Annotated in this window: 57 protein-coding genes and 1 tRNA gene (1 of these 58 cut by a window edge); 40 read left to right on the top strand and 18 right to left on the bottom strand. The window is 61.6% G+C overall.

Features of this window, described 5'->3' with window-relative positions; all coding sequences use genetic code 11:
- Together ABJN75_RS08425 and ABJN75_RS08430 are read right to left on the bottom strand one after the other, a co-directional pair.
- Window positions 1-1254: acyl-CoA carboxylase subunit beta (locus tag ABJN75_RS08425; RefSeq protein ID WP_348438665.1), on the bottom strand; the 1254-nt coding region annotated here is incomplete at its 3' end.
- Window positions 1254-1832, bottom strand: a complete 579-nt coding sequence (locus tag ABJN75_RS08430; RefSeq protein WP_348438667.1) for a biotin transporter BioY — start codon at window positions 1830-1832, stop codon at window positions 1254-1256. The genes ABJN75_RS08430 and ABJN75_RS08425, both read right to left, overlap by 1 nt.
- 134 nt (window positions 1833-1966) lie before the next feature.
- Here ABJN75_RS08430 and ABJN75_RS08435 point away from each other — a divergent pair, with 134 nt between their 5' ends.
- The 9 genes from ABJN75_RS08435 to ABJN75_RS08475 all read left to right on the top strand — a co-directional run bounded on the left by ABJN75_RS08435 (window position 1967) and on the right by ABJN75_RS08475 (window position 10942).
- Complete coding sequence (locus ABJN75_RS08435) at window positions 1967-3409, top strand: short-chain fatty acyl-CoA regulator family protein (RefSeq protein WP_348438669.1); 1443 nt, start codon at window positions 1967-1969, stop codon at window positions 3407-3409.
- A 123-nt stretch (window positions 3410-3532) separates the two neighbouring features.
- Window positions 3533-3979 carry a type II 3-dehydroquinate dehydratase gene (gene aroQ / locus ABJN75_RS08440; protein ID WP_348438671.1) on the top strand — a complete coding sequence of 149 codons (447 nt, stop codon included), beginning with the start codon at window positions 3533-3535 and terminating at the stop codon, window positions 3977-3979.
- A 50-nt stretch (window positions 3980-4029) separates the two neighbouring features.
- On the top strand, window positions 4030-5181 hold the full coding sequence (locus tag ABJN75_RS08445) for a benzoate/H(+) symporter BenE family transporter (RefSeq protein ID WP_348438768.1): 1152 nt from the start codon (window positions 4030-4032) through the stop codon (window positions 5179-5181).
- A gap of 90 nt (window positions 5182-5271) precedes the next feature.
- Window positions 5272-6294, top strand: coding sequence for a polyphosphate kinase 2 (gene ppk2 / locus ABJN75_RS08450; RefSeq protein WP_348438673.1), 1023 nt, complete (start codon window positions 5272-5274; stop codon window positions 6292-6294).
- Window positions 6295-6476: 182 nt separating this feature from the next.
- Complete coding sequence (locus tag ABJN75_RS08455; protein ID WP_348438675.1) at window positions 6477-6905, top strand: YeeE/YedE family protein; 429 nt, start codon at window positions 6477-6479, stop codon at window positions 6903-6905.
- Between the two features lie 3 nt (window positions 6906-6908).
- Complete coding sequence (locus ABJN75_RS08460) at window positions 6909-7349, top strand: DUF6691 family protein (protein WP_348438676.1); 441 nt, start codon at window positions 6909-6911, stop codon at window positions 7347-7349.
- Window positions 7350-7449: 100 nt separating this feature from the next.
- A complete protein-coding gene (locus ABJN75_RS08465; RefSeq protein ID WP_348438678.1) occupies window positions 7450-8334 on the top strand; it encodes an MBL fold metallo-hydrolase in 885 nt (294 codons plus the stop codon).
- Window positions 8335-8528: 194 nt separating this feature from the next.
- Window positions 8529-10316, top strand: a complete 1788-nt coding sequence (gene sulP / locus ABJN75_RS08470) for a sulfate permease (protein WP_348438680.1) — start codon at window positions 8529-8531, stop codon at window positions 10314-10316.
- Window positions 10313-10942 (top strand): peroxiredoxin, encoded by a 630-nt coding sequence (locus ABJN75_RS08475; protein WP_348438682.1) that lies wholly within the window; start codon window positions 10313-10315, stop codon window positions 10940-10942. The genes sulP and ABJN75_RS08475 overlap by 4 nt, the downstream gene beginning before the upstream one ends.
- Window positions 10943-11032: 90 nt before the next feature.
- Here ABJN75_RS08475 and ABJN75_RS08480 read toward each other — a convergent pair whose 3' ends face one another.
- Window positions 11033-12289: a hypothetical protein gene (locus ABJN75_RS08480; protein WP_348438684.1), complete on the bottom strand. Its 1257-nt coding sequence runs from the start codon at window positions 12287-12289 to the stop codon at window positions 11033-11035.
- A gap of 268 nt (window positions 12290-12557) precedes the next feature.
- Between ABJN75_RS08480 and ABJN75_RS08485 the strand changes: the two genes are divergently transcribed.
- Complete coding sequence (locus tag ABJN75_RS08485) at window positions 12558-13517, top strand: nitronate monooxygenase family protein (protein ID WP_348438686.1); 960 nt, start codon at window positions 12558-12560, stop codon at window positions 13515-13517.
- A gap of 226 nt (window positions 13518-13743) precedes the next feature.
- Window positions 13744-13819 (top strand) — tRNA-Thr (locus tag ABJN75_RS08490).
- Between the two features lie 234 nt (window positions 13820-14053).
- On the opposite strand, the gene ABJN75_RS08495 is transcribed toward ABJN75_RS08490, so the two are convergent.
- From ABJN75_RS08495 to ABJN75_RS08505, 3 genes are all read right to left on the bottom strand, one after another.
- Window positions 14054-15424 (bottom strand): aspartate aminotransferase family protein, encoded by a 1371-nt coding sequence (locus ABJN75_RS08495; protein WP_348438688.1) that lies wholly within the window; start codon window positions 15422-15424, stop codon window positions 14054-14056.
- A gap of 25 nt (window positions 15425-15449) precedes the next feature.
- A complete protein-coding gene (locus ABJN75_RS08500; RefSeq protein ID WP_348438690.1) occupies window positions 15450-16961 on the bottom strand; it encodes an NAD-dependent succinate-semialdehyde dehydrogenase in 1512 nt (503 codons plus the stop codon).
- 88 nt (window positions 16962-17049) lie between these two features.
- Window positions 17050-17550, bottom strand: a complete 501-nt coding sequence (locus tag ABJN75_RS08505) for an Lrp/AsnC family transcriptional regulator (RefSeq protein WP_348438692.1) — start codon at window positions 17548-17550, stop codon at window positions 17050-17052.
- 65 nt (window positions 17551-17615) lie between these two features.
- Here ABJN75_RS08505 and ABJN75_RS08510 point away from each other — a divergent pair, with 65 nt between their 5' ends.
- The 15 genes from ABJN75_RS08510 (at window position 17616) to ABJN75_RS08580 (ending at window position 31656) form a co-directional block, all read left to right on the top strand.
- Window positions 17616-19004 (top strand): PLP-dependent aminotransferase family protein, encoded by a 1389-nt coding sequence (locus ABJN75_RS08510; protein ID WP_348438694.1) that lies wholly within the window; start codon window positions 17616-17618, stop codon window positions 19002-19004.
- Between the two features lie 456 nt (window positions 19005-19460).
- The gene (gene dctP / locus ABJN75_RS08515) at window positions 19461-20480 is read left to right on the top strand and encodes a TRAP transporter substrate-binding protein DctP (RefSeq protein WP_348438696.1); all 1020 of its coding nucleotides are present in this window, start codon (window positions 19461-19463) and stop codon (window positions 20478-20480) included.
- An 85-nt stretch (window positions 20481-20565) separates the two neighbouring features.
- Window positions 20566-21144 carry a TRAP transporter small permease gene (locus ABJN75_RS08520; RefSeq protein ID WP_348438698.1) on the top strand — a complete coding sequence of 193 codons (579 nt, stop codon included), beginning with the start codon at window positions 20566-20568 and terminating at the stop codon, window positions 21142-21144.
- 12 nt (window positions 21145-21156) lie between these two features.
- On the top strand, window positions 21157-22440 hold the full coding sequence (locus ABJN75_RS08525; RefSeq protein ID WP_348438700.1) for a TRAP transporter large permease: 1284 nt from the start codon (window positions 21157-21159) through the stop codon (window positions 22438-22440).
- Between the two features lie 12 nt (window positions 22441-22452).
- Entirely contained in the window at window positions 22453-22890 is a 438-nt protein-coding gene (locus ABJN75_RS08530) for a universal stress protein (RefSeq protein ID WP_348438702.1), read from the top strand.
- A gap of 56 nt (window positions 22891-22946) precedes the next feature.
- Window positions 22947-23744 (top strand): ectoine utilization protein EutA, encoded by a 798-nt coding sequence (gene eutA, locus ABJN75_RS08535; RefSeq protein ID WP_348438704.1) that lies wholly within the window; start codon window positions 22947-22949, stop codon window positions 23742-23744.
- Window positions 23741-24745 (top strand): hydroxyectoine utilization dehydratase EutB, encoded by a 1005-nt coding sequence (eutB, locus tag ABJN75_RS08540; RefSeq protein WP_348438706.1) that lies wholly within the window; start codon window positions 23741-23743, stop codon window positions 24743-24745. The genes eutA and eutB overlap by 4 nt, the downstream gene beginning before the upstream one ends.
- A gap of 1 nt (window position 24746) precedes the next feature.
- Window positions 24747-25739: an ectoine utilization protein EutC gene (gene eutC, locus ABJN75_RS08545; RefSeq protein ID WP_348438708.1), complete on the top strand. Its 993-nt coding sequence runs from the start codon at window positions 24747-24749 to the stop codon at window positions 25737-25739.
- Window positions 25740-25767: 28 nt separating this feature from the next.
- The gene (doeA, locus tag ABJN75_RS08550; RefSeq protein ID WP_348438710.1) at window positions 25768-26955 is read left to right on the top strand and encodes an ectoine hydrolase DoeA; all 1188 of its coding nucleotides are present in this window, start codon (window positions 25768-25770) and stop codon (window positions 26953-26955) included.
- A 6-nt stretch (window positions 26956-26961) separates the two neighbouring features.
- Entirely contained in the window at window positions 26962-27951 is a 990-nt protein-coding gene (gene doeB / locus ABJN75_RS08555) for a N(2)-acetyl-L-2,4-diaminobutanoate deacetylase DoeB (protein ID WP_348438712.1), read from the top strand.
- A 185-nt stretch (window positions 27952-28136) separates the two neighbouring features.
- Window positions 28137-28691, top strand: a complete 555-nt coding sequence (locus ABJN75_RS08560) for a TetR/AcrR family transcriptional regulator (RefSeq protein WP_348438714.1) — start codon at window positions 28137-28139, stop codon at window positions 28689-28691.
- Window positions 28688-29470, top strand: a complete 783-nt coding sequence (locus tag ABJN75_RS08565) for an enoyl-CoA hydratase/isomerase family protein (RefSeq protein WP_348438716.1) — start codon at window positions 28688-28690, stop codon at window positions 29468-29470. Before ABJN75_RS08560 ends, ABJN75_RS08565 begins: the two co-directional genes overlap by 4 nt.
- Window positions 29463-30947: an AMP-binding protein gene (locus ABJN75_RS08570; RefSeq protein ID WP_348438718.1), complete on the top strand. Its 1485-nt coding sequence runs from the start codon at window positions 29463-29465 to the stop codon at window positions 30945-30947. Before ABJN75_RS08565 ends, ABJN75_RS08570 begins: the two co-directional genes overlap by 8 nt.
- The gene (locus tag ABJN75_RS08575) at window positions 30944-31300 is read left to right on the top strand and encodes a MaoC family dehydratase (RefSeq protein WP_348438720.1); all 357 of its coding nucleotides are present in this window, start codon (window positions 30944-30946) and stop codon (window positions 31298-31300) included. Before ABJN75_RS08570 ends, ABJN75_RS08575 begins: the two co-directional genes overlap by 4 nt.
- A complete protein-coding gene (locus tag ABJN75_RS08580) occupies window positions 31300-31656 on the top strand; it encodes a phosphate acetyltransferase (RefSeq protein ID WP_348438722.1) in 357 nt (118 codons plus the stop codon). Before ABJN75_RS08575 ends, ABJN75_RS08580 begins: the two co-directional genes overlap by 1 nt.
- Before the next feature lie 34 nt (window positions 31657-31690).
- On the opposite strand, the gene ABJN75_RS08585 is transcribed toward ABJN75_RS08580, so the two are convergent.
- The 7 genes from ABJN75_RS08585 to ABJN75_RS08615 form a co-directional block, all read right to left on the bottom strand.
- On the bottom strand, window positions 31691-32452 hold the full coding sequence (locus ABJN75_RS08585) for an alpha/beta fold hydrolase (protein ID WP_348438724.1): 762 nt from the start codon (window positions 32450-32452) through the stop codon (window positions 31691-31693).
- A 14-nt stretch (window positions 32453-32466) separates the two neighbouring features.
- On the bottom strand, window positions 32467-33519 hold the full coding sequence (locus ABJN75_RS08590) for a branched-chain amino acid ABC transporter permease (protein WP_348438726.1): 1053 nt from the start codon (window positions 33517-33519) through the stop codon (window positions 32467-32469).
- 1 nt (window position 33520) lies between these two features.
- Window positions 33521-34486: a branched-chain amino acid ABC transporter permease gene (locus ABJN75_RS08595; protein WP_348438770.1), complete on the bottom strand. Its 966-nt coding sequence runs from the start codon at window positions 34484-34486 to the stop codon at window positions 33521-33523.
- 68 nt (window positions 34487-34554) lie between these two features.
- Window positions 34555-35277: an ABC transporter ATP-binding protein gene (locus tag ABJN75_RS08600; protein WP_348438728.1), complete on the bottom strand. Its 723-nt coding sequence runs from the start codon at window positions 35275-35277 to the stop codon at window positions 34555-34557.
- Window positions 35270-36034, bottom strand: coding sequence for an ABC transporter ATP-binding protein (locus ABJN75_RS08605; protein ID WP_348438729.1), 765 nt, complete (start codon window positions 36032-36034; stop codon window positions 35270-35272). Before ABJN75_RS08605 ends, ABJN75_RS08600 begins: the two co-directional genes overlap by 8 nt.
- A gap of 69 nt (window positions 36035-36103) precedes the next feature.
- Complete coding sequence (locus ABJN75_RS08610; protein ID WP_348438772.1) at window positions 36104-37273, bottom strand: substrate-binding domain-containing protein; 1170 nt, start codon at window positions 37271-37273, stop codon at window positions 36104-36106.
- A 237-nt stretch (window positions 37274-37510) separates the two neighbouring features.
- Window positions 37511-38395 carry a DMT family transporter gene (locus tag ABJN75_RS08615; RefSeq protein ID WP_348438731.1) on the bottom strand — a complete coding sequence of 295 codons (885 nt, stop codon included), beginning with the start codon at window positions 38393-38395 and terminating at the stop codon, window positions 37511-37513.
- Between the two features lie 255 nt (window positions 38396-38650).
- Here ABJN75_RS08615 and denD point away from each other — a divergent pair, with 255 nt between their 5' ends.
- Window positions 38651-39634 carry a D-erythronate dehydrogenase gene (gene denD, locus ABJN75_RS08620; RefSeq protein ID WP_348438733.1) on the top strand — a complete coding sequence of 328 codons (984 nt, stop codon included), beginning with the start codon at window positions 38651-38653 and terminating at the stop codon, window positions 39632-39634.
- A gap of 31 nt (window positions 39635-39665) precedes the next feature.
- On the opposite strand, the gene ABJN75_RS08625 is transcribed toward denD, so the two are convergent.
- Together ABJN75_RS08625 and ABJN75_RS08630 are read right to left on the bottom strand one after the other, a co-directional pair.
- Window positions 39666-40046: a RidA family protein gene (locus ABJN75_RS08625; protein WP_348438774.1), complete on the bottom strand. Its 381-nt coding sequence runs from the start codon at window positions 40044-40046 to the stop codon at window positions 39666-39668.
- 30 nt (window positions 40047-40076) lie between these two features.
- Window positions 40077-40943, bottom strand: a complete 867-nt coding sequence (locus ABJN75_RS08630; protein ID WP_348438735.1) for a branched-chain amino acid aminotransferase — start codon at window positions 40941-40943, stop codon at window positions 40077-40079.
- Window positions 40944-41227: 284 nt separating this feature from the next.
- Between ABJN75_RS08630 and ABJN75_RS08635 the strand changes: the two genes are divergently transcribed.
- From ABJN75_RS08635 to ABJN75_RS08650, 4 genes are all read left to right on the top strand, one after another.
- Entirely contained in the window at window positions 41228-41881 is a 654-nt protein-coding gene (locus ABJN75_RS08635; protein WP_348438737.1) for a haloacid dehalogenase type II, read from the top strand.
- Window positions 41882-42128: 247 nt separating this feature from the next.
- Entirely contained in the window at window positions 42129-42932 is an 804-nt protein-coding gene (gene otsB, locus ABJN75_RS08640; protein WP_348438739.1) for a trehalose-phosphatase, read from the top strand.
- Between the two features lie 3 nt (window positions 42933-42935).
- Window positions 42936-44345 carry a trehalose-6-phosphate synthase gene (locus ABJN75_RS08645; RefSeq protein ID WP_348438741.1) on the top strand — a complete coding sequence of 470 codons (1410 nt, stop codon included), beginning with the start codon at window positions 42936-42938 and terminating at the stop codon, window positions 44343-44345.
- Window positions 44346-44582: 237 nt separating this feature from the next.
- Complete coding sequence (locus tag ABJN75_RS08650; protein WP_348438744.1) at window positions 44583-45350, top strand: L,D-transpeptidase; 768 nt, start codon at window positions 44583-44585, stop codon at window positions 45348-45350.
- A gap of 73 nt (window positions 45351-45423) precedes the next feature.
- Here ABJN75_RS08650 and ABJN75_RS08655 read toward each other — a convergent pair whose 3' ends face one another.
- Entirely contained in the window at window positions 45424-46992 is a 1569-nt protein-coding gene (locus ABJN75_RS08655) for a helicase HerA-like C-terminal domain-containing protein (RefSeq protein WP_348438776.1), read from the bottom strand.
- Between the two features lie 161 nt (window positions 46993-47153).
- Here ABJN75_RS08655 and ABJN75_RS08660 point away from each other — a divergent pair, with 161 nt between their 5' ends.
- From ABJN75_RS08660 to ABJN75_RS08680, 5 genes are read left to right on the top strand one after another with little or no spacing between them, the layout of a single operon-like run.
- Window positions 47154-47312, top strand: coding sequence for a hypothetical protein (locus ABJN75_RS08660; RefSeq protein WP_348438746.1), 159 nt, complete (start codon window positions 47154-47156; stop codon window positions 47310-47312).
- A complete protein-coding gene (gene rfbF / locus ABJN75_RS08665) occupies window positions 47309-48079 on the top strand; it encodes a glucose-1-phosphate cytidylyltransferase (protein ID WP_348438748.1) in 771 nt (256 codons plus the stop codon). Before ABJN75_RS08660 ends, rfbF begins: the two co-directional genes overlap by 4 nt.
- Entirely contained in the window at window positions 48076-49176 is a 1101-nt protein-coding gene (gene rfbG, locus ABJN75_RS08670) for a CDP-glucose 4,6-dehydratase (RefSeq protein ID WP_348438750.1), read from the top strand. Before rfbF ends, rfbG begins: the two co-directional genes overlap by 4 nt.
- The gene (locus ABJN75_RS08675) at window positions 49173-49742 is read left to right on the top strand and encodes a dTDP-4-dehydrorhamnose 3,5-epimerase family protein (protein ID WP_348438752.1); all 570 of its coding nucleotides are present in this window, start codon (window positions 49173-49175) and stop codon (window positions 49740-49742) included. The genes rfbG and ABJN75_RS08675 overlap by 4 nt, the downstream gene beginning before the upstream one ends.
- Window positions 49742-50971, top strand: a complete 1230-nt coding sequence (locus ABJN75_RS08680; RefSeq protein WP_348438777.1) for a class I SAM-dependent methyltransferase — start codon at window positions 49742-49744, stop codon at window positions 50969-50971. The genes ABJN75_RS08675 and ABJN75_RS08680 overlap by 1 nt, the downstream gene beginning before the upstream one ends.
- Window positions 50972-51069: 98 nt before the next feature.
- Here ABJN75_RS08680 and ABJN75_RS08685 read toward each other — a convergent pair whose 3' ends face one another.
- A complete protein-coding gene (locus tag ABJN75_RS08685) occupies window positions 51070-52182 on the bottom strand; it encodes a DegT/DnrJ/EryC1/StrS family aminotransferase (RefSeq protein WP_348438754.1) in 1113 nt (370 codons plus the stop codon).
- A gap of 138 nt (window positions 52183-52320) precedes the next feature.
- Between ABJN75_RS08685 and ABJN75_RS08690 the strand changes: the two genes are divergently transcribed.
- Window positions 52321-53175: a D-amino-acid transaminase gene (locus ABJN75_RS08690; protein ID WP_348438756.1), complete on the top strand. Its 855-nt coding sequence runs from the start codon at window positions 52321-52323 to the stop codon at window positions 53173-53175.
- A 39-nt stretch (window positions 53176-53214) separates the two neighbouring features.
- Here ABJN75_RS08690 and ABJN75_RS08695 read toward each other — a convergent pair whose 3' ends face one another.
- Window positions 53215-54003 carry an SDR family oxidoreductase gene (locus ABJN75_RS08695; protein ID WP_348438758.1) on the bottom strand — a complete coding sequence of 263 codons (789 nt, stop codon included), beginning with the start codon at window positions 54001-54003 and terminating at the stop codon, window positions 53215-53217.
- Between the two features lie 117 nt (window positions 54004-54120).
- On the opposite strand from ABJN75_RS08695, the gene pyrC reads away from it, so the two are divergent.
- The 3 genes from pyrC to ABJN75_RS08710 all read left to right on the top strand — a co-directional run.
- On the top strand, window positions 54121-55158 hold the full coding sequence (pyrC, locus tag ABJN75_RS08700; protein WP_348438760.1) for a dihydroorotase: 1038 nt from the start codon (window positions 54121-54123) through the stop codon (window positions 55156-55158).
- Between the two features lie 99 nt (window positions 55159-55257).
- Window positions 55258-55956, top strand: coding sequence for an orotate phosphoribosyltransferase (locus ABJN75_RS08705; RefSeq protein ID WP_348438762.1), 699 nt, complete (start codon window positions 55258-55260; stop codon window positions 55954-55956).
- A 43-nt stretch (window positions 55957-55999) separates the two neighbouring features.
- On the top strand, window positions 56000-56071 hold the beginning of the coding sequence (locus tag ABJN75_RS08710; protein ID WP_348438764.1) for a carbohydrate kinase. 852 nt of this gene lie beyond the right edge of the window; the window shows 72 of its 924 coding nt (coding positions 1-72); it begins with the start codon at window positions 56000-56002; its stop codon lies beyond the right edge, outside the window.

The raw sequence follows: 56071 nt of genomic DNA on the forward strand, positions 1-56071 counted from the left end.
GACATCGGCGCGGATGTGCTTGGAGCTCATCACGTCGTACGCGCCGCCATAGGCCTTGCGGGTGATCACGGTGACCTTCGGCACGGTGGCCTCGGCATAGGCAAACAGCAGTTTCGCGCCATGCTTGATGATGCCGTTATACTCCTGGCTGACGCCCGGCAGGAAGCCCGGCACGTCGACCAGCGTCAGGATCGGAATGTTGAAAGCATCGCAAAAGCGCACGAACCGGGCGGCTTTCTTGGACGAATCGATATCAAGACAGCCTGCCAGCACCATCGGCTGATTGGCGACAACGCCGACGGTCGAGCCATTGAGCCGGATAAAGCCGCACAGAATGTTCTTGGCGTGGTTGGCCTGGATCTCGAAGAAATCGCCCTCGTCGCCGACCCGGGCAATGACTTCGCGCATGTCGTAGGGCTTGTTGGGGTTGTCGGGGATCAGCGTATCGAGCGCATGCTCGAGCCGTTCCGGCGCGTCCGCCGTGGGCAGCACCGGCGGCGCCTCACGGCTCGACAGCGGCAGGAAGTCGAACATCCGGCGGATTTCGATCAGCGCCTCGACATCATTGTCGTAAGCCCCGTCGGCGACCGAGGATTTCTTCGTGTGGGTCGAGGCGCCGCCGAGTTCTTCCGCGGTGACGATCTCGTTGGTCACGGTCTTGACCACGTCGGGACCGGTGACGAACATGTAGCTCGTATCCTTCACCATGAAGATGAAATCGGTCATCGCCGGCGAATACACCGCGCCGCCGGCGCAGGGTCCCATGATCACCGAGATCTGCGGGATCACGCCCGAGGCCTGGACATTGCGCCAGAACACTTCGGCATAGCCGCCGAGCGAAGCCACGCCCTCCTGGATGCGTGCGCCGCCGGAATCGTTCAGCCCGATCAGCGGTGCGCCGTTCTGCACCGCCAGGTCCATCACCTTGCAGATCTTCTCCGCATGGGTTTCCGACAGCGAGCCGCCGAACACGGTGAAATCCTGGGAAAACACATAGACCGGGCGGCCATTGATGGTGCCCCAGCCGGTGATCACCCCGTCGCCGGGATAGACCTGTTGCTCCATGCCGAAATCGGTGCAGCGGTGGGTCTTGTACATGTCGTATTCTTCGAACGATCCCTCGTCGAGAAGCACGTCGAGCCGTTCGCGCGCCGTCAGCTTGCCCTTGGCATGCTGCGCGTCGATACGTTTCTGCCCGCCTCCGAGCCGGGCTTCGGCGCGCTTGTGTTGGAGCTGTTCAACAATATCGCGCATCAGAAGCCTCGCTTTCCGGCAATCATCGCCCAGGTTGCCGGAAACACCAGCGCCGCCAGCGCCGCTTTCGTCAGGTCACCGAGGATGAACGGGTAAAGCCCCCATGCCAGGATCGGCTGGTCCCAGCCGAACAGGGCGCCGAGATAGAGCAGGCCGGGCACATAGATGACGGCGCCGGCAACAAGGGCCGCCAGGAACGCCGTGACCACAGAGCGGTCCGCGCCGCGCTCGGCCAGAAAGCCCGCGGTAAAGGCTGCCAGCAGGTAACCGACCAGATAGCCGCCTGTCGGCCCCGCCATATAGGCAAGTCCGATGCCTTTTTCCGGCGTGCCGGCGAACACCGGCAGACCGAGTGCGCCCTGCATCAGGTAAAGCGCCACCGCCGCCACGCCGAGCCGGGGGCCGAGCGCCAGGCCGAGCCCGATGACGACAAAGGTCGTCATGGTCAGCGGCACCGGATAAAACGGAATGGCGATCTTGGCCGATAGCGTCATGAGGATCGAGCCGGCCACGGCGGCAAGGGCTGCCATCGCGATCTTTTCCGGGCGGCTGGCTGTCAGGGCTGCATAGAGTGTCAAGGCGCTCTCCACGTTGCTGATTGATATCGAGGCCCGACGGTAGCCTGAATGACAGGTTTGTAACAGGGTTGAAAAGGTAAGCATGTTGCACTAGCAATGTTTGCAATTGCAATTTTGCAAAGTTGCGAACATCGATGCGCGCACGCAAACTCTTCATCGGCGGCAAGATCCGCGCCATCCGTGGCGAGCATGGCCTCACCCAGGCCGGCTTTGCCACCAAACTCGGTATCTCGACCAGCTATCTCAACCAGATTGAAAACAACCAGCGCCATGTCAGCGCCTCGGTGCTGCTGGCGCTGGCCGAGGCGTTCTCGGTCGACATCACCACGCTGTCCGATCAGGACACCGACCGTTTGCTGGCGGATGTCGCCGAAGCGTTGGCTGATCCGGTGTCGGGCGGCGCGCAACCTTCACTCAGCGATGTCAAGCTGGTGGTGCAGAACGCCCCGTCATTTGCCCGCGCCTTCCTGTCGCTGCATCAGGCCATGCGGCGCTCGGGCGACCAGCTGGCCGAGCTTGACGAAACCCTGGAGCGTTCGGGTGCGCTTACCGATCCGACGCCTTACGAGGAGGTTCGCGACTTTTTCCATTATGTCGACAACTATATTCATGAGCTCGATCTCGCCGGCGAGGCGCTGAGCCAGGAATTGTCGAAAAGCCGCGGTGTCAGTCTCAAGGCGCTGGCCGACCACATCGAGCGCCGCCATCGGGTGCGGGTGGCAATCGGGGCAGGCGGCGAGCCGGGAGGAAGCAGGGAGAGCGCCGATCAGGGCAGCCTGCGCCGCTTCGATCCGGTTTCTCGGGTGCTCTGGCTCAATCCGCGCACGCCGGTGTCGACCCAGGCCTTCCAGATTGCCTGCCAGATCGGGCTGATCGGGCATGACGCGGCGATGACACGGATCATCGAGGAGGCGCGGTTCCGCTCTGCCGACGCCGCCGGCATCTGCCGCATCGGATTGGCCAACTATTTCGCCGGCGCGGCGATCCTGCCCTATGGCGCGTTCGCCGCCGCCGCGCGCGAACTGCGTCACGATCTGGTGCTGCTGTCGGACCGGTTCTCCACCAGTCTCGAGCAGGTCGCCCACCGGCTCTCCACCCTGCAGCGGCCGGGTCAGAAGGGCGTACCGTTCTTCTTCGCCCGCGTCGACAAGGCCGGCAACATCACCAAGCGCCATTCCGCCACCAAGCTGCAATTCGCCCGTTTCGGCTCGGCCTGTCCGCTGTGGAATGCCCACAGCGCGTTCGAGACGCCGAACCGGATCATCAGGCAACTGGCCGAGACGCCCGATGGCGTGCGCTATCTCTGCCTCGCCACCGCGGTCTCCAAACCATCGGGCGGCTGGCGCGATCCGGTGCAGTCCTATGCCCTCGCACTTGGCTGCGAGATCGCCCACGCCGGCGAACTGGTCTATGCCGATGATCTCGATATCGCCCGTGCCGAAGCCTTCGAGCCGATCGGTGTCTCCTGCCGCATCTGCGAGCGCCGCGACTGCCACCAGCGCGCCGTGCCGCCGCTCAAGCGCCGTCTGATCGTCGACCCCAACACGCGCAAGGCGGTGCCGTATGATGTCGAGTAAGTCCGTGCCGGCAAGGCCAGAATGCTGCGCGGCAGGCCAGCGTGAAGGCTTGCCTCGCCTTGTGGCAACAATGTAGGAAAAGCAGCGCCCCGGCCACGGGGTCTCGAGCGAAAGGCCAACGCAGTGACCGGTACAATCTATCTCCTGAACGGACCGAACCTCAATCTTCTGGGCAAGCGCCAGCCGGAAATCTATGGCAGCGAAACGCTCGGCGACGTGGAAGCCGCAGCCAGTGCCCGGGCTGAAAGCCACGGCCTCGCCACGCGCGCGCTGCAATCCAATGCCGAGCATCAGCTGATCGACTGGATCCACGAAGCCCGCGACACCGCCGTGGCGATCGTCATCAATCCCGGCGCCTACAGCCACACCTCGGTTGCCATCCTCGATGCGCTCAACGCCTACGAGGGGCCGGTGATCGAGGTGCACATCTCCAATGTGCACAAGCGCGAGGAATTCCGCCGCCATTCCTATGTCTCGCTCAGGGCCGACGGCGTCATCGCCGGCTGCGGCACGCAGGGCTATCTGCTGGCGATCGACCGGGTGGCAAGTCTTGTGAAATCCTCGATCTAGCCACGCTCGCGCGGGTTAAGTCCAGACATACCTGTCCCCGGTTTCGGAGCATTCCCTTGCCTGTTTCGATGTTCTCCGCTGCACTGGTCGCAGCTTTTGTTGGATACGGCTCGACCATCGCGCTGGTGCTGGCCGCCGCTGCGGCCGTCGGCGCCAATACCGCACAGACGGCTTCCTGGGTGGCGGCGGTCTGTTTCTCCAAGGCCATCGGCTCGGCGCTGCTGAGCTCGTGGAAGAAGGTGCCGATGGTGCTGGCCTGGTCAACGCCGGGCGCCGCGCTGATCGCGGCCTCCACAGGGGTCGACATCCACCAGGCCGTCGGTGCATTTGTCTTCGCCGCATTGCTGATCGCCCTGACCGCCGCGGTGCGGCCGCTCAATCGTGCGGTCACCGCGATCCCCACCGGCGTCGCCTCGGGCATGCTGGCCGGGGTGCTGCTGCCCTTCACCATGGCGGTGGCGACCCATGCCGCCGGGCAGCCCGCACTGGTGCTGCCGTTGATTGCGGTGTTCTTCCTTGTGCGCCTGTTCAATCCGCTGCTTGCGGTGCTTGCCGGTCTGGTCTCGGGGTTCGTTGTCGCGTTCAGCTATGGCGGCGCCGCGCCTGCTTCCGCGTCGATCGACTGGCAATGGCTGACCTTCATCGCGCCGCATTTCGATGGCGCTGTGCTGCTCGGGCTTGGAGTTCCGCTCTATCTGGTCACCATGGCTTCGCAGAACCTGCCGGGTTTCGCGGTGCTGCGCGCCAACGGATACGAGCCACCGGTCACCGAAGCGCTCGGCGTCACCGGTGTACTGTCGGCGTTCTTTGCCCTGTTCGGATCCCACACCATCAGCATGGCCGCGATCACCGCCGCCATCTGTCTTGGCGATGATGTGCACCCGGACCGCGGCCAGCGCTGGAAGGTCGGGCTTGTCTATGCCGTGGTCTGGATCCTGCTCGGGCTGTCGGGGCCGGTCATCGTGCCGGCGATTCTGGCGATGCCGCCGGCGATCATCGCCGTCGTTGCCGGTCTGGCCCTGATTCCGCCGCTGATCGGCGCGCTTGTGTCCGCCTTTGAGGTTGCGGCAACACGCTTTGCGGCTGCGGCCACCTTTGCGGTTACCGCTTCCGGGGTCGCTGCGTTCGGCATAGGCGCTGCGTTCTGGGGTTTGCTGGCAGGTCTGCTTGTCCATATGCTCGACCATCTCAGAACCCGCTGACCGGCAGGTCTGCTCGAGGTGATTTGACAGGGGTCAAGGCGGCAACTGCCTGTCCGTGCACAGTGCTTTTTTGACCAGAGAGGGCACGCAATGGACGAAGTCAACAACGAATTTGATGCAAACCCCAACAGTTCGGCCGCCGGCAGCGTCGAGGATCCGGCAACCAGACAGGCCATCGCCCCGGAAGCCGTAAACAGCGACGCATCCGCCAAAACGGAACCGCGGTTGAACACCGCCGAAATCCGCAAGGATGAAGCCGCGATCGCGCAATTGTTCGAGCAGGGCGTCTATCCCTACAAGACCAAGATGCGCCGCGCCGCCTATGAGCACGAAAAGGCCTTGCTGCAGGTCGAATTGCTGAAAGCCCAGCGCTGGATCGAGGACACCGGCCAGAAAGTGGTGCTGCTGTTTGAAGGCCGTGATGCAGCCGGCAAGGGCGGCACCATCAAGCGCTTCATGGAGCATCTCAATCCGCGCATGGCGCGGGTGGTGGCGCTGTCCAAGCCAACCGAACGCGAGCGCTCGCAATGGTATTTCCAGCGTTATGTCGAACACCTGCCGTCGTCCGGCGAAATGGTGCTGTTTGACCGGTCCTGGTACAATCGCGCCGGTGTCGAGCGGGTTATGGGGTTTTGCTCGCCCACCGAATATCTCGAATTCATGCGCGAGGCGCCCGAGATAGAGCGCATGCTGACCCGCTCCGGCATTCGCTTGTTCAAATACTGGTTTTCGGTTACGCAGGGCGAACAGCTCAAGCGTTTCACCCAGCGCGAGAAGGATCCGCTCAAGCAGTGGAAGCTGTCCCCGATCGACAAGGCGTCACTCGACAAATGGGATGATTACACCGAGGCCAAGGAAGCGATGTTTTTCTACACCGACACCGCCGATGCGCCCTGGACCATTGTCAAATCCGACTGCAAGAAGCGTGCGCGGATCAATTGCATGAAGCATTTCCTGTCCAGTCTGCCCTATCCCAACAAGGACAAGCTGATCGTGCATCATCCCGACCGGTTGATCGTTGGATCAAGCAGTCACGTCATCGGCGCCGATGATCACATTCTGGGCAAGACCCTGCATCCCGATATTCGCAAGCAGTCGAGCCCCGAAATCTGAGCCAAGACGCAAGGCAGCGGCGGCAAGCACTGTGGGCAAGGTCGCTGTGCCTGTGCGGCCAGGGTGGTGGCGCAATTTCGATACATTTGGTCCCTTGAATATGGATATTCGCTTATATATATGTAGGAGCAGTGCGTAATTTCGCCGCTTGCGATAGGCCGGCATCAATCAACAGGAAGACCATGATGGAAACAGAATTCACACCATGGGTGTCGCTTGCCGGCGGAGTGCTGATCGGGATCGCCTCGATCCTGCTGATGGCAATGAACGGCCGCATCGCCGGAATGACGGGGATTCTGACCGGCATCATTCCGCCGTTTTCGACCGACTGGCCCTGGCGCATTGCCTTTCTTGCCGGAGCGGTGATCGCGCCGGTGCTTTACATCGCCGCGGGTCAGGCTATTGCCTATGCCGTTCCGGTCTCGCTGCCCTTGCTGGCGCTTGGCGGGCTGATCGTCGGCGTCGGGGTCTATTACGGCGCCGGCTGCACCTCCGGCCACGGCGTCTGCGGCATGGCGCGGCTGTCGCCGCGCTCGATTGCGGCAACCGTCACATTCATGATCTTCACCGGACTGACGGTCTATGTGCTGCGTCATGTCGTGGGGGTCTGAGAGATGGCGAAACTGCTTTTCTCCCTGCTCACAGGCGCGATATTCGGTCTTGGCATTGCCATATCGGGAATGGCAAACCCGGCCAAGGTGCTCAATTTTTTCGATGTCGCCGGCACCTGGGATCCGAGCCTGATCTTCGTCATGGGCGGGGCGCTGCTGACCACGGCACTGGGCTATCGTCTGGTTTTCGGCGCACGGAAGAAACCGATCTTTGACGCGGAATTTCATCTTCCTGCCAACAAGACCGTCGATACCAGGCTGGTCGCCGGGTCGGCGACATTCGGGATCGGCTGGGGCATTGCCGGGTTCTGCCCGGGTGGCGCCATTCCGGCGCTCGGCTTCGGCGGGGCCACGGTGATCGTTTTCACCGGCGCGATGGTGATCGGCATCATGCTGGCGCGGTCTTTGGACGGGTTGCGTCATAAGCCCGCCAAGCCGTTTTGAAATCCGGCCCGGCCGCCCGCCTAGCGGCACGAACGAAACAATCAGAGGTCTCGCCCAGTGGCGGGATCCATGTGATGATGTGAAGAGAGGAGACATGAACATGTCGAATTATCCCGTGGACATATCGGTCAAGCCCGAAGTGAAGGCGTTTTTCGATCCGGATACCAACACCATCAGCTATGTGGTCAAGGATCCCGGATCGAACGCCTGCGCGGTCATCGATTCCGTCATGGATATCGATTACGCAGCCGGTCGCATCACCTATGGCCATGCCGATGAGATCATCGCGTGGATCAAGGGCAACGGTCTTGATGTGGAATGGATCATCGAAACCCATGTCCATGCCGATCATCTTTCCGCCGCTCCCTATATTCAGCAAAAGCTCGGCGGCAAGATCGGCATTGGCGACAAGATCATGGTCGTGCAGGACACCTTCGGCAAGGTCTTCAACGAAGGCACCGAATTCCAGCGTGACGGTTCGCAGTTCGACGCCCTGTTCAAGGATGGCGACACCTACCAGGTCGGCTCGATGCAGGCCTTCGCCATGTACACGCCCGGCCACACGCCGGCCTGCATGGTGCATGTCATGGGCAATGCCGCCTTTGTCGGCGATACGCTGTTCATGCCCGATGGCGGATCGGCGCGAGCCGATTTTCCCGGTGGCGATGCCGGCGTTCTCTACGATTCGATCCAGAAAGTCCTGGCGCTGCCCGACGATATGCGCCTGTTCATGTGCCACGATTACGGTCCCAACGGCCGCGACATCAAGTGGGAAACCACGGTCGGCGACGAAAAGGCCAACAACATCCATGTCGGTGGCGGCAAGAGCCGCGAGGACTTCATCAAGTTCCGCACCGAGCGCGACAGCCAGTTGGCCATGCCAAGGCTGATCATTCCCTCGTTGCAGGTCAACATGCGGGCCGGCGATATCCCGACCGACAAGGATGGGCGTGCAATGCTCAAGGTTCCCATCAACGGGCTTTGAGTGCCGGTGGACTGCCCTCGGGCATTTGCCGGGTACGGCGGGAAAGATCCCGCCGCCGGATGACCGGGCCCGAAGTCGTCGGCTGAGCTGACGGAATATTTCCCAGACGATATCGGACCGGTGCGCCGGCATGAGCGTTCGCGGTTTGCGCTATATCAAGACGCTGACGCTGTTTGCGCAGTAAGGACATCGACATGCTGAAAGCCCCCGTCCTCCTCACTCGTCTTGCCAGCTTCATGCCGGTCTTCGACTGGGGCCGTCGCTATGATCGCGATGCGCTCGGCAATGATCTGGTTGCGGCGGTGATTGTCACCATCATGTTGATCCCGCAATCGCTGGCCTATGCGCTTTTGGCTGGCCTGCCCGCCGAAACCGGGATATATGCCTCGATCGCGCCGATCATTCTCTATGCGATTTTCGGCACCAGCCGCGCATTGGCGGTCGGGCCGGTGGCCGTGGTGTCGCTGATGACGGCGGCGGCGATCGGCAAACTGGCAGCACCCGGATCACCCGAGCTGCTGCTGGCAGCCATCACGCTTGCTTTCCTCTCGGGCGTCTTCCTGATCCTGCTCGGCGTCCTGCGGCTGGGCTTTCTCGCCAATTTTCTCTCCCACCCGGTTGTTGCGGGCTTCATCACCGCCTCGGGCATTCTCATTGCAATGAGCCAGTTTCGTCACATTCTCGGGATTTCGGCCGGTGGCGACACCTTGCCTGAACTGCTCTCCTCGCTATTTGAACATCTGGGCGAGATCAACTGGATCACGTTTGCCCTCGGCGTCAGCGCAACCGCGTTTCTGTTCTGGGTGCGCAAGGGGCTGATGCCGCTGCTGCTGTCGACCGGGATGAAGCCGAAGCTGGCCGGCGTGCTCGCCAAGGCCGGCCCGGTGGCCGCGGTGTTCGCCACCACCTTCGCGGCCTGGGCCTTCGGCCTGTCGGAAAATTACGGTGTCAAGGTCGTCGGTGATGTGCCGCAGGGCCTGCCGCCACTGACCATGCCCTCCTTCTCGCTTGATCTTTGGGGCACGTTGATCGGCTCTGCCGTGCTCATCTCCATCATCGGTTTTGTTGAATCGGTGTCAGTCGCCCAGACGCTGGCCGCGCGCAAACGCCAGCGGATTGTTCCCGATCAGGAACTGATCGGCCTGGGTGCCGCCAATGTCGGTGCGGCGTTCACCGGCGGCTTCCCGGTTACCGGCGGGTTTTCCCGCTCGGTGGTCAATTTCGACGCGGGCGCCCAAACGCCAGCCGCCGGCGCCTACACCGCTGTCGGCCTGCTGCTGGCGGCAATGCTGCTGACGCCGTTGATCTATCATTTGCCCAAGGCGACGCTTGCCGCCACCATCATTGTCGCGGTTCTCTCGCTGGTTGATTTCTCGATCCTGAAAAAGACCTGGACCTACTCGCGCGCCGACTTTGCCGCCGTCACCGCAACAATCGTCCTGACCCTGGTTTTTGGCGTTGAAGTCGGTGTCACCGTTGGCGTGGCGCTATCGATCCTGATTCACCTCTACAAGTCCTCGCGGCCGCACATGGCCGTCGTCGGCCGGGTGCCCGGTACCGAGCATTTCCGCAATGTCAAACGTCACAAGGTCGAGATTGACGACACGGTGCTGACCGTCCGGGTCGATGAAAGCCTGTACTTCGCCAATGCGCGCTACCTCGAGGACAGCATCTACGACATGGTTGCCGCAAGGCCGAATCTCAAGCATATGGTGCTGATGTGTCCGGCGGTCAACGAGATCGACATGAGCGCGCTGGAATCGCTGGAGGCGATCAACGAGCGGCTCAAGGTTCTCGGTGTCACATTCAATCTCAGCGAGGTCAAAGGTCCGGTAATGGACAGGCTTCGCCGATCCGATTTTCTCCATCATCTCAGTGGCAAGGTCTTCCTCAGCCAACACCAGGCGATAGTTGAAATCCATGGAGAAAATCCACAAATAAGACTCTCCTGTTCGCAACCCCAAGAAAGGACTTCACCATGAGTATTCGCATTGGCGATACCGCTCCCAATTTCAAAGCCGACACCACCAGCGGCCCGATTGATTTCCACGAGTGGATCGGTTCGTCCTGGGCATTCTTCTTCAGCCACCCCGCCGATTTCACCCCGGTTTGCACCACCGAGATGGGGCGCACCTCGCAGCTCTCTGATCAGTTTGCAGCCCGCAACGTCAAGCCGATCGGGCTGTCGACGGATGGCGTCGAGGAGCACATGGCCTGGATCAAGGATGTCAACGACACCCAGAACACCACGCTGACTTTCCCGATTGTCGCCGACAAGGATCTCAAGGTCGCCAGGCTTTACGACATGATCCATCCCAACGAGAGCACGACTGCGGCAGTGCGCTCGGTGTTCATCATCGATCCGAACAAGAAGGTTCGGCTGATGCTGACCTACCCGATGAATGTCGGCCGCAACTTCGATGAGATCCTGCGCGTCATCGATGCGCTGCAGCTGGCCGACGCCAGGAAGGTTGCCACCCCGGCCGATTGGCGTCCGGGCGGCAAGGTGATCATCCCGCCGTCGATCTCCAATGAAGAAGCCAAGGGCATCTTCCCGCAGGGCTGGGAAGAAATCCGGCCCTACCTGCGCGTTACCGACGTCAACTGACCGGTCTGCAGGCAACAAGAACCGCCCGCTGCGATGCGGGCGGTTTTTTGTGACCGAAAGGTTTCTGACTGCTGGCCTGTCCGCGCCGGATCAGGTGAGCGGCTTGATCCGCACGGCGATGAGATCAATGCCCTTGCCGCTGCCCGATATGTCGCTGTTGATCACCAGATTGCCACCCTCGTTGGGCGCCAGCGCCCGGTCATAGTCGAGGTTGAACAGAACGTCGGTCGTGTCATAGGTGACGTCGAAGCGGTGGCGGCCGCAATCGCCCAGAACCGAGAATTCGCATTTGACGTAGATCTGCGTGGGCTCGGGCGATGCCGAGCGGACGGTCAGCGCCAGCACCGATTGACGCCCCGCCAACGCCTGCATGACTTCCGCACCGAGCGGAATCAGAACCTCGCCACCGGGGCCTCCGGTGCGTGACACAATTCTCAGCACGTCGCCGTCGGGCTGCTCGATGAGCTCCACGCTGGCCTCATTGCCGCGAGACCGCAGTTCGCCATCGCGCCCCGGCTGGAACACATTGGCCCATTCACCGGAGAAACCGGCGCCGGGATTGAGCTGTTGCGGCCCGCCGGCGTAATCGTCCCGGCTGAGCGAGGGCGGCGGGTTGGGAACCCCGGTGTCGCGTTCCGCGGCACTTTTCAACGCGCCGCTTTCAATCACCCACCAGACCCCGATGCCCAGGAACGACAGCATCACCGCTGCCGAAAATATCGAGGCGAACACGCCGCGGCGGGGCTTTTGCTTGCGCGCCTTGGGAATCGTGACCTTTTTTGCCGGCTTGGCCGGTTTCGCCTGTTTGCCCGATGGCGCGGCGATGTGAGGCGGACGCTCGGCGTCCAGCGAGGCATCCACCGCGAACGCCTCGGAGGCGGGATACGGGCCGGCGCCGGGAGCGATATCGAGACTGGCCTCGCCACGCGGCGCCTCTTGCTGTCGTGCCGGGCCTGAAGCAGGGCCAACCGCCGGGGCGGCGCCGAGCCCGGATTGAGGCGCGACTGCCGCCGGTTCAGTCCAGGCCGGCTCAACATGGTGAGAACGGCCGGTCTGCCCGGGTATGGCGGGAGCAGGGCTTACCGCAGGCGCAACCGGTTGATCCACGGCGGGTATGGCGGGCGCATCGGCTTCGCCGGGCGGAGTCCATTCGGCCTCGATGTCGGCAATCAGCAGCTCCAGCCGGTGCCTGTGCTCGGCGATCCGGGCCGCATCAGTGATGCCCTGACGTTCCAGGCTGCGGTCCAGCGCGCCCCGCGCCGAATCATAGATCCGCTGGCGCGCTTGGGCACCGGGAATCCCTGCCTTCTCCAATGCTCCGCGAATTGCGGCTTCCATGCCGGTCAAGTGTTTGTCTCCTTGCCCGTGCGCTCTGGTCTGCGCCAAACGGGCCAATAGGGCCAAGCCCGATCAGGCAGCGGCCAAGGCTCCACTGACTTCTGGCCGCCGCGCTTTTCATCTGCCTATCCGCTAACCCGGCAAAACTCAAGCTCGGACCGGGCGCGACGCCCATCAGCCAGGTGAACTGCGTCGCCGGAGACGGCTTTTCAGCGCCGGTCGGCTCTGCTATGAAAATTGACGTTTGCGTAAACGTCATAGTGATTTGCGAGGCCTCATGACCCTACCCGCCATCCTCAAGGACAATTTCCGGCTGCCAGTGGTTGCCGCTCCCTTGTTTATTATTTCCCATCCGCCACTGGTCATGGCCCAGTGCAAGGCCGGCGTGATGGGGTCGTTCCCCTCGCTTAATGCCAGACCCGAAGCCCAGCTTGATGACTGGCTGGCCGAAATCACCGAAGGCCTGGCCGATCACAATGCCAAGAACCCGGACCGCCCGGCGGCCCCTTTTGCGGTCAACCAGATCGTGCACCGCTCCAACACCCGTCTCGAGCACGATCTGTCGATGTGCGTCAAATACAAGGTGCCGGTGGTGATCTCCTCGCTTGGCGCGGTGCCGGAGGTCAATGCGGCGATCCATTCCTATGGCGGCATTGTCTTGCATGACATCATCAACAACCGTCACGCCCATTCCGCCATCAACAAGGGCGCCGATGGCCTGATTGCGGTTGCCGCCGGTGCCGGCGGCCATGCCGGTCCGCTGTCGCCTTTCGCGCTGGTTCAGGAAATCCGCGAGTGGTTTGACGGTCCGTTGCTGCTCTCAGGCGCGATCTCGACCGGCGGTTCGGTGCTCGCCGCCGAGGCCATGGGCGCCGACATGGCTTACATAGGTTCGCCCTTCATCGCCACTGACGAAGCCCGCGCAGTCGATGAGTACAAACAGATGATCGTCGACAGCGCTGCCAAGGACATTGTCTATTCGAACTATTTCACCGGTATTCCCGGCAATTATCTCAAGCCCTCGATTGCCGCATCGGGCATGGACCCGGACGACTTGCCGGTCGCTGATCCGAGCAAGATGAACTTCGACAGCGCCACTTCCGGACCCAAGGCCTGGAAGGAGATTTGGGGCTGCGGACAGGGCATCGGCGCGATCAAGAAAATCGGCCCGGTGGCCGACCTGGTTGACCGGCTCGAGAGCGAGTACATGGCCGCCCGCAAGCGGCTGGCGCTGTAGCAAACGTCTGGCTGCCGGACCCTGGCATTGTCCGGCGCTTGATCCTGCACCAAAGCCGGGTGGCTGCCTGCAGGCTGTGACAGCGCCGGACCTCGGATTGGCAAGCAGCGGAACCAAAAAAACCGGGCAGTCTCGCATGTCCGCTTGATATTGGCCGGCAATCACGGTAATTGCCACCATCGCGTGGGAACGGCCTGAATTGTCAGGCCTGCGCGCAAACCGGTACGCCGCTTTAGCTCAGGTGGTAGAGCACATCATTCGTAATGATGGGGTCGCAGGTTCGAGTCCTGCAAGCGGCACCACCTCCCTTTGTTCTCCGTCATCCAGACGTGCAAGTGGCGCGATCGTCCGCACATTCATGCATCCCGTGAGTTACAGCGCCGGTTCCAATGTTCACGGAAGACCTTGCCACACCCCGTGATGCTGCCGATCGCCCCGGCCTTGCGGTCTTTGCAGATCATTCGGAAGAGGCCGGGCTGTAATGGCCCGGCCTCGCAAATTCGCTCTGAGCGGAGGTCCCGCTGAAAGAGCTGCGATTATCCGCAAACTTCCCTGATCGCGTCGGCTGCCGCCGAGACGACGGTATCGGCCTCTTCGCGCGTCAGGCACAATGGCGGCGCGAAGCCGATGATGTCGCCCTGCGGCATGGCCCGGGCAATGACCCCGCGCTTGAGCAGGGCCGCTGCGATCGACGGGCCGATCTTCTTGGACGGATCGTAGAAGAGGCGGTCGTCCTTGTCCTCGACCAGTTCGACAGCGCAGAGCATGCCTTCGCCGCGGACGTCGCCGACATTCTTGTGGCTGCCGATGGCCTCCGCCATGGCCTTGTTGAAATAGCCGCCCGTCGCCCCGGCATTGGTGACGAGGTCGGGCTTGTCGATCAACTGGAGACTGGTGACGCCGGCCGCCGCACCGATCGGGTGGGCCGAGTAGGTCCAGCCGTGACCGATGGCACCATACTCGTCGGTGCCCTGTTCCAGCACTTTCCACACCTTGTTGGAAATGATCGAACCGGAAAGCGGCGCATAGGCCGAAGTCAGGCCCTTGGCGATGGTGATGATGTCGGGCTTGATGCCGTAATGGGTCGAGCCCATCATCGTGCCCAGACGCCCGAAGCCGGTGACCACTTCATCGGCGACAAGCAGGATGTCGTGCCTGGTCAGCACCGTCTGGATTGCTTCCCAGTATCCGGCCGGCGGCGGCACGATGCCGCCGGTGCCCAGCACCGGTTCGCCGATGAAGGCGGCGATGGTGTCGGCGCCCTCGCGCTCGATCATGGCTTCGAGTTCGCTGGCACAATGAGCGACGAAATCGGCTTCCGACATCGAAAGATCGTCGCGGCGGTAATAATATGGCGCTTCGGTATGCAGCACCTGACTCAGCGGCAGGTCGAACTTCTTGTGAAACAGCTCGAGGCCGGTGAGCGAGCCGGTCATCAGACCCGAACCGTGATAGCCGCGCCAGCGCGAGATGATCTTCTTCTTCTCGGGCCGGCCGAGGATGTTGTTGTAGTACCAGATCAGCTTGACATTGGTCTCGTTGGCGTCCGAACCCGAGAGGCCGAAATAGACCCGGCTCATGTTCTCGGGCGCCCGGTCGATGACCATCTTGGCCAGCGTCACCGAGGCTTCCGTGCCGTGACCGACATAGGAGTGGTAATAGGCCAGTTCCTTGGCCTGGGCGGCAATCGCGTCGGCAACTTCCTGGCGGCCATAGCCGATATTGACGCAGTACAGGCCGGCAAATGCATCCAGCAGGCGATTGCCTTCGCGGTCGGTAATGTAGACGCCTTCACCGCCGGTGACGATGCGGTTTTTCAACTCGCCCCGGGCGAACTGGGCCAGATGGGTCGAGGGATGGAAAAAGTGATCGTGGTCCCATTGATCTAGCTGATCGTTGCGCAACATTGTCATTTCCTTTTCTGAAATTGTGTCATGCCCAGTCGCGGCAGACATATTTGACTTCGGTGAAGGCTTCCATGCCAAGGCGTGAGCCCTCGCGTTCGAGCCCCGATTGTTTCATCCCGCCAAACGGAATCGGCGCGCCGGTCACCTTGGTGCGGTTGACCGCGACCATGCCGAATTGCAGCGCCCTGCTGGCCCGGTAAATCCGGCGCGGATCCTGGGTGTGCAGATAGGCAACGAGGCCGTATTCGGTGTCATTGGCCCTTTGCATGACCTCGTCTTCGGTGTCGAAGGCGGCGATCGCCGCGACCGGGCCGAATGTCTCCTCGTGCATGATCAGCGCGTCGGCGGGAACGTCGGCAAGCACTGTCGGCTCGAAGAACAGCCTGCCGGCGCGATGACGCTTGCCACCGGTCAGCAGCCGCGCGCCCCTGGCCAGCGCATCGGCGACGTGTTCTTCCTGCTTGGCGACGGCCTGTTCATTCATCAGCGGTCCGATATCCGGATCGTCCATGCCGATGCCGACTGACAATTTCGCGGCAGCTTGCGAAAACCGCGTGCAGAACGCCTCATAGACCGGACGCTCGACGAGAAACCGGTTGGCGCCGAGGCAATCCTGCCCGGATGTGGCAAACTTCGCCTTGATGGCTTCGTCGATGGCCTGGTCTAGGTTGGCGTCGGCGAACAGAATGAAAGGCGCATGTCCGCCGAGTTCGAGCACCAGGCGCTTGACCGTATCAGCGCCCTGTCTGTAGAGCAGTTTGCCGATGTCGGTGGAGCCCGTAAACGAGACGGCGCGTACCCGCTTGTCTTTCATCCATGGCTCGACAACCACCGGAGCAACGCCGGTCACGACATTGAAAGCGCCTGCCGGAAAACCGGCCCGCTCGGAGAGTTCAGCCAGCGCCAGCGCCGAAAAAGGCGTTTGAGCGGACGGATGCGCGACAACCGTGCAGCCTGCCGCCAGTGCTGCGCTCGCCTTCCGGGTCAACATGGCTGAGGGAAAATTCCACGGTGTGATCAGCGCCGCGACACCCACGGGCTCGCGCCAGATCTCGACCTCGGCGTCGGGCAGGTGCGATGTCACGCTCTCGATGTTGGGACGCTTGGCCTCTTCGGCGAAAAACTCCACAAAGGACGCGGCGTAGTCGATCTCGCCGCGCGCTTCCGAGAGCGGCTTGCCCTGTTCGAGCACCATGATCCGGGCCAGGTCTTCCTTGTTATCGAGGATCAATTCGAACCAGCGGCGAAGGATCTTCGAGCGCTGTTGCGGCAGCAGCGACGACCAGATGCCGAAGGCGGTCTGCGCGGCGTCGACGGCCATTTGGCTGTCATCGCCCGACAGGCTGGCGACGTCGCCCAGATGACTGCCATCGGCGGGATTGGACACCCGAAAGGTCCTTGAATTTGCGCCCGCTGTCCAGCGCCCGTCAACATAGGAAAAGCCGCGAAACAGCGCCGGATCTGCGAGAGCAAGCGGGGTTGCGGCGAAGGTCGACGCCACGGCGTCGGCGGGGGTGGTTTTGCGTTGATTTGCCATGCCTGACGCTAGCCTCTCCTCCGGAGAGGAATCTTCTGATGCGCGGGCGCCTGCCAGAGAGTTCATCCATATTCTCTGTGCCGGAGCGCTATTTCGTCTCCGCGCCGGGCTCGATCAGCAGCTCGAACGGCAGGCTGGCGGAGTGCTTAACCGGCTTTGTGACGATATAGGTGAAATAGCGCGCAAGCCCGGCGCGGCGCGCCAGCAAATCGTCGATCAGCCGCTGATAGCTGTCGATGTCGCGGGTGATGACATGCAGCAGATAGTCAAAACCGCCGCCCAGCGCCCAGCAGGACACGATCTCGTCATAGCCGGCGATGGCTTGTTCGAAGGTCTGAAACGTCGCCGCGCGGTGGTTTTCCAGTTCGGCCATGACAAACACAGAGACTTGCGGCGCGACATGCCTGAGTTCGATCTCGGCGCGATAGCCGGAAATGATCCCGGCCTTTTCCAGCCGGCTCAGCCGCTCCCAGCAGGGCGTCGCGCTCAGATTGACCCGTTTCGCCAGCTCGGACTTCGAGATCCGGCCCTCCCGCGACAGGATTGCCAGGATCTTGATGTCGCGGTCATCGAGTTTGATCGGGGTCATGACACCGACTTTTGAGGCAGCACGAGGGGGTTGTCAATTTCCCGGATTGCGGTCATCAATAAATCATGACAATTTGGCCTCCAAAATCCGAAGATCTTCGCCGTCCCGCCTATAAATCACTCGCCGACGCGCTTGTCCGCGCTGTCGATGCGGGTGAATTGCGCAGCGGTGACCGGCTGCCGACCCATCGCAACCTTGCCTATGATCTCGGCCTGAGCGTGCAGACAGTCAGCCGGGCTTATGACGAGTTGATCCGCCGCGGCGTCATTGCCGGCGAAGTCGGGCGCGGCACATTTGTGCGCGCCGGCCGCAGCGATACCAAAACCCCCTATGTGCCCGACAGCCAGAACGAGAAGTTCATAGATTTCTCGATTCTGATGCCGGTGTTCGAGCCGATGCATCTGCAGGAAATGCAGCGGATGCTGACAAGGCTCGGGGCGGATCTTCCGACCTCGACCGTATCCGCCTTCCGGCCATCCACCGCCTTGCGGAAATACAACGGCGCCGCGGCGAAATGGTTGACGCGCTGCGGACTTGTTCCGGCCACCCAGGGTCTGTTGATGACCAATGGCAACACATCCGCCATGACGATTGCGCTGATGACCGTCGCCGGCCCCGGGGACCTGATCGTGACCGAGGAATTGGGACATCACACGCTCAAGGCGCTGTCGCGTTATCTTGGACTGCGTGTTCAGGGGTTGGCAATCGACATGGAGGGCATAGTTCCCGAGGCGTTTGCCGCAGCCTGCCGGAAATGTCCGGTCAAGGCCGTCTATCTCATGCCGACAGGCTTGAACCCCCGGGCCGTAACGATGTCGGCTGAACGGCGTGCGGAGCTTGTCGGGATAGCCCGGCAATACGATGTCCTGATCATCGAAAACGACGCCTGGGGGCCACTTCAGCCCGGCAGACCGGCCCCGATCGCGTCAATGGCGCCGGAGCGCACGTTCTATTTTACCAGCCTGACGAAATGCATCATGCCCGGCCTGCGGTATGGCTTTCTCGCCATGCCCGAGGCGTTTGAATCGGCCGCCGCCAACCGGCATCTGGTCACAAGCTGGATGGCCACCCCGCTGATGGCCGAGATCGGCAGCCGGTGGATTGAAGACGGCACCGCCGAACGTTTGCTGAAATGGCAGATGGATGCGCTGGGGGAACGCAACAGGCTGGCGGCCAGGGTCCTGGCCGACATACCGTTTCTTGCCAGCGAGAACGGGATGCACATCTGGCTGCCAACACCGGGTCAGTGGACCGAAGATGCATTCGTGGCTCATTCCCGCCTCAACGGCGTTGCGATCGCGCCGGGCTCGGCCTTCGAGATGTCGGATAACGTGCGCAATCGCGGCGTCCGAATCTGTCTGGGCGCGGAGACGATCCAGACCCTTGAGCGCGGTCTGTCGGTGATATCGCGGCTTGCGCGCAGCAACCCCGAACCTGCCTTGCTGACCCTTTAGACGGGCATGCATGTCGCGTTCCGAAGGGGCATTTGAACGATAACGTTCCTGCATGACTTCGAGGTGTTTCAGCAACCGTTGCCTATCCCGATGGAGGTGCGGTGCTGGCGCTGGTGGCGTCCCGCACCGATCCAATACTGGTCCGGTTTTTTTACGGATTTGACGGCTTCAGATAGGTGCAGACGTAATCGAGGCGGTTCCGGCAAAAGTGTCATGATTAAATAATCGCATTGACTCTTGATTGTCCTTGTTTCAGGTTTGCAAAATCAGGACAATAGACAAGGGAGATAACGAGATCCACATCAAGCGCGCCGGCAGGAAGGCAGGCGCCAGATGTTTGGCGGTGCGGGAACTGTCGCGGTAGGGCGACCCCCAACATTTTCCACCGGCCGGTTGGCCGGAAACTGAAGACCGAAACTGAACACCACAGACAAATAAAAACGAGAGGAACCAGATATGAAATCTACCATCCGCACTTTTCTCGGTGGCGCTGCTGCCGTTGCAATTCTCGCCGCGGGCACCATGACCGCGCAGGCCGATAGCTGGAAATACGCCTTTGAAGAATCCCTGACAGAAGTTCAGGGCGTCTACGCCACCAAGTTCAAGGAAGCCGTCGAGGCCAATTCCGACCACACCATCCAGCTTTTCCCGTATGGCACGCTTGGCGAATCCGCCGACATCATGGAACAGGCCCAGGCCGGCATTTTGCAGTTCGTTGACCAGTCGCCCGGCTTCACCGGTGCATTGATCCCCGAAGCGCAGGTGTTCTTTGTGCCTTATCTGCTGCCAACCGATCAGGCGCACCTGGCCCGCTTTTTCAAGGAGAGCAAGGCCATCAACGAGGATTTCGAAGAGCTGTATTCAAAACAGGGCCTCGAACTTCTGGTCATGTTCCCCGAAGGCGAAGTGGCGATGACCACCAAGGAGCCGGTCAAGAGCTGCGCTGATCTCAACGAGGTCAAGTTCCGGGTCATGACCAACCCGCTACTGGTGGAAACCTACAAGGCATTCGGCGCGACGCCGACCCCGCTTCCCTGGGGCGAAGTTTACGGCGGCCTGCAGACCAACATCATCCAGGGTCAGGAAAACCCGACCTTCTATTTGTTTTCGACCGGATTGTACGAGGTGACGGATCACATCACCTATACCGGGCACAGCAATTTCACCACAGCGGTGATGGCCAACAAGGATTTCTACAGCGGTCTTGGCGATGCCGACAAGAAGGTCATCGAGGATGCTGCCGCCTCGGCCTATGACTACATTGTCGAATACCAGAAGGGCCTGGCCGACAGTGAACTCAAGAAGATCATGGAAGCCAAGCCCGAGATGAATGTGACCGTGCTTTCGGAAGAAGAGCGCGCCTGCTTCAAGGAAGCCGCTGCCGGTGTCGAAGCCAAGTTCATCGAAATGACCGGTGACAGCGGCAAGGCAATTCTTGAGCAGTTGAAGGCTGATCTGGAAGCGACCAAGAACTGACGCTCCGGGACTGAAGGTTTGAAAACTCCGAAGGCCATATCCGTATGGCCTTCGGGTCAGTCAACCGACCAGCCGGGAGGCGATCTTGGACGACCTTAAAGAAAACAATCCGCACGAATCGTCGCTGCCGGGCTTGTTGGGGACCATCGATTCCACCGTCAGCCGGGTTGAATCGGTCTTGCTGGCTGCCGGTGTGCTGTTGATGGCGTTCAACACCATTGCCAACGTCATCGGACGCTTCGTGTTTCAGTACAGCCTGTTTTTCTCCGAGGAACTCAACCGTATCCTCATCATTCTGATCACCTTTGCCGGGATCAGCTATGCCGCCCGGCAGGGCCGCCACATTCGCATGTCGGCGATCTATGACGCGATGCCGCCGCCGGCGCGCAAGGGTTTCATGGTCATCATTGCCTCGCTGACCGCGCTGGCCATGTTCGCGCTTTGCTATTTCTCGATTGGCTACATCACCAAGGTGGCGGTTTCCGGACGGGTGCTCCCATCGCTGCAGTTGCCGGTCTACTGGATCTTCCTTTGGGTGCCGGTCGGCTTTTTCATGACCGGTCTTCAATACGCGCTGACCGCCATCAAGAACATTGTTGAAAAAGACATCTATCTCTCGACGCGCGTGCTCGAGGGTTACGACGAAGACGAAATCGAGATCTGAGGAAGACGAAACATGGCACTGACCATTTTCCTGATCATGATCGTTTTGCTGCTGCTCGGCTTCCCGATGATGATTCCGTTGCTTGTCGCCACATTTGTCGGCTTCGTTTTTATGTTTGGCGATCTGGGCAAGATGGACTTCATGGTCCAGCAGATTATGGCCGGCATCCGGCCGGCATCGCTGATTGCCGTGCCGATGTTCATTCTGGCGGCCGACATCATGACCCGCGGCCAATCGGCCAACCGTCTGATCGACATGGTGATGAAATTCGTCGGCCATATCAAAGGCGGACTGGCTGTCAGCACGGCGGCGGCGTGTACGCTTTTCGGCGCGGTTTCCGGCTCTACCCAGGCCACTGTTGTCGCCGTCGGTTCGCCGTTGCGGCCACGCATGCTCAAGGCCGGGTACAAGGATTCCTTTGTGCTGGCGCTGATCATCAACGCCTCCGACATTGCGTTCCTGATTCCGCCCTCCATCGGCATGATCATCTACGGCGTGATTTCAAGCACGTCGATTTCCGAGCTGTTTATTGCCGGCATAGGTCCGGGGCTTTTGCTGCTGGTGCTGTTTTCGGCCTATTCCATGGCCTATGCGGTCATCCACAAGGTGCCCACGGAACCCAAGGCAAGCTGGGCCGAGCGTGGCCAGTCTGTCAGGCGTGCGCTTTGGCCGCTGGGCTTTCCGGTCATTATCGTCGGCGGCATCTATGGCGGGATCTTCAGCCCGACCGAAGCCGCCGCGGCTTGTGTGCTTTATGCGATGATCCTCGAATTCGTCATCTTCAGATCCCTCAACCTTCCCGATATCTACCGGATCGCAAAATCCACCGGACTGATCACGGCAGTGGTGTTCATTCTGGTCGGCGCTGGCGCAGCATTTTCCTGGGTCATTTCCTTTGCCCAGGTGCCGCAGGCAATCCTCGCCGCCGTCGGGGTCGCCGATATGGGGCCGAAGGGCGTTCTGGCCGTCATTTCGATCGCCTTTTTCATCGGCTGCATGTTTGTCGATCCGATCGTGGTGATCCTGATCCTGGTTCCGATTTTCGCGCCGGTGGTCAAGTCGGTCGGACTTGATCCGGTGCTGGTCGGCACGATCATCACGCTTCAGGTGGCGATAGGCTCGGCGACGCCGCCGTTCGGCTGTGACATCTTCACGGCGATCGCCATCTTCAAGAGACCCTATATCGAGGTCATCCGCGGCATATTCCCGTTCACGGTGATCCTGCTGTGCGTCTCTGTCGCCCTTATCTATTTCCCGCAAATCGCGTTGTTCCTGCGCGATCTTGCATTCCGGTAACGGGGTAGAACCATGTTTGAACGAATTCTGGTTGCGGTCGACGGATCCGAAGGCTCCAAGAAAGCCCTCAACCTGGCGGCAAGGCTGCAGCAGACCTGCGGTGGTGACCTGATGATTCTCACCGTCTTCCGTCATCATTCGCTGTTGGAAGCGTCGATGTCGATGGTGCGTCCGGATGATCCGGAGAGCCTCGATGATTCGATGCGCGCCTATGCCAAGGAAGTCGCGGAGGAGGCCAAGAGCATCGCCGCCGAGGCCGGCGCGGGCAATGTGCGGGCCTTCGTCAAGGCTGGTCAGCCGGCACGCATGATCGTGAAATTCAGCGAAGAGCACAAGGCTGACCTGATCATTGTCGGCAGCCGCGGCCAGGGCGATGTTCAGGGGTTCCTGCTCGGCAGTGTCTCCCACAAGGTGACCAGTCTTGCCAAAGCGCCGGTGATGGTTGTCTGACACGCTCGAGACATTGGTAGCCTGACGGGATCGACGGCATCGCAGGGAGTGGTTGCATGAACACACAGACAATCGCACTGTCCGGGGAACCGGTCCGGTTCAACGATCCGGGCGCCACCGCGCGCCTCGGGTTGATTGCACTTGCGACGGACATGACAAGCGAGCGCGACCTGTACCGTCAGTTGCCGCAGGACGGTGTCGCGATCCACGTCGCCCGGGTGGCCTACGAGAATCCGACGACACCCGAAAATCTGCGCAAGATGACCCCTCGCCTGACTGAAGCGGCGGCCTTGCTCGCACCGCTGCGTCCGCTCAGGGCGGTTTGCTACAGCTGCACTGCCGCATCGGTGGTCATCGGCGATGCCGAGGTCGCAGCCGCAATCCGCGCGGCTGTCGGAAACGTGCCCGTCGTCACCCCCGCAGGCGCGGCGCGAATGGCGCTTTCGGCGCTCGGGGTGCGGCGGATTTCGGTTCTGACGCCCTACACGGTTGCGACAAGCCAGCCGATGGCGGACTACTTCACGCGGCACGGGCTGGAGATCTGCCGTTTCGAGTGCCTCGGCCTTGAAGACGACCGCGAGATGGCAAGGGTCAGCGACCAGAGCATCATCGACGCAGCGCTTGCCGTCGACAGGCCCGAGGCCCAGGCCCTGTTCCTGTCGTGCACGGGACTGCCGGCGATCAATGTCATTGCGGAGATTGAACAGCGCATCGGCAAGCCTGTCGTCTCCTCCAATCAGGCCAGCGCCTGGGCCATGGCGCGCCTCGCCGGTTTTGATAATCACAAGCCCGCGCACTATGGCAGGCTGTTTGACTGTGCGCTGCCTGAAGCCGCTTTTGGTGCAGCGACATGAGCCCGCAACAGTCCTTTGTCGGTCTGGACGAGATCGAGCGGGCACGCACAGCCATTGCCGCAACCGTGCGCGCAACGCCGGTCAATCTGTCGCAATCGCTCAGCGATCTTGCCGGTGTTGCGGTCCACCTCAAGCTGGAACACACCCAGGTCACCGGCAGCTTCAAACTGCGCGGCGCGGCCAATGCCGTTTCCGCTCTGTCGGGTGACGAGAAAAGCCGCGGCGTGGTCGGGGTTTCCACCGGCAATCACGGGCGAGGGCTGGCCTATGCCGCCAGAGCTGCCGGTGTCAGATGCATCATCTGCATGTCGCGCCTGGTGCCACAGGCCAAGATCGACGGCATCAGGGCGCAAGGCGCTGAGGTGCGGATCATCGGCGCGTCCCAGGACGAGGCGCAGCAGGAAGTGGTCCGGCTGGTAAGCCAGGACGGAATGACGATGATCCCGCCGTTCGATCATCGCGCCATCATTGCCGGGCAGGGCACGCTGGGCCTCGAACTGCTGGAACAGATGCCGGACGTGGCCACGGTTCTGGTGCCGCTTTCCGGCGGCGGGCTGATCTCCGGTGTCGCCGCGGCCCTGAAGGCCAGGCGTCCCGAAATCAGCATCATCGGGATATCGATGGAGCGCGGCGCGGCGATGCATGATTGCCTGAAAGCCGGCAAGCCGATCCATGTCGAAGAGCTTGCCACGCTGGCCGATTCACTCGGCGGCGGGATCGGACTGGACAATCAGCTGACATTCGCCATGACCCGCGATCTTGTCGACGATGTCATTCTTGTCAGCGAGACGGAAATCGCCGCCGCCATCCGTCATCTCTACTGGCAGGAACGTCAGATTGTCGAGGGCTCGGGATCTGTCGGCGTTGCGGCCCTGTTGGCGGGCAGGATCAAGAGCGCCGGTCCCGTCGCCGCCATCCTCAGCGGCGGCAATATCGACATGACGCAGCACTTCCGCATCATCTCCGGTGAGGATGTTGATGTGACCAAAGAGGCCGCCTGACATGGCCGACATCAAGATCCTGACTGAAGTGGAATTGCGCGACGCGGTGGCGCTTGATCTGGAGGCAATTGCCTGCGTCGAGCAGGCCTTCGCGGCGCTGGCCGGCGGCGAGGTTGTCATGCCGCCGATCCTCTCCATGGCGATTGCGCCATTCAATGGCGAGGTCGATGTCAAAACCGCCTTCGTTCCCGGCATCGACAGTTTCGCCATCAAGATTTCTCCGGGCTTCTTCGACAATCCCAAACTTGGTCTTCCGAGCACGTCGGGACTGATGGTGCTGTTTGCGGCCCAAACCGGCATGCTCGAAGCCCTGCTGCTCGACAACGGGTACCTGACCGATGTGCGCACCGCCGCCGCCGGGGCGGTGGCTGCAAGGCATCTCTCCCGCGCGGATGCATCCAGCGCCTGCATTCTCGGCGCCGGCTGTCAGGGCAAGCTGCAGCTCACGGCGCTGAGCCTGGTGCGACCGCTCGGGACCGCGACCATCTGGGCGCGCGACCCGGCCAAGGCCAGCCTTGCCGCGGCTGAAATGAGCCGGGAACTTGGTATCGAGGTCAGTGCCGCCACCGATCCCGCCGCTGCGGTGTCGGCAGCCGACATCATTGTCACGACCACGCCGGCGTCAAAGCCGGTGCTAGAAGCAGAATGGCTCAGGCCCGGTCAGCACATCACCGCCATGGGCTCTGATCAGGACCACAAGAACGAGATTGATCCGGCCTGTTTCCAAAGGGCCGATCTCTATGTGCCGGACCGGTTGTCGCAGACCCGCCTGCTTGGTGAATTGCGCAGCGCCATTGCCGCCGGGGTGGTCAAACCCGGGGCTGATTTTGCCGAGATCGGTGGAATTGTCGCGGGCAGGGCCAAAGGCCGTCTCTCCGATCAGGACATAACCATTGCCGATCTGACCGGAACCGGCGTCCAGGATACCGCGATCGCCACCTTCGCCCGCAAGCGCGCGCTGGCGCTCAATGCCGGCACCGACTTTTCAAACTGACTGCACACCAAGAAAGGAAACTCCCCCGATGTCCGCGCCAGTACTCAATTTCAGCCGGGACGAATATGCGCATCGCGTTGCCAGGACGCGCGAGGCGATGGCCGCAGCGGAAATCGACGTCATTATTGTGTCCGATCCGTCCAACATGGCCTGGCTGACTGGCTATGACGGCTGGTCTTTCTATGTCCATCAATGCGTGGTGGTCGGGCCGGATGGCGATCCGGTCTGGTTCGGCCGCAGTCAGGATGCCAACGGTGCACGGCGGACCTCGTATCTCTCCGACGCCACCATCATCGGCTACGCCGACAAATACGTGCAATCCACCGAGCGTCATCCGATGGACTATCTCTCGGCAAAGCTCGATGAGCGCGGATGGGGAAACAAGCGCATCGGTGTCGAGATGGACAATTACTGGTTCTCCGCCGCCGCCTTTGCGTCACTTCAAAAGCATCTGCCGAACGCGCGGTTCTCCGATGCCACGGCGCTGGTCAATTGGCAGCGCGCCGTCAAATCGAACCAGGAGCTGGACTACATGCGCAAGGCCGCGCGTCTGGTGGAGCGCATGCACCAGACCATTTTCGACAAATGCGAAGTGGGCTACCGCAAATGCGATCTTGTCGCCGACATCTATGAAGCTGGCCTGCGCTATGATGACGGGCTCGGCTTTGGCGGCGATTACCCCGCAATCGTTCCGCTATTGCCTTCGGGGGCTGACGCATCGGCACCGCATCTGACTTGGGATGACCAGCCGATGAAGAGCGGCGAGGGGACGTTTTTCGAGATCGCCGGGGTCTACAAGCGTTACCATTGCCCGTTGTCGCGAACCGTGTTCCTGGGCAAGCCGACGCAGACCTTCATCGATGCCGAAAAGGCGGTGCTGGAAGGCATGGAGGCGGGGCTGGAAGAGGCCAAGGCCGGAAACCTGTGTGAAGACATCGCAATCGCGTTTTTCAAGGTGCTCACCAAATACGGGATCACCAAGGACAACCGCACCGGTTACCCGATCGGCCTGTCCTATCCGCCGGACTGGGGCGAACGCACCATGTCGCTCAGGCCTGGCGACAAGACCGTGCTTGAGGAAAACATGACCTTTCACTTCATGACCGGGCTCTGGATGGACGACTGGGGCTTTGAAATCACGGAAAGCATTGTCATTGGCGCAACCGGACCGGAGTGTCTGGCCGATGTCCCGCGCCGGATGCTTGTGAAGGATTGAGCGCAAATGGTCACCAATCCCATTACACCCACAATCCCGCTCAACGAGGACGGAACGCATCACGGCTTTCTGCGACTGCCCTACAGCCGTGATGATTCCGCCTGGGGATCGGTGATGATACCGATCACCGTGATCAAGAACGGCACCGGCCCGACAGCGCTGCTGACCGGCGCCAATCATGGTGACGAATATGAAGGTCCTATCGCCCTGATGGAACTGGCGGTGACACTGAAGCCCGAAGACATCGAGGGCCGCGTGATCATCGTGCCGGCGATGAACTATCCGGCCTTCAGGGCGGGCACCCGGACATCCCCGATTGACCGGGGCAACATGAACCGGTCGTTTCCGGGCTCGCCAAGCGGTACGGTCACCGAAAAGATCGCGGACTATTTCCAGACTGTTTTGTTGCCTGAGGCCAGTGTCGTGCTTGACTTCCATTCAGGGGGAAAGACGCTGGACTTCATTCCCTTCGCATCTGCCCATGTGCTGGAAAACAAGGAGCAACAGGCTGCCTGTGTGGCCGCCGTGGAAGCATTCAACGCACCCTACTCGATGATCATGCTCGAGATCGACAATGTCGGCATGTATGACACCAGCGTCGAGGATCAGGGCAAAATCTTCGTCACCACGGAACTCGGCGGCGGTGGCACCTCGACGGCGCGGTCAAATGCCGTCGCCAAGAAGGGGGTACGCAATGTGCTCAAGCACGCGGGCATCATGAAGGGGGAGCTGGAGATCGCTCCCTCGGTGATGCTCGATATGCCCGACGATGATTGCTTCGTTTTCTGCTGCGACGATGGCATGTTCGAGGCGATGAAAAACCTGGGCGATCCGGTGGAAAAGGGCGAGACGGTCGCGCGCGTCTGGCCAACTGATTGCACAGGAAGGCCGTCGATCGAGTATCACGCCAACCGTTCAGGCATTCTGGTATCCCGGCATTGTCCCGGATTGATCAAGTCAGGCGATTGCATGGTCGTCGTGGCCGTCACGGTCTGAAGGCCACCTGCTCCGGCGAACCCCGCGCGTCAAACCGATGTGCGGGGCGCGCCTTGCATGGCAAGCAGAACCAGCCGCGGTCCATGATCCTGCGAAGTGCGGTTGATGCCGCTCTTGCAATTTGAAATATGAATCAGTATTCATGTTTTATGTCAACCAACGCTTACCCCAGAACCCGAAGAGGCGTGGCCCGTCGCGAGCAGATCCTGCGGGCTGCCGAGGAGATGATCGGTGCGCAGGGCTTTTCCGCGGCGTCGATCGCCGACATCACCCGTCATGCGAAAACCGCGCTGGGCACGTTCTACATCTATTTTTCCAGCAAGGAAGACGTCTTCCGGGAGCTGGTTCTGGAAATGGGGCAATTGACCCGTGGTGTGATCACCCAGGCCGTCGCCGGCGCGCCGAACCGGCTCGAAGCCGAGCGAGCCGGGCTGAAGGCATTCTTGCGCTTTGTCAGCGAACGGCCGTCGCTCTACCGGATTGTCGAGGAAGCCCGCTTTATCGATGCCGACGCCTACAAAGCCTACTTTACCAGTTTCGCCAGGGCCTACGCGGCGCAACTGAACGAAGCCGCCGCTCAGGGAGAGCTGCGGCCGGGTGACGCCGAGGTCCGCGCCTGGGCCTTGATGGGCATCGCCAAGACCCTGGGCGAGCGCTACGTGCTATGGGACGACAGCTCCGACATTGATCACGTGGTCGATGAAGCCTTCTCGATGATCCAGGATGGCCTTGCGCCATGACCGCGCGGGTGACCGCCGAAACGGTTTATTTGCCTGACGGCACTGCCTGCGCGCGGCTGACCATGGTGGCGGCCCGCGCCAATGCGCTTGAGCCGGTATTGCTAGGTGACCTGGCTCACGCGCTGGATCAGGCTGAACGGCAGGACGCCAGGGTCATCCTGCTTTGCGGCGGTTCGAATTTTTCCAGCGGAGGTGACGTGCGCGCCTTTCATGCGGCCGGGCTCAGGGGGGAGGCTGTCGCCTATGCGAGCCAGGTCGTGCCGCGTCTGCAAGCCCTCATCGCCCGCCTGATCGCCATGCCGCGACTTGTGGTGGTGGCGGCGCGCGGCGCCATCACCGGAGGTTCCGCAGGCTTCCTGTTCGCCTCGGATCTCGCGGTGTTGGCGCCCGACGCCTTTGTGCAGCCCTATTATGCAAAGGTCGGCTTTGCGCCTGATGGCGGCTGGACAGCGTTGCTGCCGGACCGCATCGGCGCCGGGCCGGCTTCGGAATGGCTGCAGTCGGACCATAGGCTCTCGGCACAGGCGCTCTGCGACCGGGGACTGGCGAGCGCAATGTCCGACACGCCCGAGGAGAGGGCTGTGGATCTCGCCGCAAATGCAGAGATCGGCGCAAGGCTCGCGGCCAAGGCCCTGATCTGGGACGAGGCGCGCCGCGCCGATATCAACCGGCGGCTCGAAGCCGAGACGGCGGCCTTTCTCGAGCGGATTGCGAAACCTGAAACGGCACTCGGCATGTCACGATTTCTCGAGCGCATTGGAGGCAAGACCGATGTTTGATGAAATTCCGGACATGGCCGCCAAACGCGCCGAGATATCCCCGGATGCGACAGCTTTTGTCGAGGCCGACACTGGCCGCAAGTGGCGGTTTGATGAAATCAACCTCGCAGCGAACGGCGTCGCTCGCGGCCTGGGCCAGGCCGGCCTGGGTGAGGGCGATCGCCTGGCGATCCTGTGCCTCAATTGCGTCGAGTTCTTCATCATCCTGTTTGCCTGCCAGAAGACCGGTATTGTTCTCTGCCCGCTCAACTGGCGTCAGCCGGCGCCCGAACTGGTCGATACTCTTGAACCCGTTGGTGCCAAGGCGCTGATCCATGACGCAGCCCAGGCGTTACTGGCGACAGAGGTTGCACAGGCCTGCGCCATACCGGTCCTCGACATCAAAACCGATGTGGCAGGATGGATCGGGGCCGGAACGCAAGCACCGGCGGCCAGGGTGCCGGCCATCCGGCCATGGTATCTGCTGTTCACCTCGGGAACCACGGGCCGCCCCAAGGCGGTGATCCAGACTGCGCGAATGGCCTGGGCCAATGCGATCAATATCTCTCAGGCCACGCGGATGACCTCGGCGGACACCTCGGTCAATTTCCTGCCGTTGTTTCACACCGCCGGAATCAATCTCTACACCTTGCCGCTGTTTCTTTTGGGGGGCTGTTCGACGGTTCTGCCGAAATTCGAACCGGGTCAGATTTTCGATCTGCTCAAACAGGGCAAAGTCAGTCAGTTCTTCGGTGTTCCGGCGATCTACCAGTCTTTCAGCCTGCTGCCCGATGTCGGCGGGATCGAGTGGGGCGCGATCGGCTGCGGCTGTGGCGGCGCGCCTCTGCCCGAACCGCTGATCCGGTTTTTTGCCGGGCATGGCGCCAGGGTGCTCAACGGCATGGGCATGACCGAAACCGGACCGACGGTGTTCCTGATGGATCCGGAAAACGCCGAAAAGAAGATCGGCTCCGTCGGGCGGGCACAGATGCTCACCGAAATGCGGCTTGACGGCGTTGCCGAAGGTAAACCCGGCACCGGCGAGATCCAGCTCAAGGGAGCCAACGTCACGCCCGGATACTTCCAGAACGAAAAGGCCACGCGCGATGCCTTTACCGACGATGGCTGGCTGCGGACCGGAGATATCGGCCGCCGCGACGAGGATGGCTACATCTTCGTGGTGGACCGGATCAAGGACATGTATATTTCCGGCGGCGAAAACGTCTATCCGGCCGAAGTCGAACGCGTGCTCAATGAACATGAAGATGTGCTGGAGGCCGCCGTGATCAGCATGCCTGACGACAAATGGGGTGAGGTCGGCGCGGCCTTCATCATTGTCCGGCCGGGCTCGGTTCTCGATCCCACTGAGCTCAGGAGCTGGAGCCGTGCGCGGCTTGCCGCCTACAAGGTGCCGGTCAGGGTGACGCTGGTGGAGGATTTTCCGCGCACTGCAGCCGGAAAAGTCCGTAAGCCCGAATTGAAGGCGATGCTTCCGTGAAAATCGATCTGTCTTCCAAATGGACTCCAACACAGGCCGAGTTCGATCTGTTTGCCCGCATATCCGGCGACGACAACCCGATCCATGTCGACCCGGACTTCTCCGCCCGAACCGCCTTCGGACGTACAGTCAGTCACGGCATGCTGATCTACACCAGGCTGTGGGGGATGCTTACAAGCGCACATCCAGGGATCAGGCAAAACGGCCAGACCATGATGTTTCCCAACCCCTGTTACACCGGCGAACCGGTTGATCTGCTGGTGTGCGGAGACTGTCCGGGAACGCTCACAGTGCGGGCAGTCAGGTCCGCCGATGGCGCCGAACTTCTGGTCGGTGAAACGGAGGTTGCGTGATGGAAATCGGTCAGGCAGTCACTGTCAGCCGCAGCTACAGCGGCGCGGACCTCAAGGGGTTCGCAGCCCTCAGCGGATCGGATGTTCCCGCCACTGTCCCCGAACCGCTGATTGCGGCGCTGTTTTCCTATCTGCTCGGCGTCAAGCTTCCGGGGCCGGGCACCAACTATCTCAAGCAGGAGCTCAGATTTCTCGCTCCGGCCTCAGCGGACACTGAGCTGACCGCAAAAGTCGAGATCACCAGACTGCGCCCGGACAAGCATCTGGTTGATCTGTGGTCGACCTGCACCGATGCCAATGGCGTGCTGATCTGTGAAGGCCGCTCGCTGGTCAAGGCCAAGGATGTAACGGCCTGATCAATCGTGGGGGAAAGGTGCTTGCCTTGCCCGGTCACAGACTGTTAGCGAAATCAACCAGCCGGTCAGCAAAAGCCTCCGGTTCTTCCAGATGGGCCGAATGGCCCGAGGCCGAAAACACATGCAGCTTGCCGCGCGGCGCGGTGTCAGCCAGCCATCTGGCGGCGGATGCCGGATAGACCCGGCTCAGCGCGCCGCAACTTGCCAGCAGCGGACAGGGCAGCCGGCCGATGAGGCCGCGGTGATCCATGCCGACCAGCGCCTTCCACAGGGCGATCATTTTCTCCGGATCATTGGTGAGGATCTGGGCGAGCGCATCCTGCCTGCTGTAGCCCGCTGCGCCTTCGCGCCGGCCGAACATGGTGGTTGCAATCGCTTCAGCCATGCCGCGCCAGTCGTCAATCATGCGCGTGGTGGTGGTGTCGAGATCGGCTTCGCCTTGACCGATCAGCCCGTGCGGCCAATCCGGACTGCAGGCAAGTTTCGGGCTCATGTCGACCGTCATCAAGCCTGCGATCCGGTCGGCGCCAAATTGCTCGATATACTGCCAGGCAACCGCCGCCCCCATCGACCAGCCAACGAGAATGACGTCGTCAAGATTGTGCGTGTCCAGCAAATCGGCCAGCGTCTGCGCCGCGGCCTCGAGCGAGGGCTGCATGGTCACCAGTTCGCCGTGACCCGGCAGGTCTGGAGCGTGGCAGTCGAATTCAGCCGGCAGCCGCCCGACCAGATCCTTGAAGATCGAGCCGCGCATGGTCCAGCCATGCAACAGAACCACCGGCCGTCGCCGGGGCATGATCAGCGTCGCCGTCAATCTTCTGCCCTTAGCCGTCCGACAATGCCCGTGGGAAAGAAATAGACACTGAGGATGAAGAGCACGCCGAGCCACAACAGCCAGCGGTCGGGGTCAAGCAACTGCGGGATCAACGGCAGTGCTTCCGACGCACCGGAAGCGACACCCATCAGGTTTTGCAGATAGTTCTGTGCCAGCACGAAGATCGTGGCCCCGATCACCGCGCCATACATGGTGCCCATTCCTCCGATGACCACCATCAGCAGGATGTCGAGCATGATTTCGAAAGACAGCGTCGTGGCCGGTCCGACATAGCGCAGCCAGATCGCAAACAGGCTGCCGGCAAGAGCCGCAACCGCAGCCGAAAGGCAGGTCGCCAGCGTGCGGTAAAGCACGACCCGGTACCCGATCGCCTCGGCGCGGAAATCGTTCTCGCGGATCGCCTTGAGCACCCGCCCGAAAGGCGAGTTGACGACCCTGAGCAACAGCAGGAACAGCGCAAGCGAGGCGAAAAACACCAGATAGTAGTTCAACGTCTTGCCGGTGATGCTGATGCCGAACAGCTTACCCAGCCGGAAAGCAGGCGTCAGTTCGCGCGGAATGGAATAATTGAGGCCATCCTCGCCGCCGGTCAGGCCGGACAACTGGCTTACCAGCACCGCCACGGCGGAGGCCACCGCCAGCGTGATCATCGCAAAGAAGATCGCCCGGACTCTCAATGAAAACAGCCCGATCAGCAGGGCCAGCAGGGCTGCGGCGATGGCACCCGAGATGGTGCCGACGATCAGCGCATCGTAGCCGCGTCCCATATGGGAGGACGCCAGCGCCACGCCATAGGCGCCGAGGCCGAAGAACATGGTGTGGGCAAAGCTGACGATGCCGGAATAGCCGAGCAACAGATCATAGCTTGCCACCAGCACGATGAAGATGCAGATCCGCGCCGCCGTTTCGAGCGACCTGACGCCAGGAAACAGGAACGGTGCCAAGGCCAGACCCGCAAGGATGGCCAGCAGCAGGCAGGTCAGGATCAAGGAACGCGGACGGTCGCCGGAAAGAAGCTGTGTGAGCATCCTATTTCGCCTTCACAACGGGCATCATGCCCTGAGGCCGCCACATCAGGATGGCCGTCATCAGTGCAATGTTGGAAACCAGCGCCAGCTTGGGCTCGAGAAACGCCACGTAGTTCTGCAAGAGCCCGACCAGCAGCGCGCCGATGAATGCGCCTTCCACCGATCCCAGACCGCCGATGATGACGACGATGAAAACCAGGATCATCATTTCCTCGCCCATGCCGGCGGTGATGACCTCCTGATAGAGGCCCCACATTACCCCGCCCAGACCGGCGAGTGCGGAACCCGTGACAAACACGCCGATGAAGACCAGTCGCAACCGGTAACCCAGCGCTTCCACCATTTCGCCGTTCTGCACACCCGCCCGCACGATCAACCCGATCTTGGTGCGCTTGAGCACCAGCCGCATCGCGATGAACAAGGCCAGCCCGAAGACCACGGCGAGCAACCGGTATTTCTCGATTGCGGCGCCGGCAAAGGTGACGGCGCCCTTCAGGGTTTCGGGCCGGGTGAGATAGATCTCGTCCGGCCCCCAGACCACATGGATCAGTTGCTCGATGACGATCAGTCCGCCGACGGTCACGAGGATCTGCTTGAGATGCGCGCCGTACACCGGGCGCACGATCACCCGTTCGAAGCCCCAGCCCAGCGCGCCGGTGACGCACATGGCGGCAATCACCGCTGCCAGCACCGCCGCCACATTGAGCAGCAGCGACGGCGCGCCGGTCCAGCTCTCGAGCGCCAGCAGCGCCGAGATGCCGACATAGGCTCCCACCGAAATGAATGCGCCATGACCGAAATTGATCACATCCATCAGTCCGAAGACCAGCGTCAGCCCCGACGCCATGATGAAGATCATCATGCCCATCGCCAGTCCCGACACTGTCAGCGTCAGCCAGCTCGATGTTGATCCGATCGACAGGAAGCCAAGAACCACCAGAATCGGGACAAGCAGCACCGGCATCATTTTTCCGAAGCGTTCGGGAATCGACAATTGCGCGTATTTCGGTGCGTGGTCGGGTGCGGCTGCCATGATCAATGCGCCTCCATGCTCAGGCCCATCAGGCGTTCCTGCAAGTCAGCGTCTTCGGCGAGTTCACTCATCCGGCCGGCCCAGACGATGCGCCCGTCATCCATCACTGCGGCGGTGTCACCGAGTGCCTTGGCGACGGCGAAATTCTGTTCGACCAGCAGGATCGACGCGCCGTGTTGCTTCAGGTCGCGAAGCGCCCCGGCCATGGTCGAAATGATCGCCGGCGCCAGCCCCTTGGTCGGCTCGTCGATCAGGTACAGCTGACGTTCCTCAGCCATGGCGCGGGCGATGGACAGCATCTGTTTCTGCCCGCCCGAGAGGTTGCCGGCTTCTGATCGCCAGAAGGTGCGCAACGGCGGGAAGGCCGAGAATATCCACTCCAGCCGCGCCGGATCGAGCGGTCCGGACGCGGCTGCCAGTATCATGTTCTCCTCCACCGTCAGATCGGAAAAAATGCCCATGTCCTCGGGCACGAACCCCATTCCGGCGCGCGCCCGGGCAGCGGTCGCCATGGTGGTGATGTCGGCGCCATTGAAGCTCAGGCTGCCGGATTTGGCCTGCCAGTGGCCGATGATGGTGCGCAGCGTCGTGGTCTTGCCCACGCCATTGCGTCCCAGCAGCATGGTCACGCCGCCGCGCGGCACGACGAGATCGACGCCCTGCAGGATGTGATACTGGGCGATGTCGGTGTGAATGCCGGAAAGTTCGAGGATCGGATCAGACATCTGCAAGGTCCCGCCCCATATAGGCTTCCTGCACCACGTCGGACGCCATCACCGTGGCGGGATCGCCATCGGCGGCAAGCGCGCCGTTGTGCAGCACGATGATGCGGTCGGCCAGCGAACGGATCACGTCCATCTTGTGTTCGACCAGCAAAATGGTCCGGTCGGTGTCGGCCTTGAGTTCGGCGATCAGCTCGAGCACCACCGGCGCTTCGTCGACACTCATGCCGGCAGTCGGCTCGTCGAACATGTAGACCAGCGGGTCGAGCGCGATCAGCATGGCCACCTCAAGCTTGCGCTGGTTGCCATGGCTGAGCCCGCCGACTTTCTGTTCACTGAGGGGGCTGAGACGGACCCGCTCGAGCACTGCCATCGCCGCGACCGTCAATTCGGCGTGCGCATTGGCCATGGAGAACAGGTTGAAACCCATCCTGCGCCGGGCCTGAATCACCAGCCGGACATTTTCGAGCACGGTGAGATCGGGAAACAGATTGGTCAGCTGGAAGGCGCGCCCCAGTCCCTTGCGGCATCGCACCGCCACCGGGTCGCGGGTCACATCCTCACCCATCAGCCGGACGGTGCCCGCCGAGGCTGTGATCTGACCGGAGATCAAATTGAAATAGGTTGTCTTGCCGGCGCCGTTGGGCCCGACGATCGCAGTGAGTTCACCGGCGTGGAAGCTGCAGGTGACGGCGTCAACCGCCACATGGCCGCCAAAGCGGGCCGTCAGGCTGTCCGTTTCCAGAAGCGTCTGTGTCATGGCGCACCTACCGGCGGAGGATGAATACGCCGCGGACGCCACTAGGCTGGCATCCGCGGCTTTGCGAGCCTAGTTGCGGACCGGAATGTCCATGTCGTCTATGCCGATCTCGCGCACCAGAACCGGGACGCCATAGTCCTTGCCGTCCTGGATTTCGGTACGGAAATGGTACATCGCCTGCAGCGCCTGGTGATCTTCCTTGCGGAAGCGCATCATGCCCTTGGGTGTCTGCCATTCCATGCCTTCCATCGCGGTAATCAACGCTTCGGTGTCAGTCGAACCGGCCTTCTTGATGGCCTCGACCACGGCAATTCCGGCTGCCATGCCGCCGGCAGTGAAGAAATCCGGGGGCGAGCCGAAGCGCGCCATATGCTGCTCGACCAGCCAGTCATTGACCGGATTTTTCGGGATTTCATAATAATAGTAGGTCGCGCCTTCCATGCCCGGAAGTTCCTTGTAGGCCGTCAGCGCCGCCAGGATGTTGCCGCCGGTGGCGATCTCGATGCCGAAGCGGGACGGATCCATGGCGTTGATCTTGCCCATCGGGTTGCCGCCGCCGGCCCAGATGATGAACAGCTTCTTCTTGCCTTCAACGTCGGACATGGCATTGAAAATGCGCTCTGCCGCTGCGGTGAAGTCGGTGGTATCGGTTGGCACGTATTCTTCATGGGCAATCTTGGCGCCGGTGCCGGCGAGAGCTTCACGGAATGCGGCAACACCGTCACGTCCGAAGGCGTAATCCTGCGCCAGCGTTGCAATCGTCACACCCTCGCCACCAAGCGCCACGGCGTTGGCGATGGCGTCCTGCGAGGAGTTGCGGCCGGTCCGGAAGATATAGCGGTTCCAGTTCTCGCCGGTGATCGAGTCGGCCACCGCAGGTTCGACGATCAGGATCTTTTCGTATTCCTCGGCGACAGGAAGCATCGCCAGCCCAACACCGGAACTGACCGGCCCGACAGCGATGTCGGCCTCGTCATCGCCATAGGCTTCAGCCAGCACGGCCTTGCCGATATCGGGCTTGAGCTGCGTGTCCTTTTCGATGATGACGATCTTCTCGCCATCGATTTCCATGGTTCCATCGGTGGCATATTCCAGGCCGAGCATCAGTCCCGTATGCGATTGCGCCGCATAGGCCTCGAGCGCTCCGGTCTTTCCGTAGATATGGGCGATGCGGATTTCCGCCATCGCCGGGCCTGCCAGCATCAGTGCGGCTGCACTGCTCGCAACTATCGTCTTCATCTTCATATCGGGTCTCCTCCCAAAGCCGAACAACGGTAAAAACATGAAACATGAATCAATATTCATGTCAAGGTTCCGGCACGGAGTGAACCGCCATGCTTCCCTGTCTGGGCGACAAGGCTGTTGCCATCTCCGGGCCACGGCGGCGCCCTTCGAGGCTGCCATGATCCATTCCGGGAGAGGGGCAGATCCGGCCGGGCAATGGCGACCTGCCGCGCGGTCCGCGACAGGCCTCAGTTACACCGCAGGCAGTTGCCGCGACCGGCTTTCTCCACGGATGTTGATCCAGTTGGCGAGAATGATGATGCCGCCGCCGAAGAGGATCATCAGATCGGCCTTCTCGCCAAACAGCACCATGCCGACAATGGCGATCAACGGCAGCCGGGTGAAGTCGATCGGCATGACAAAGCTTGCCGGCGCCAGCGACAGCGCTGTGGTCAGGCAATAATGCGCCATCAGGCCGGCGCCCCCGATCACCAGCAGCCACGGGAACGTCGTCAGCGTCGGCCATGTCACCGATCCCTGCGCCACAAGGCTGATCAGGCCAAAACACGATTGCAACCCGGTCAGCCAGAACAGGATCGAGACGATGCTCTCATGCCGCGTCAGCGCTTTCGTCATGATGATGGTGGCGGCAAAGAAAATCGCCGAGGCGGCCGCTGTCATCAGGCCGGGTTCAAGTGCACCGAAATCCGGTCTGGCGACAACCAGAACGCCGACAAAGCCCAGGGCTGCGGCGAGCATCCTGTACCCTGTCAGGCGTTCGCCCAGAAACAGCAGGCCCAGCAGGATCACCCAGATCGGCGTGGTGAATTCGAGCGCGAACACCTGCGCCAGCGGAATCGAGGCAAGCGCGAAAAACCACAGGTTCTGACCGGTGAAGTGAAACAGGTTCCTGAAGAAGTGCTGCCTGAGCCTTTCGCTGCGGATTTCCCCAAGCTTGCGGTTCGCCGCTGCCAACGCCAGCACGATTACAAGGCCGGTCAACGAGCGGAAGGCCATGATCTCGAAAGTGCTGTGCACCTCCGATACATAGCGGCCGGCAACCGCCATCGTCGAAAACGAAACGATTGATCCGGTCATCCACAGTGCGGCGAGTCCCGGTCGGTGGATTTGGGGCATGGTGTTTCTTCCGGTGGAGCGGGCGCACGCTCGGTGCGGAATGAGATGGAAGGCTGCCAATCCTGACGCCGTCTCGCGCCAATCAAGCGGATTCGGTCCGACAATGCAATTGGCGCGCGAACGGATGCCGATTTCGGACTGGATGAACAAGTCAGTCAGACAGACATCGCCATGCCGCGGCTCAGGCTTGCCTTTGACGATTGTGCGGCAGACATCATCGATCTACGATCGCGCGGACCCGGATGGAGCGCACTCATGCATGTCTTGATCATTGGCGCGGCAGGCATGATCGGCCGCAAACTGGCTGGGGCGATTGCCCGCTCGGGCAAGCTCGGTGCATCCAGCGTCGCCGGATTGACCCTGGCCGACACCGTCAGGCCTGAAGCTCCGTCCGGGTTTTCAGGCGAGGTGGCGTGCCTGGCGGTCGATATTTCCGATCCCCGTGCGGCGCCGCAGCTGCTCGCTGGCCGGCCCGATGTGATCATACACCTGGCGGCCATCGTGTCGGGGGAAGCAGAGCAGGATTTCGACAAGGGGTACCGGATCAATCTGGATGGAACCCGCTACCTGTTTGATGCGGTCCGGCATCTTTCCGGGGCGCAAGGCTATTGCCCGCGGCTTGTGTTCGCCTCTTCGATAGCCGTCTTCGGTACGCCGTTGCCCGACGAGATCGATGACACCTTCATGCCCGCGCCGCTGACGAGCTACGGCGCCCAGAAGGCCATCGGCGAACTTCTGTTGCAGGATTATTCCCGCCGCGGCTTTTTCGACGGGCTGGCGATCCGCCTGCCGACCGTCTGCATTCGCCCCGGGCTGCCCAACAAGGCTGCCTCCGGCTTTTTCTCTGCCATCCTGCGCGAGCCGCTGGCCGGCAAACCGGCAATTCTGCCGGTTCCCGATACGGTCCGCCACTGGCACGCCAGTCCGCGGGCGGCAGCGGGTTTTCTCAGCCATGCCGCGACCATGGATACATCCCCGGTCGGGCACCGGCGGGTACTCAACATGCCGGGTGTCTCGGCCACCGTGGCCGAGCAGATCGAGGCGCTGCGGGGGATTGCAGGAGACAGGGCGGTGGCGCTTATCCGAAGCGAGCCTGATCAGGCGGTCATGGACATCGTTTCAAGCTGGCCTCGCGGATTTGCCGCGGAGCGCGCGCTCAAGCTCGGTTTCCGCGCCGAAAGCTCATTCGACGAGATTATCCGCATCCACATCGAGGACGAAATGGGTGGCAAGCTCTGAGCGGACCGCTTTCTCCGGTGACGCAATCCGGTCACGCAACCTGGGCCGTGACCTCGATCTCGATCTGCATTTCCGGACGGATCAACTGGCAGACGATCATTGTCGCCGCCGGGTCGATGCCGCCCAGACAGTCAGCCAGCACCGGCGCGACCGCATCGAAATGTTCGGGCTTGGTGACATAATACCTCACCCGCACGATGTCGCTCAGGCTCGCGTCCAGAGCCGCCAGCGAGGCGGCAATGGTGGTAAAGCAGTTGCGGGCCTGGTCGGCGACATCGGCAGGCATTTCCATCGCGGCGTAATCATAGCCGGTGGTGCCCGAGACATGCACAAACGGTCCCTGACGCACGGCCCTGGAATAGGCCGCCGCCTTTTCGAACGGTGAACCGGTCGAGTGTTTGCGTCTTTCGATCATCCGGCTTTCCCCGCTGTCCTGGCCGCCTCAGCCGTGCGCCCAGTCCATGTAGAGTTCGCGCGCATTGCGTGCGACGGGGCCCGCCTGCAGTTTACGATCCTCGATGCCGATCACCGGCACCACCTTGGAGTGGTTGCCGGTCGAGAAGATCTCGTCGGCATCGATGAAATCGGCAACCGACAGGGATTTCTCCACCACCTCGGTTCCCGCCTCGCGCAACAGCCGCATCGTGCGCGACCGGGTGATGCCAGACAGGAAGGTGCCGTTCGGCGCCGGTGTGAACACCACGCCGTCCTTGACCAGGAAGATGTTGGAGGTGCCGGTTTCAGCCACATTGCCGAGCATGTCGAGCACCAGCGCATTGTCGAAGCCGCGCGACTTGGCCTCCATCACTGCCCGGCCATTGTTGGGGTAGAGACAACCGGCCTTGGCGTTGGTCGGTGCGGTTTCATAGGTTGGACGCCGGAATGGCGAGACCGTCACCGAAAATCCAGAAGAGGCGATCATCGGGCTTTCAAACAGACACAGGCAGAACCGGGTCGAGTCCGGATCGGCAGGCACCGACATGTAGCCGCCGTGTTCGGCCCAGTACATCGGCTTGATGTAGACCGCGGTCTTGCCGTCGAACTTTTTCAGACCCTCATGCGCCAGGCCCTCGATGGTCTCGGCGTCCATCGTCGCGCGCATGCCCAGGGCATTGGCGGAGCGGTTGACGCGCTGGCAGTGCAGGTCAAGATCCGGAGCCACGCCGTCAAACCAGCGCGCGCCGTCAAACACGGTTGATCCAAGCCACATGGCGTGGCTCACCGGGCCGATCAGCGGCGGATTGCCTTCCAGCCAGTCGCCGTCCACATAGGTCCAGGTCTTGGTGCGGGCTTGAGTGTCGACGGCCATAGTGTCCTCCTGCGGGTGTATCGTGCGTGCCTGAACGACAATCGAACGCCGCCGCCATGTCCGTCAAGTCACGGCTGGCACTGAGCCGCACCGAAACATTGCAATAGCACGATCCTTGCGTGATGGTGCCGCCGCGGGAAACAAACAAACGCATGGGCTTGCAGGCGTCCGGTTTCGCTCGGGGATTGAAGGCGATTTTGCCGCATCCCGGCATGGCGAAGCCCGAAGCTTGACTGTTGCGCTGCAACATGTTCATCGTGACACTTGGAATGGGAGAGTTTTCGATGGCCTATGCCGCTTATGTATTCGACGCTTACGGAACCTTGTTCGACGTGCATTCGGCAGTTCGTCGTCACGCCGAAGCAATTGGCCCCGACGGGCAGCAATTGTCGGAAATCTGGCGGGCCAAACAGCTCGAGTATTCCTGGACCCGGGCGCTGATGCGCGAGTGGCGGGATTTCTGGGCCCTCACCGAAGAGGCGCTCGATCACGCCTTCGAGCGCGTCCCGAGCGCCGACAGGAGTTTGCGCGCCGATCTGCTTGATGCCTATTTCAAACTCGATTGCTATCCGGAAGTGCCTGCTGTGCTCAAGGCGCTCAAGGCCACCGGCGCGCGGGTGGCGATCCTGTCGAACGGCTCGGTGCCGATGCTTGCGTCCGCGGTCGGCAACGCCGCACTTGATTCGGTGATCGATGACGTCTTCTCGGTGGATGAACTCAGAACTTTCAAGACAGATCCCGCCGTCTACGAGATGGTCACTACCGCCTACCGGCTCTATCCCGATGCAGTCTCGTTCCAGTCCTCCAACCGGTGGGATGTCGCAGGCGCCACGAAATTCGGTTTTCGAACCGTATGGATAAACCGCGCCAGAATGCCCGACGAATACCGGGATCTGTCGCCGTCGTTGATCCTGCCGGATCTCAACGGCGTCGAATAGGGCAGCTCGGGCAAGACCGGGATGCGGTTTTGCGATCACCACATTTGAAGTCAAAGAGCTGACGCGTCGCCGCAATTCGTGCGAAAGCGACGTGCGTTAGCGGCGCCGGCGCGGTTTGTCGCAGTCGGCCACCACCGGCCATTCCGGTGGTTGTCAGGCGCTGACCTGTTGAAATATTCTTGTCATTGCTGCGGAACGATCGATCCGTTTGGCCGTTTAACGGACAGGCAAGGAGAGCTTTTCAACCATGAAACAAGCATCGGATTATGACAGTATGATCGGCTTTGCGCCTGAAGCCGCCCCCCGGGAAGATCTCGAAACACTCACCCTCGACTCAGATGCAGCCGCACTGTTTCTCGATTTTGACGGAACCCTGGTCGACATCGCCCCCACCCCGGATTCGATCCGCTTCGGCCCGGAAGATGCGGAACTGCTGGACGCCTTGTACAGACGTCATGCCAGTGCTGTCGCGGTTGTTTCGGGCCGCGACCTGCGGGACCTTGACCGCTATCTCGATTGTTTTGCGGGAACCGTTTCCGGCGGTCACGGAGCCGAGCTGCGCCACGGCAAAACCGAATTGCCTGGGGTCGACTGTGATCTCGAACGCCTTGCCCGCCTCAAGGATGCCGTGAGAGCGTTTGCCGGTGCCGAACCGCGTGTGATTGCCGAGGACAAGAGCTTCGGAATCGTGCTGCATTTCCGTCAGCACCCGCAACTTGAAGGCAAGGTGCGCGATTTCCTCTCTGATCTCGTAGATGATGATGGTGATTTCGGCCTCCAGTCCGCCAAGATGGCCATCGAGATCAAGCAGAATGGCATTTCCAAGGCCGACGCCATCGAGCGAATCATGCGATTCGAGGAATTTGAAGGTCGCGGCATCGTGTTCGCCGGGGACGACGAGACAGACGAAGCGGCCTTCCGCTGGATCGATGAACGGGGCGGCGTCACGATCAAGATTGGCGATGGTCCTACCCGCGCACGCTACCGGACACCGACCCCCTCGGCCTTCAAGGATTGGCTGCGTGTGCAGCCCGGCGGGACGAGGGCCTGACGGATGGGACGGCTGGTCATAGTTTCAAACAGGGCGCCTTCGACAGACGGTTCCGGCGATTCGGGCGGGCTGGTGGTGGCGCTCAAGGATGCGCTGTCAAAGGACGGCGGATTATGGATCGGTGGAGCGCCGCAACAGTCTGAAAACCCTTCCGCATCACTGGTGTTTCATCAGCGCCCCGATTTCGAAATCGGACTGTTCGAACTCGAGCCCGAACTCTACCGGGACTATTATCTGGGGTACTCCAACTCGGTGCTCTGGCCGGCTCTGCATGGCCGTGTGGATCTTATCGACGTCAAACCCCATTATGCAGTGGCCTATCGCGAAGTGGCCAGGAGAGTGGCCAGAATGATCGCCGAGACGGTGCGCCTGGACGATGTGATCTGGATCCATGACTACCAGATGATCCCGCTGGCGCATGAACTCAGGGCGCTCGGGGTTCGATGCCGGATCGGCTTCTTTCTGCACATTCCGCTTCCCGACGTGCAGACCTTCAAGGCCATTCCCGAATGGTGGCAGTTGGCGGCATGGCTTGCAGAATACGATCTGATCGGGCTTCAAACCAGACGGGATCTCGGCCACATGATCAACATTTTCCGCCACATTCTGGGCGGGGAATTGCGCGCCAACGGCAATATGGGCATCAAGGGACGGGAAGTGGTGATCCGTTGTTTTCCGATCTCCATCGACGTCACCGGGTTCCGCTCTCTGGCGGCCCAGGGGGCGGCAACTACTGCCCCGCCGCCCTTGCCGCGACTGATCGGTGTGGATCGGCTGGATTACTCAAAGGGTCTGCCGCAAAGGCTCGCTGGTTACGAAACCTTCCTGACCGGGAACCCGGAATTTCACAGTCAGGTAGGGCTGCTGCAGATCGCCCCGCCGACCCGCGATGATGTCGAAGCCTACAAGGAGATCCGGTTGGAACTGGAGCATCTTTCCGGTCATATCAATGGCCGCTTCGGCACGGTCGACTGGACTCCGGTGCAATATATACATCGCGCCTTGCCGCGCGACGAACTCGCGGTGCTGTTTCGCTTGTCCAAAGTCGGCCTCGTAACGCCGCTGTTTGACGGAATGAACCTGGTGGCCAAGGAATATGTTGCCGCCCAGGACGAGACCGATCCGGGTGTGCTGATCCTGTCGCAATTTGCCGGAGCGGCGGAGGAAATGGCCGAGGCGCTGATCGTCAACCCGCATGACCCGCATGACCTCGCCGATGCGATCAGGACCGCCCTGGAGATGCCGCTGGCTGAACGCAGGAACCGACACAGCGCACTCTACAGCCATCTGGAAACGCACGATGTCGATCACTGGAGCGCCGCATTCCTCAAACAGTTGCTAGCCGTCGAGCAGATCGACGCCGAGTGGCTGGCGCGCCTCCCCCGCTTGCAACCCGCAGCCAGGGCGGGGTGAGCCAAGTCTCGGCGAAATTCGAAAGTGGCGCCCAATCTGTCCGTCGGGGTTTTTTACACCGTGTTCACGGCGAGTTCATCCTGTTGTGGTTTACTGTGGCAAGTTAGCCACAAGCCAAACGTTGGAAAGTCACAATCGGAACTCAAATGTGCCACGCGCGTTGAATCGGTCCGGAGGAAACTTCGGAAGGATATTGGCGACGATTCTATCTCTCGAGACCTGAGGACTTCCCGCAATATGATCGGCCCAGATAACAAAGACCGGATTTTGAACGGCGTATCCGCACACGCCCGGATATCGCGCCCGCTTTCCCGGCGCGGCTTTCTGGCGCTCGGCACGGCGGCGACCGCTGCGCTGGCTGGCTGCGCCGGCCAGACAACCAGGCGCTTCGTCGATGAAACCACGCCGGTTTACCGGACGCCGGATAACCGCACCAGTGGATTGGGGCGGGCGTCCGCCTATTACGACGCCATGTACGGACCCAAGCTCGATGAGCAGTTTCCGCTGCCGGCCATTCCCTACACCGAGATCGATCCGGCATATCTGCGTCAGGAGGTTGCCGATCCCACCGGCGAACGGCCCGGCACCATCGTTGTCAGCACATCGGACCGCTTCCTGTATCTGGTCCGGGAAAATGGTCGTGCAATGCGCTATGGTGTAGGCATCGGGCGCCAGGGCTTCTCCTGGTCGGGCCGGGCGATTGTTCAGTGGAAACAGAAGTGGCCGAAATGGACGCCGCCGGGTGAAATGATTGCACGCCAGCCCGAACTGGAGCGCTGGTCGGCCGAAAACGGCGGCATGCCGCCCGGTCTCGACAATCCGCTGGGTGCCCGTGCGCTCTATATCTTCCAGAATGGCGAGGATACCCTCTACCGCCTGCACGGAAGCCCGGAATACCAGTCGATCGGCAAGGCGGTGTCGTCAGGCTGCGTGCGCCTGCTCAACCAGGATATCTGCGATCTCTATGACCGCGTGCCCAACCGAACCCCGATTTTGGTAACCTGAGACTCGACCCGAACGATTGTTCCAGTCGCTGGTTGGAGAAGTACCCCGGTGCTTCGACGAGGTAACGTGCACTCTAAAAACCCTTCTTGAGCGAGCCCAGAATTCCGCGTACCAGAGCCCGTCCAAGCGAGGTGGCGGCTGAACGCGCTACCGATTTGATGACCGCCTCGGTTACAGTCTGGCGCTGATAGCCGGGGCGCGAGCGGCTCTTGGTGGTCCGGCGGCTGCCGCTGGCCCCGTCATCGCCGTAACCGGGCAGTGTCCAGCGGCGGCTTTCAGGCGGCTTCTCGGCCTTTTTCTCTTCGCGGCTGCGTTCTTCCTCTTCGGCCTTCGCCGCTTCCTCGGCGCGCCGTTGCAACATCTCGAAAGCGCTGTCGCGATCAAGATCGGTATCATACTGACCTGCGACCGGACTGACCGCCATCACCTTTACCCGCTCCGGCTCGGTGATCGGCCCGAGACGGGACGAGGGCGGACGAACCAGCGTGCGTTCGACCATCGACGGCACACCCTTGGCGCCAAGAGTGGAAACCAGGGCTTCGCCGACGCCCAGTTGGGTGATTGCCTCGAAACAATCGAATGCCGGGTTGGGCCGGAAGGTTTCCGCGGCCACCTTCACCGCCTTCTGCTCGCGCGGCGTATAGGCCCTGAGCGCATGCTGGATGCGGTTGCCGAGCTGGGACAGCACGGTTTCGGGAACATCAAGCGGGTTCTGGGTGACAAAATACACGCCGACGCCCTTGGAGCGGATCAGGCGGACCACCTGTTCGACGCGGTCGATCAGGATCTTTGGCGCCTCGTCGAACAGCAGATGTGCCTCGTCGAAAAAGAACACCAGCCGTGGTTTGTCGGAATCGCCGACTTCGGGAAGCTCCTCGAACAATTCCGACAAAAGCCACAGCAGGAATGTTCCGTAAAGCCGGGGGTTCATCATCAGCTTGTCGGCGGCCAGCACCGAAATCGCGCCGCGGCCGTCATTGGTGGTGCGCATGATGTCGGCGATTTTCAGCGCCGGTTCGCCGAAGAAATTTTCAGCACCCTGTTGCTCCAGCACCAGCAATCCGCGCTGGATCGTGGCCAGCGACTGCTTGGTGATGTTGCCATACATCGCCGAGAGTTTTTCGGTTTCGCCGGCCATATAGCCGAGCAGCGACCGCAGATCCTTGAGATCGAGCAGCGGCAACCCGTTTTCGTCCGCCAGCTTGAAGGCGATGTTGAGCACGCCTTCCTGCGCATCCGACATATCCATCAGCCGCGCCAGCAGAAGCGGACCCATTTCCGAGATCGTGGTGCGGACACGGTGGCCTTTCTCGCCGAACAGGTCCCAGAAGATGACCGGAAATTCCTGGAACTCGTAGGGATCGAGACCGATTGTCTTGGCGCGCTTTTCAAGGAAATCCTTGTCTTCGCCGATCATGGCGATGCCCGAAAGGTCGCCCTTGACGTCGGCGCAGAACACCGGGACGCCGGCATTGGAAAAGCTCTCGGCGAGGATTTGCAGCGTCACCGTCTTGCCGGTGCCGGTGGCGCCGGTGATCAGCCCGTGCCGGTTGGCATATTTGAGGTCAAGATATTCGCCCTTGTTGATGCTGTCGTCGGGATTGCGGCTGGTGCCGACATAAAGCTTGCCTTTTTCGAGCATAGTGTCCTCGTGCTGCGCCGGTTGTGGCGTGTGTCGCTTTCGCATGCGCCGCGCGCAAGCATCATGGATCACTTATAGGCAAGGCGGACCGCCGGAACAATGCTTGATCCCCATCCCTGACGGACAGTTCATGACACCGCGACAGCCTCGGGAAAGCTTGCATGCCTAGCTTCGACAAGCAGATTGCCAGGAGAATATCGGGCATCATGAAGCATGGGGCGACATCCGGGCCTGAATGCACCATCCGGCTGCAAGGCCAGGCTGGCAGGCTTGCCTGTGTCCAGCAATCGGTGCGGCCCATTCAGGGAGTGGCAGCATGAAGGTAGTCATTCTCGCCGGCGGCCTCGGTTCGCGATTGTCCGAAGAGACCCATCTCAAACCCAAGCCCATGGTGGAAATCGGCGGACGGCCGATCCTGTGGCACATCATGAAGCTCTATCACGGCCATGGCGTCCGAGATTTCATCATATGCTGCGGCTTTCGCGGCTATGTGATCAAGGAATATTTCGCCAATTATGCGCTGCACATGTCGGACATGACCTTCGACATGTCTGACAACACGGTCCATTTCCACCGCCAGAGCGCCGAGGACTGGCGGGTGACCCTTGTCGACACCGGTGAGACCACGCTCACCGGCGGCCGGCTCAAGCGTGTCGCTGACTATCTCGAGGGCGAGGAGAGCTTTTGCTTCACTTATGGTGATGGCCTGTCCGATGTCGATATTTCCGCCGCCATCGGTTTTCACAAGTCCCATGGCCGCCTGGCCACCGTCACCGCGGTGCGTCCGCCGGCCCGCTTCGGCGCTCTCAAGCTTGCCGGAGACGAGGTTCAGGGGTTCATCGAAAAGCCGCAGGGCGAGGGCGGGTTCATCAATGGCGGTTTTTTTGTCCTGTCCAATGCGGTGCTTGACCGGATTGAAGGCGACCGCACCAGCTTCGAGGGCGAGCCGCTGGCGGAACTGGCCCGGGACGGAGAGTTGCGGGCATTCTTCCATCGCGGTTTCTGGCAACCGATGGACACATTGCGCGACAAGACCATGCTCGAAGCTCTCTGGACCGAGGGGGTCGCGCCGTGGAAAAGCTGGTGAGCCACAACCTGCCGGATCCGAAGTTCTGGCGGGGCCGCCAGGTGCTTCTGACCGGCCACACCGGTTTCAAGGGATCCTGGCTGCTGCTTTGGCTCGAAGCCATGGGTGCGGAGGTGACCGGTTGCTCGCTGCCGCCTGAACAACCTTCGGCGTTGTTTCCGTTGCTGCATTCGCAGGCCCGGCTGCCCCGCGAGACCGTCGATATCCGCGATGCGGAGGCGCTCTGCGCTCTCGTTGCCCGCGCAAAGCCGGAGATCGTCTTCCACCTGGCGGCGCAATCGCTGGTGCGCCGCGGCTATGCCGATCCGGCCGGCACCTTCGCCACCAATGTGTCGGGCACCAACAATCTCCTGCAGGCGCTGGCAAAAGCCGGCACGGCGCGCGCCATCGTCATCACCACCACCGACAAGGTGTATCGCAATTGTGGCGATGGCCGGCCATTCCGCGAAACCGATCCGCTTGGCGGGGAAGATCCCTATTCCGCCAGCAAGGCCGCCTGTGAAATGGTGGCGACCGGCTGGCGCCCGCAGTTTGAAGCGGGTGGCTGTGGCCTTGCCACGGCACGGGCCGGCAATGTGATCGGCGGCGGCGACTGGGCCGAGGACCGGCTGTTGCCCGATGCGATACGGGCCTGGTCGGCGGGAGCGACACTTGAGGTGCGCCGGCCGCTGGCCACCCGGCCATGGCAGCATGTGCTTGAGCCGTTGCGCGGCTATCTGGTGTTGGCGGAACGTTTGGCGTCGAGGCCTGACGCCGGCGCGGATCTTGCCCCGGCCTACAATTTCGGTCCGCGTTTCGACAGCGCCACCGTGCGCCACGTGCTGACGCTTGCCGCGAACCATTTCGGCGATGCCCGCACCCGTTATGCCGAATCCCGGGCAGGTCCCGCCGAAGCGCATGCGCTGGCGCTCGATCCCGCGCTTGCCGAGACCGATCTCGGCATATCCGGGCTGTGGGATCTGGAGCAAACAGTGGCGCGGACAGCACTGTGGTATAGCGGATTGCTCAACGGCCGGTCCGCCCGCGAGCTTTGCGAGACCGACTGCCGCGCCTATCTCGATGCCGCAAGGCATGCCACGGTGGAGTGCGTGGCGTGAGCGTGCAGCCCTTCACCATAACGCCGCTGATGCCGGAAGCGCCTGGCGGACCGGTGCTTGTCCACCGCAGGACTTTTATTGACGATCGTGGCGCATTCGCCCGGATTTTCTGCGCCGAAGCGCTGGCGGAAATCGGCTGGCCCGGCCCGGTCGCCCAGATCAATCACAGCCGTACGACGCGGCGCGGCACGGTGCGCGGCATGCACTTCCAGCTCCCGCCCCATGCCGAGGCCAAGCTTGTGGTGTGCATTCGCGGCGCGGTCCTTGATGTCGCCGTTGATGTCCGCGCCGCAAGCCCGACCCGTTACCGCCATGCCTCAGCCGAACTTTCGGAAGCATCGGCGACAGCGATGTATCTGCCCGAAGGCTTCGCCCACGGGTTTCAGGCGCTGACCGACGATGTCGAACTGATCTATGTCCATTCCGTGCCCTACACGGCTGAAGCCGAGTCCGGATTGCGCCATGATGATCCGACGCTGGCGATCGCCTGGCCATTGCCGGTCACCGGGCTGTCGGCGCGCGACGCCGCGTTCGGGTTGATTGAAGATGCCGGGGTGAGCCGATGATGCGGTGCAGGCATTGCGGCGGCGACGATTTCATTCCGTTTCTCGATCTCGGGCAGGCGCCGCCTTCCAATTCCTATCTTGAAGCGGAAGACCTGACGCGACCGGAAAAGCGCTATCCGCTGGTCATCCGCACCTGCACCTCGTGCTGGCTGACCCAGACCGAGGACTTTGCCGACCGGGAGGAATTCTTTTCCGGCGATTACGCCTATTTCTCGTCATTCTCCCGAACCTGGCTCGATCACGCCAGAACCTATGTTGCCGACATGCGCGAGCGGTTTGCTCTGGGAGAGACCAGTCTGGTGGCGGAGATCGCCGCCAATGACGGCTATCTTCTGCAATACGTCAAGCAGATCGGGATTCCCTGTTACGGTGTCGAGCCGACCCGCGATACGGCGCAAGCCGCCCGCGCCCGGGGCATTGACATGATCGAGGATTTCTTCGGGCGTGATCTGGCCGCCAGGCTGGCGCAGCAGGGAAGGCAGGCCGATCTCGTCGCCGCCAACAATGTTCTGGCCCATGTGCCGGATATCAATGATTTCGTGGCGGGTTTCGCAAACCTGCTCAAGCCGGCCGGTGTGGCAACTTTCGAGTTTCCGCATATTCTGGAAATGGTGCGCGGCAACCAGTTCGACACCGCCTATCACGAACACTACTCCTATCTGTCGCTGCTGGCGGTTGATCGCATTTTCCGTGCGAACGGGCTGAGTGTGTTCGATGTGGGTGTCACGCCGCATCACGGCGGCAGCCTCAGGGTCTATGCCTGCCGCGCCGATTATCATGCCCACCCGGTCACCCCGGCGGTGGCTTCCATGCTGAGCACCGAGCGCCAGGCGGGATTGGAAAGCGAGACATTTTATGCCGGCTTTCAGACGAAGGCGGAAGCGGCGCGCGATGCATTTTGCCGGTTCCTTGGCGATGCGCATGCAGCCGGCCACAAAGTCGCGGCCTACGGCGCAGCGGCCAAGGGCAACACACTGCTGAATTTCGCAGGTGCGACTGCGCGCGATGTAGCTTTCGTTGTCGACCGGAACCCGGCCAAGCAGGGGCGTTACATGCCCGGCTCGCATATTCCGATCGTGAGTGAGGACCGGCTCAAATCAGAGCAACCAGACAAGGTGGTGATATTGCCATGGAACATCGAGACAGAAATCAGGAACCAGCTTTCCTATATCAGAGACTGGGGTGGACAGTTCGTGACCGCAATTCCGAAACTCGCGATCCGGAATTGAACAACAAGGTTGCAATCGAACTGACCGACAAATCCACTGGTGCCGGTGGCTCCCGCCCAACCAAGCCCGATGCCTGAGATCTGCCCAGGAAACACCTGTCAGCGGGCTTTCAACAGCCCGGCGATCACGTCGGCAACGCGCGCCTGGGCCAGTTCATTCATGTCGTGATAGCTCGGCAGGTTGATGGCGCGCCCGGCAATGTCCCGGGCGTTCGCATTCTCCGGGCGGGGATCGAACATCGGCAGATCCGACAACGGCCAGAAGAAAACCCGCGCGTCGATATTGGCGTCTTGAAACGCCGCAATCAACTTTTCTCGGGTCACCCCGGTATCCCGGTCGAACACGGCTGTCGGCATCCAGTAGCCATTGGTGGTGCCCTCAGGTTCGGCATTGAGTGCAATCCCGTCCAGATCCGTCAGCAGATCACGGTAACGCGCCATGATCCTGCGTTTGCCGGCAATCAACTCGGCGATCCGGTCAACCTGGGCGCAGCCGATGGCGGCGGCGATATTGGCCATCTTGAACTTGTAGCCGGTCACGGTGGGAAAGAACTGGCGCGGTTCGCTGGCGTCGCGACCGTGGTTGGACAGCGTTGTGACCCGTTCGAACAGGTCGCGGTCGCTGGTCACGAACATGCCGCCTTCGCCGGTGGTCATGGTCTTGGTGCCGTGAAACGAGAAGGTGCCGAAGCTGCCTCTGGATCCGGCGCGCCTTTCGCCCCAGGCTGAACCGATCGCTTCAGCAGCGTCCTCGATCACCGCGATGCCATGGCGCGCACCGATCTCCATAAGCCCGTCCATGTCGCACAACGAGCCATACAGATGAACGGCGATGATCGCTTTTGTCCGCGGCGTGATCGCGGCTTCGACAAGTGCCGGGTCAAGGCACCAGGTCTCCTCCAGTATATCGACCAGAACCGGTTTGGCGCCGAGGTGGAGGACCGGAGCACAAGAAGCGATCCAGTTGCTGTCGGCCAGGATCACCTCGTCGCCCGGACCCACACCAAGTGCCGCCAGACCCAGGTGCAGCGCACCTGTGCAGCTGGATGTGGCGATGGCGTGAGTGACGCCGAGATGGGCGGCGAAATCGCGCTCCAGCCTGTGGATGTAATCATAGCAACGGGCGCCCCAGCCATTGCGCGCAGCGTCCGTCGCATACTCGACTTCGAGCTCGGTAATCGAGGGTTTGGTATAGGCGATGCGCTCAGTCATGATCGGGTTCCGGCGGCAGGTCTCACTCTGTCTAACGCGGTGAACCTGTGCGGAGATTGCGCCTCATTGCGAAAAACCGGTTGGCGGGCGAGCGTGTTTTCTGGCAAGACAAACATCGTCGGAAACAAGGGGATTGCGATGCGCACGGTTTATGTCAACGGAGAATATCTGCCGGAAAACGAGGCCAAGGTCTCGGTGTTTGATCGCGGGTTCCTGTTCGGCGACGGGATTTATGAAGTCGCCTCCGTGCTTGGCGGCAAGCTGATCGATTTCTCCGCGCATATGGCGCGCCTGCACCGCTCTGCTGGCGAACTCGGCATGCGGTTCACCGTCAGCGACGATGACCTGCTGGCGATCCATCGCGAACTGGTCAGTCGCAACAAGGTGGAGGAGGGCGTCGTCTATCTGCAGATGACCCGGGGCGCTGTTGACCGCGACTTCATGTTCGACACCGAAAAGCTGACGCCAACGCTGGTGCTGTTCACCCAGAGCCGCCCGCTGATCGACACAGCGGTGGCCAGGGATGGCATGAAGATCGTCTCGATTCCGGATCTGCGCTGGGGCCGCTGCGACATCAAGACCGTGCAGTTGCTGTATCCCTCGCTGGGCAAGATGGAAGCCAAGGCCCGTGGCGCAGACGACGCCTGGATGGTGCGCGACGGCGTGGTCACCGAAGGCACGTCCAACAATGCGTTCATTGTCACCAAACAGGGCGCCATTGTCACCCGCCCGCTGTCGAATTCGATCCTGCCCGGCATCACGCGGGCCGCGTTGATGCAATATTCCTCCGTGAACGGGGTGCGGATCGAAGAGCGCGAATTCACCATCGAGGAAGCAAAGAATGCCGCAGAGGCTTTCATTTCGTCCGCGTCGGCTTTTGTCGGTCCGGTTGTGTCCATCGACGGCGTCGAACTCTCCGGCGGCAAGCCCGGACCGGTGACGCTGGGTCTGCGGAAGACCTATATCGAGGAAAGCCTCAAGCGCGCTGTCTGATGGTGGGCCGGGCCAGTCCGGCCCGGCTCCCGATTTCGGTCAGACAGATTTGATCGCGCCGCCGTCGCAACGGATCATCGAGCCGTTGATGTAGCTCGCCCGCGCGCTGACCAGGAATGCGGCTGCTGCGCCGAATTCTTCCACCGCGCCATAACGGCCGACCGGGATCTGCACCCGGGCTGCGTGCGCAACCTCGTCCAGGCTTTTGCCGGAGCGCTTGGCGTTGGCGGCGTCGAGTTCCTTGAGCCGGTCTGTATCGATCCGTCCCGGCAGCAGCATGTTGAAGGTCACGCCATCGGTGGCGGTTTCGTTGGCCATCGATTTCGACCATCCGACCAGTGATGCCCGGAGTGCATTGGACAGACCCAGATTGGTGATCGGCTGGATTACGCCGGAGGAGGCGATGGTCAGCACCCGGCCCCAGCCCTGCGCCCGCATGCCCGGCAGAAACCGTGCGGTGACATCCATCACGCTGAGCACCATGATTTCGAACTGGCGATGCACAACCGAAAGGTCGGCTTCGCTCATCGCACCGGGCGGCGGGCCGCCGGTGTTGTTGACCAGAATGTCGAGCCTGCCGAAATCCTTCTCGATGGTCTCCTGCAATTGCGCCGGGGTTGCCTTGTCGGAGAGGTCGCAGACCACGAAATGCGCCTTGCCCGCGCCGCGCGCGTTGATGGCATTGGCGGCGGCTTCAAGCCGGGCGCCGTCGCGTCCGCTGATCATCACGTCCGCGCCTTCCGCCGCGATTGCCTCGGCCACGCCAAGCCCCAGCCCGCGCGACGACGCCAGCACCAAAGCCCGTTTTCCTGTCAGTCCCAGATCCATGATATCTTTCCTTGCAACTCGAATGCCTGTTAAAGGCTTGCCCATACGTCGCCGTCCCGGCGCCAAAGGTCAACCCGTCCGGAAATCATTTAGGGCAGAGATTAAGGAAACGCCACCGTGGTCGAACTCACAATTCCCAAGCCCGATGACTGGCATTTGCATTTGCGCGATGGCGCCATGCTCGAAGGCGTGCTGGCTTATTCGGCCCGCGATTTCGCCCGTGCCATCATCATGCCCAATCTGGTGCCGCCGGTGGTGACCGGTGCGGATGCGGCTGCCTATCGCGACCGCATTCGGGCAGCATTGCCGGCCGGTCTCGAGTTCACGCCGCTGATGACGCTCTATCTGACCGAGGGCACCGATCCCGCCGATGTCGCCAGCGCCCACGCCTCGGGACTGGTGACTGCGGTGAAGCTCTACCCGGCCGGCGCCACCACCAATTCCCATTCCGGCGTGCGCGATCTTGGCAAGGTCATGCCGGTGCTGGAAAAGATGGCTGAAATCGGCATGCCGCTTTGCATTCATGGCGAAGTCACCGATCCGGCGGTCGATATTTTCGACCGGGAGGCGGTGTTCATCCAAACCGTGCTCGATCCGCTGCGCCGGCAGTTGCCCGAGCTCAGGATCACGCTTGAGCACGTCACCACCGCCAATGGCGTTGATTATGTGATGCAGTCGGACGGCAATCTGGCCGCCAGCATCACCACTCATCATCTGATGATCAACCGAAATGCCATTCTCGCCGGCGGCATCAAGCCCCACTATTATTGCCTGCCTGTGGCCAAGCGCGAAAGTCACCGTCTGGCGCTGCGCAACGCGGTGACTTCTGGTGACAAGCGGTTTTTCCTCGGCACCGATTCTGCCCCCCATGTCGATCCGTTGAAGGAATGCGCCTGTGGCTGTGCCGGTATTTTTACCTCGATCAATACATTGTCCTGCCTTGCCCATGTTTTCGAGGAGGAGAACGCGCTCGACAAGCTGGCAGGTTTCACCAGTCTCAACGGGCCTGCCTGGTACCGGCTTCCGGTCAATGAGCAGACGGTCAGACTGGTGCGCCGCGACAACCCGGTCACCTGGCCGGCCAGGATTGAAACCGGTGACGGTCCGGTGACGGTCTTTGATCCGCTTTTGCCCATCCACTGGGAAGTTGCCTAACACCCTTTCAAGCTCGCGGTGAAGCTGGTATTCGGATCGCCGAGAAACGGGGCGGTTTCAACGAAACTGGCCCGACCGTTTGATCCGGGAGCGCCGCCGATGTTTTCCAACACATTTCCTGACAAGGCGAAGATCGCCGAACTTGTCGCCAGCCAGCTTCTCGAAATCAAGGCGGTGCATTTCAACGCCACCGAGCCCTACAAGCTCGCGTCCGGCATGGTGAGCCCGGTCTACATCGATTGCAGAAAGCTCATCTCCTATCCGCGCATCCGCTCCGCCGTGATGGATTTTGCTGCGGCGACCGTCCTGTCCGAGGCAGGTTTCGAGCAGTTCGATTGCATCGCCGGTGGCGAAACCGCAGGCATTCCCTTTGCCGCCTTCCTGGCCGAGCGGCTCGGCCTGCCGATGATCTATGTGCGCAAGAAGCCCAAGGGTCATGGCCGCAACGCGCAGATCGAGGGCGAATTGCCGGAGGGCTCGCGGGTGCTGGTCATCGAGGACCTGACCACAGCGGGCGGTTCCATGTTCACCTTCATCGACGCCATCCGCGAAGCCGGCTGCACGGTCGATCACGGTATCGCGCTGTTCTACTACGGAATTTTCGGTGAGGCCGAACAGCGTTTCGCCAACGGCAAGGTGACGCTTCATTATCTGGCGACCTGGCGCGATGTGCTGGCAGCGGCCACCAGGCAGCAAGCTTTTGACCCGGCGACACTGGCTTCGGTGGAGGCTTTTCTGGATGCGCCGCTGGCTTGGTCGGGCGAGCATGGTGGCGTCAGCGAACTTCCCGGACAATAACGCAAAGACCGGCCATTCCGGCCGGCGAGTGGAGGAAACGGCAATGATCATCTGTTGTGGGGAAGCACTCATCGACATGCTGCCGCGCGCCACCACACGCGGTGAGGATGCGTTT

The organism is Hoeflea sp. (assembly GCF_039975035.1).
In the GTDB taxonomy this organism is placed as follows: Bacteria; Pseudomonadota; Alphaproteobacteria; order Rhizobiales; family Rhizobiaceae; genus Hoeflea.

What these genes read in the sequence shown, in the direction of transcription:
- ABJN75_RS08435 (WP_348438669.1), top strand. Translation starts at nt 1,967, where the DNA reads ATGCGCGCACGCAAACTCTTCATCGGCGGCAAGATCCGCGCCATCCGT.
- ppk2 (WP_348438673.1), top strand. Translation starts at nt 5,272, where the DNA reads ATGGACGAAGTCAACAACGAATTTGATGCAAACCCCAACAGTTCGGCC.
- ABJN75_RS08455 (WP_348438675.1), top strand. Translation starts at nt 6,477, where the DNA reads ATGATGGAAACAGAATTCACACCATGGGTGTCGCTTGCCGGCGGAGTG.
- ABJN75_RS08460 (WP_348438676.1), top strand. Translation starts at nt 6,909, where the DNA reads ATGGCGAAACTGCTTTTCTCCCTGCTCACAGGCGCGATATTCGGTCTT.
- ABJN75_RS08465 (WP_348438678.1), top strand. Translation starts at nt 7,450, where the DNA reads ATGTCGAATTATCCCGTGGACATATCGGTCAAGCCCGAAGTGAAGGCG.
- sulP (WP_348438680.1), top strand. Translation starts at nt 8,529, where the DNA reads ATGCTGAAAGCCCCCGTCCTCCTCACTCGTCTTGCCAGCTTCATGCCG.
- ABJN75_RS08475 (WP_348438682.1), top strand. Translation starts at nt 10,313, where the DNA reads ATGAGTATTCGCATTGGCGATACCGCTCCCAATTTCAAAGCCGACACC.
- ABJN75_RS08485 (WP_348438686.1), top strand. Translation starts at nt 12,558, where the DNA reads ATGACCCTACCCGCCATCCTCAAGGACAATTTCCGGCTGCCAGTGGTT.
- ABJN75_RS08495 (WP_348438688.1), bottom strand. Translation starts at nt 15,424, where the DNA reads ATGTTGCGCAACGATCAGCTAGATCAATGGGACCACGATCACTTTTTC.
- ABJN75_RS08500 (WP_348438690.1), bottom strand. Translation starts at nt 16,961, where the DNA reads ATGGCAAATCAACGCAAAACCACCCCCGCCGACGCCGTGGCGTCGACC.
- ABJN75_RS08505 (WP_348438692.1), bottom strand. Translation starts at nt 17,550, where the DNA reads ATGACCCCGATCAAACTCGATGACCGCGACATCAAGATCCTGGCAATC.
- ABJN75_RS08510 (WP_348438694.1), top strand. Translation starts at nt 17,616, where the DNA reads ATGACAATTTGGCCTCCAAAATCCGAAGATCTTCGCCGTCCCGCCTAT.
- dctP (WP_348438696.1), top strand. Translation starts at nt 19,461, where the DNA reads ATGAAATCTACCATCCGCACTTTTCTCGGTGGCGCTGCTGCCGTTGCA.
- ABJN75_RS08525 (WP_348438700.1), top strand. Translation starts at nt 21,157, where the DNA reads ATGGCACTGACCATTTTCCTGATCATGATCGTTTTGCTGCTGCTCGGC.
- ABJN75_RS08530 (WP_348438702.1), top strand. Translation starts at nt 22,453, where the DNA reads ATGTTTGAACGAATTCTGGTTGCGGTCGACGGATCCGAAGGCTCCAAG.
- eutA (WP_348438704.1), top strand. Translation starts at nt 22,947, where the DNA reads ATGAACACACAGACAATCGCACTGTCCGGGGAACCGGTCCGGTTCAAC.
- eutB (WP_348438706.1), top strand. Translation starts at nt 23,741, where the DNA reads ATGAGCCCGCAACAGTCCTTTGTCGGTCTGGACGAGATCGAGCGGGCA.
- eutC (WP_348438708.1), top strand. Translation starts at nt 24,747, where the DNA reads ATGGCCGACATCAAGATCCTGACTGAAGTGGAATTGCGCGACGCGGTG.
- doeA (WP_348438710.1), top strand. Translation starts at nt 25,768, where the DNA reads ATGTCCGCGCCAGTACTCAATTTCAGCCGGGACGAATATGCGCATCGC.
- doeB (WP_348438712.1), top strand. Translation starts at nt 26,962, where the DNA reads ATGGTCACCAATCCCATTACACCCACAATCCCGCTCAACGAGGACGGA.
- ABJN75_RS08565 (WP_348438716.1), top strand. Translation starts at nt 28,688, where the DNA reads ATGACCGCGCGGGTGACCGCCGAAACGGTTTATTTGCCTGACGGCACT.
- ABJN75_RS08570 (WP_348438718.1), top strand. Translation starts at nt 29,463, where the DNA reads ATGTTTGATGAAATTCCGGACATGGCCGCCAAACGCGCCGAGATATCC.
- ABJN75_RS08580 (WP_348438722.1), top strand. Translation starts at nt 31,300, where the DNA reads ATGGAAATCGGTCAGGCAGTCACTGTCAGCCGCAGCTACAGCGGCGCG.
- ABJN75_RS08585 (WP_348438724.1), bottom strand. Translation starts at nt 32,452, where the DNA reads ATGCCCCGGCGACGGCCGGTGGTTCTGTTGCATGGCTGGACCATGCGC.
- ABJN75_RS08590 (WP_348438726.1), bottom strand. Translation starts at nt 33,519, where the DNA reads ATGCTCACACAGCTTCTTTCCGGCGACCGTCCGCGTTCCTTGATCCTG.
- ABJN75_RS08595 (WP_348438770.1), bottom strand. Translation starts at nt 34,486, where the DNA reads ATGATGCCGGTGCTGCTTGTCCCGATTCTGGTGGTTCTTGGCTTCCTG.
- ABJN75_RS08600 (WP_348438728.1), bottom strand. Translation starts at nt 35,277, where the DNA reads ATGTCTGATCCGATCCTCGAACTTTCCGGCATTCACACCGACATCGCC.
- ABJN75_RS08605 (WP_348438729.1), bottom strand. Translation starts at nt 36,034, where the DNA reads ATGACACAGACGCTTCTGGAAACGGACAGCCTGACGGCCCGCTTTGGC.
- ABJN75_RS08610 (WP_348438772.1), bottom strand. Translation starts at nt 37,273, where the DNA reads ATGAAGACGATAGTTGCGAGCAGTGCAGCCGCACTGATGCTGGCAGGC.
- ABJN75_RS08615 (WP_348438731.1), bottom strand. Translation starts at nt 38,395, where the DNA reads ATGCCCCAAATCCACCGACCGGGACTCGCCGCACTGTGGATGACCGGA.
- denD (WP_348438733.1), top strand. Translation starts at nt 38,651, where the DNA reads ATGCATGTCTTGATCATTGGCGCGGCAGGCATGATCGGCCGCAAACTG.
- ABJN75_RS08630 (WP_348438735.1), bottom strand. Translation starts at nt 40,943, where the DNA reads ATGGCCGTCGACACTCAAGCCCGCACCAAGACCTGGACCTATGTGGAC.
- ABJN75_RS08635 (WP_348438737.1), top strand. Translation starts at nt 41,228, where the DNA reads ATGGCCTATGCCGCTTATGTATTCGACGCTTACGGAACCTTGTTCGAC.
- otsB (WP_348438739.1), top strand. Translation starts at nt 42,129, where the DNA reads ATGAAACAAGCATCGGATTATGACAGTATGATCGGCTTTGCGCCTGAA.
- ABJN75_RS08645 (WP_348438741.1), top strand. Translation starts at nt 42,936, where the DNA reads ATGGGACGGCTGGTCATAGTTTCAAACAGGGCGCCTTCGACAGACGGT.
- ABJN75_RS08650 (WP_348438744.1), top strand. Translation starts at nt 44,583, where the DNA reads ATGATCGGCCCAGATAACAAAGACCGGATTTTGAACGGCGTATCCGCA.
- ABJN75_RS08655 (WP_348438776.1), bottom strand. Translation starts at nt 46,992, where the DNA reads ATGCTCGAAAAAGGCAAGCTTTATGTCGGCACCAGCCGCAATCCCGAC.
- ABJN75_RS08660 (WP_348438746.1), top strand. Translation starts at nt 47,154, where the DNA reads ATGCCTAGCTTCGACAAGCAGATTGCCAGGAGAATATCGGGCATCATG.
- rfbF (WP_348438748.1), top strand. Translation starts at nt 47,309, where the DNA reads ATGAAGGTAGTCATTCTCGCCGGCGGCCTCGGTTCGCGATTGTCCGAA.
- ABJN75_RS08680 (WP_348438777.1), top strand. Translation starts at nt 49,742, where the DNA reads ATGCGGTGCAGGCATTGCGGCGGCGACGATTTCATTCCGTTTCTCGAT.
- ABJN75_RS08685 (WP_348438754.1), bottom strand. Translation starts at nt 52,182, where the DNA reads ATGACTGAGCGCATCGCCTATACCAAACCCTCGATTACCGAGCTCGAA.
- ABJN75_RS08690 (WP_348438756.1), top strand. Translation starts at nt 52,321, where the DNA reads ATGCGCACGGTTTATGTCAACGGAGAATATCTGCCGGAAAACGAGGCC.
- ABJN75_RS08695 (WP_348438758.1), bottom strand. Translation starts at nt 54,003, where the DNA reads ATGGATCTGGGACTGACAGGAAAACGGGCTTTGGTGCTGGCGTCGTCG.
- ABJN75_RS08705 (WP_348438762.1), top strand. Translation starts at nt 55,258, where the DNA reads ATGTTTTCCAACACATTTCCTGACAAGGCGAAGATCGCCGAACTTGTC.